The following is a 55,738-nucleotide window of genomic DNA, read 5'->3' on the forward strand; positions in this document are numbered from 1 at the left end:
CGGGCACGTTTCGTTCAGCCAGCTTGCGCTCAAGCTGGAGCCTGCTCTTGGGCGAACTGGTCAGCTGCCGCAGCACAATGGCTCGAGCCACGGACGCGGGGTCTGCGTCCCGGTCTTCCATGGCTTCGGGCGGCGGCGAGGCAGGCGGCAGGCCTGCCTCAGCGCCCCGGGCCCGGCCGCGCCCCCTGCTGCTAGAAACCGTCAACGGCCTTCAGCTTCGGTGAAGCCTCGGCGTCGGCGGCGGGCTTGACTCCGACACCGAGCTTTTCCTTGATGAGCCGCTCGAGTTCCGCCGCCAGCTCGGGGTTGTCGCGGAGGAAGCGCCGGGAATTCTCCATGCCCTGGCCGAGCTGGTCGCCGTCATAGGTGAACCAGGAACCTGACTTCTTGATGAGGCCGTGCTCCACGCCCATGTCGATGATGCCGCCCTCGCGGGAGATGCCCTGGCCATAAATGATGTCGAATTCGGCGACCTTGAAGGGCGGGGCCATCTTGTTCTTGACGATCTTGGCCTTGGTGCGGTTGCCGACGGAGTCGGCGCCTTCCTTCAGGGTCTGGATGCGGCGGACGTCGATGCGGATGGAAGCGTAGAACTTCAGGGCCTTGCCGCCGGTGGTGGTTTCGGGTGAGCCGAAGAACACACCGATCTTTTCGCGAAGCTGGTTGATGAAGATGGCCGTGGTCTTGGTCTGGCTCAGCCGACCGGTGATCTTCCGCAGCGCCTGGCTCATCAGGCGCGCCTGCAGGCCGACGTGGCTGTCTCCCATGTCACCTTCGATTTCGGCACGCGGCACGAGCGCGGCCACGGAGTCGATGACGACGATGTCCAGCGAGCCGGAGCCCACCAGCATGTCCATGATTTCGAGTGCCTGCTCGCCGGTGTCCGGCTGGGATACAAGCAGGGCGTCGGTGTCCACGCCCAGCTTCGCGGCATACTCGGGGTCGAGAGCGTGCTCGGCGTCGATGAAGGCCGCGATGCCGCCGTTGCGCTGGGCGTTTGCCACCGCGTGGAGGGCCACTGTGGTTTTACCGGACGATTCCGGTCCGTAGATCTCAACGACTCTGCCCCGCGGGAGCCCGCCTATACCCAAGGCGACGTCCAGAGCGATGGAACCGGTGGGAATGACCTCGATGGGGGCGCGGGTTTCATCACCCAGGCGCATGATCGATCCCTTGCCGAACTGCTTGTCAATCTGGGCAAGCGCTGCTTCCAACGCCTTTGCACGATCCGGGGCTGCCGCCATGGTTCACACCTCTATTGCTTTCTCGCTGTGGAGTGGCCTGTGCGGCCTTGTTCTCTGTCATCACTGACGCTAGCGCCGCCCTGTGACAATGTTGCCGGGCGGCCTGCGTATGTGGATAACCCGCTGGAAAAAAGCATAGTCCCGTCCGAACAGATATTCGAACAATCGGTCGGCGTGTCAGGACTCTGCCGGCGGGCGGGCGGAATCAGCTGGGGCTGGGCTTGATGTCCCGGCCGAGCCGCCGTTCCGCGGGAACGTCTTGGACATCGCACACGGCGAGCCAGACATCGCGGGGATTGACGCCGGCAGCCAATGCCTCGTCGGCCGTCTTGCCTCCCACCCCCGCAAGGCTCAGTGAGCTGCTAAGCACGCGGGAATATCCTGCGCCAAACTCGTCGTCCATGAGCCGCCAAAAATCACTAATCCGCACGCCATAGAGTCTCTCATGGCTGCGGACTCTAGAATGGTTGCCATGAGCAACCCCGTTGACGCCCCGCGTGGGTCCGCCCCCTCCGAGGACACACTTGATGCCGCGTTGAAGTCAGTGGAGCATCAAATCAGTATTTTCTGGCGGCGCGCCCGCGCCGTCTCCCAGCAGCTCTCACGCCAGGTGCATCCGGACATGGAGCCTGCTGCATATGGGCTGCTCACCATGATTCGCAAAACGGGACCCATCCGGCTGACCGAGCTCGCGTCCTGCATCGGCGTCGGTAAGCCCTCCGTGAGTCGGCAGATCGCGTTCCTCGAGGGCATCGGCCTCGTGCTCAAGGAAGCCGATCCACTGGACGGGCGCGCCCAGACCATCCGCCTCACGCCCAAGGGTGAAGAGAAGATGCACCAGGTCCAGGACGCAAGGCGGCAGGTCTTCCGGGAGCGGCTGGGTGAATGGCCGGTGGAGGACCTGGAGGCCCTGGCCACGTACATGGCCAAGCTCAATGCCACCTACGAACGTGACGGGTTTCCCAAGGACGGCGAGCTTTAGGCGTAGTTACATCCAGCGCACGGCCCACGCCAACGGTGTCGAGATCAACGACGATGGCCCCCGGTTTGTGCCGGGGGCCATCGCTCTAAATCTTTCCTGTGCGCTGCAGGTTACCTGGCGCTGGACAGCAGGCCCTTGGCCAGCTCGTTGTTCAGTTCGGTGCTGAGGTCGCGCTCCAGGTCACGGCCGTAGCGCTGCGAGAACTCCTGCGGCACTGTGTCCGGTACGGCAACACCTTCGGCCATGGCAACGCGGTCGCTGACCTCGCGGAGCATGCTGGACAACGGAACATCCAAGGCCGAACAGATCGAGGACAGCAGCTCGGAAGAGGCCTCCTTCTGGCCGCGCTCCACTTCACTCAGGTAGCCCAGGGAAACTCGGGCGCTGTGCGACACTTCGCGGAGGGTACGCCCTTGACGCTGGCGGACATCGCGCAGGACATCACCGATTTCGTGACGAAGTACTACCATCTTGCGCTCCTTCTGTTCGCTCTTGGCCTGATCGGCGAGGCCCACATCCTTCCAGCGGACAACGCCGTTTACGGATACGGGCTGCTTTACCATCTGTATCGCCTTGCTCCCTCATGTGTCCGGTCCGCTGGGAAGCGAACCGATGTTGGTCTTTTCATCCTAGGCGCCTCCCTCTTGGAGAAGCGACACAATGTAACAACTATTCGGTAATGCTTTTTGTTCCCGGCAACCTTACTCCCGGTAGCTTAGCGACGCCAGAGCCTCCTGGAGCCGCGCGAGTGCGGCCTCGCAGGCGAGTGCGCGGATCTCCGCCCGGGTTCCTTCGAAACTGTAGGGATAGGACGTGGCGCCCTGCTCGGTGGCGATGCCGATGAAGACAGTCCCCACCGGTTTGCCGTCGTGCCCGTTCGGCCCGGCCACGCCCGTGGTGGAAACACCCAGGTCAGCCCCGCAGGCGTCCCGTGCACCCTCGGCCATGGCCGCCGCGACGTCGCCGTCGACGGAGCCGACGGCGTCGAGCAGTTCCTGGGGAACGCGGAGCAGATCCCGCTTGACGGAGTTGCTGTAGGAGACGACGCCGCCCCGAAGCATGGCCGACGCCCCTGCCGTGTCCGCCAGCATGGCCGTGACCATGCCGGCGGTCAGCGATTCGGCGGTGGCAACGGTGACGCCCCGCGCGACGGCGGCCGCGACTGTCTCGCCGGCGATTCGGTGAAGGTTGCTCATGCCTTTCCTTCCTGCGTGTCCGGGTTCTCGTCCTGCCGTTCCTCGGCCCTGCGCCGCAGCCCGTGGGCGCGGACTTTCAGAGCTTCAAGAATGTACTCCACGCCGGTCCAGACCGTGATGATGACGGCCACCAGCATCACGGCGAGGGCCACCCAAACCAGCCAGGGCGCAATCGCGGACAGCGGAAGAAGGTAGAGGAAGATCGCTGCCGTCTGTACGACGGTCTTGAGCTTTCCGCCGCGGGAGGCGGGAATCACTCCATAGCGGATGACAAAGAACCGCAGCGCCGTGATGCCCCACTCGCGGACGAGGATGACCGCCGTAATCCACCAGGACAGTTCATCCAGCACGGAAAGCATGACCAGGGCCGAACCGATCAGCAGCTTGTCGGCAATGGGGTCGGCGATCTTTCCGAAGTCGGTGACCAGCCCGCGGCTCCGGGCGATGTCGCCGTCGAGCTTGTCCGTGTAGATCGCGACGGCGAAGGCAGCCACGGCGGCCCAGCGCCACGGCCCGGATTCGCTCCGCAGGCCCGGAGCATCTGCGATGAGGAACCACACGAAGAACGGCACCAGCACAATGCGGAGCATCGTGAGGATATTGGGAAGGTTCCAGATCCCGGAGCTGTTGGAGCCGGCCGCGGTCGCTTCGGTGCTAGTCACCCTCCTAGGCTACCGTCTTCCGGACCGCGGCTCCCGAGCTACAAAACTTCGGAGCTGCCCGTTCCGGGCTAGCGCCCGGTGAGGGACCAGGCGTCCTCGGATCCTTCATCGTCGTCCCCGGAGCCGTCCGCGCCGTCGTAGTACTCAGCGCTCTGCGCACGGTTGTCCAGATCGGCGGTGACGAGGTCTTCCGCGTAGCCGCCCTGCGCGATGTTGGCGTTTGCGTTGTCGCTTAGGGCCGCTGTCTGGGAATCAGGCGCCGCGGGGGCTTCCTGGCCCTTCATGGCGGCCAGCACCGCGGCGAGGTCATCAGGCTTGACCAGCACATCGCGGGCCTTGGACCCTTCCGAGGGTCCCACCACGCCCCTGGACTCGAGCAGGTCCATGAGGCGGCCGGCCTTGGCGAACCCGACGCGGAGCTTGCGCTGCAGCATCGATGTGGAGCCGAACTGCGTGGTGACCACCAGTTCCGTGGCCTGCAGCAGCACTTCGAGGTCGTCGCCGATGTCGTCGTCGATCTGCTTCTTGGGCGCATCGGCCGCGACGTCGTCCCGGTAATCGGCCTTGAGCTGGCCCTTGACGTGCTCCACCACCTTGTGGATCTCGGACTCCGTCACCCACGCGCCCTGCACACGCATGGCCTTGGAGGCACCCATGGGCAGGAAGAGGGCGTCACCCTGCCCAATGAGTTTCTCGGCGCCCGGCTGGTCGAGGACCACGCGGGAGTCGGTGACGGAGGACGTCGCGAAGGCCATGCGCGAGGGAACGTTGGCCTTGATCAGGCCTGTGACGACGTCCACCGACGGCCGCTGGGTGGCCAGGACCAGGTGGATGCCGGCCGCACGCGCGAGCTGCGTGATTCGGACAATGGAATCCTCGACGTCGCGCGGTGCCACCATCATGAGGTCGGCGAGCTCGTCCACGATCACCAGCAGGTACGGGTAGGGCCGTATGACGCGCTTGGAATCCACTGGAGGATGGACCTTGCCTGCGCGGACGGCCTTGTTGAAGTCATCGATGTGCTTGAAGCCGTAGTTCGCCAGGTCGTCGTAGCGGGCGTCCATCTCGCGGACCACCCACTGCAGCGCCTCCGCCGCCTTCTTCGGGTTTGTGATGATGGGCGTGATGAGGTGCGGCACGCCCTCATAGGCCGTCAGTTCCACGCGCTTGGGGTCCACCATGACCATCCGGACCTCATCCGGTGTGGCGCGCATGAGGATTGAGGTGATCATCGAGTTCACGAACGATGACTTACCTGCGCCGGTGGCGCCGGCCACGAGGAGGTGGGGCATCTTGGCCAGGTTCGCGACGACATAGCCCCCCTCGACGTCCTTGCCCACGCCCATGACCATGGGGTGGTCCGTGCGGCGGGCGTTCTGGCTGCGCAGGACATCGCCCAGCGAGACAGTCTCACGGTCGGTGTTCGGGATCTCGATGCCGATGGCCGACTTGCCCGGAATGGGGCTCAGTATGCGCACGTCTGAGCTGGCGACGGCATAGGAGATGTTCTTGGACAGCGCCGTGACGCGCTCCACCTTGGTGCCGGACGCCAGCTCGATTTCGTAGCGCGTGACCGTGGGGCCTCGGCTGAAACCGGTGACGCTTGCGTCCACGTTGAACTGCGTCAGCGTGTCCGTCAGCGCCGCGACCACGGCGTCGTTGGCTTCCGTGCGCTCCTTGGGGATGGATCCGGGGGTCAGCATGTCCGACGACGGCAGGGTGTACGTGACGTCCCCGGCCAGGGACAGCTGCTCGGTCCGCTGCGGGATCGGCGTGGGCGGCGGCGCTGGCGCCACCGGCTTGGAGGGCACCTGCGAGGCGGCACCGGCACCGGCCGGGTTGAGTGAACCGGCGGCCACCATGCCCGGAGTGACGAGCGGGATGGCCTCCGTGGCGTTGTCCCCGTCTGCATCCCCGCCCTTGGAGCCGAGCCCCTGGGCGGCCTTGATCTTTTCGACGGCGATCTCGGCCTGCGTGGGGCGGCGGACACCCGGTGCCACGGCCGAGGCGCCCGTGCCGGACGGTGCTCCCTTGCGGGACGGGGCGACAGGATCGTCGTCATCGATGACCGCATGCTCAAAGGCCTCATCACCGACGTAGCCCTCCAGGCGCGCGTCGCCTTCCGGGTCCTTGCCGAAGAGCCGCTTGCGCTTCTTTTTCGGTGCCGCCGCGGCCGTGTTCTCGTAAAGGTAACTGCGGTCGTGGACACCGCCGTCGTGGTCCTGGAGGTCCACTCCCATCAGGTGCTCATAGGCTGCCCGCAGGCGCCCCGGGATGGCGGTGAAAGGTGTTGCCGTCACGATGAGCAGCGAGACGAAGGCCAGCAATCCGTACAATGCCACCGGCACCGCCGCGTGGATGGCGGCCAGCGGGGATGCCGCCAGGAAGCCCAGCATGCCACCTGCCTGGCGCAGGCCGTCGAATCCCTGGGCAACGGTCGGCTGGCCGCCAATGATGTGGGCCAGCCCGCAACCCGCGAAGGTCATGATCAGGAAGCCGATCCCCACGCGGTTGTTGCCGCGGCCGTCGGCCGGCCGGCGGAACAGCCGCACAGCGCAGACGAACAGCATGAGCGGCAGCACCAGCGACATCCAGCCGAAAGTGCCGTTGACCACGGCGAAGACGGCATCCGGGAACCAGCCCCGGAAGCCCCACCAGGCAAAAGTAGCGATGAAGACGGCCAGTGCGAGATTGAACAGGGCGGCCCCGTCACGGCGGTCTTCCGGTGCGAGGTCGCTGACGTCGTGGCCGATCCGCCGCACTCCCCCGCCGACCAGGTGGCCAATTCCGAGCCAGGCACCACCCAACACCCTCAGCAGCCACGGCTGCCGGGGTTCGACGTTGGCCAGCTGGCGCGTGCGCGCCGTTCCGCCGGATGCTCCGCCCCGGCCGGATTTGGACGCCGCGGAGCCGGAGCGGCCCGCTGACGTGCCTGATTTGGTGCTGGGAGTGCGTTTTGGCGCGGGGGAAGTACGTGTGGCCATATGAGCCACGGTACTCCAACCCCGGCCGAATTCCGCGGATTTCCGGGCGTCCGGGGACTGTGTTCACCCGCCCCGGAGCCCCGGAGCCCTTGGAGCCCCGAACGGCGGCTTAGGCCTCGAGGACCACCGGAATAATCATTGGGCGGCGCCGCAGCTTGCGGTTGACCCACGTTCCGACGATCCGGCGGACCACCTGCTGCAACTGGTGGGCGGTGTGGTCCGCATTGCTCAGCACGGCCTCTTCCAGCGCGTCGTTGATCTTGGGGATGATGTCGTCGAACACCGAGTCGTCCTCCGCGACGCCCCTGGCGTGGATCTCAGGTCCGGAGACCACCTTGCCGGTGGCCCGGTTGATGACCGTGATGATGGAGATGAAGCCTTCGTCGCCGAGGACCCGCCGGTCCTTGAGGTCGGCGTCGGTGATCTCGCCGACGCTTGAGCCGTCCACGTAGACGAAGCCGACCTCGATCTGACCCACGACGTCGGCACGGTGGTCCCGGAGGTCGATGACGGTGCCGTTGTCAGCGAGGAGGATGCTCTCAGCGGGCACGCCTGATTCCTCGGCAATCTTGCCGTTGGCGATCAGGTGGCGGGTTTCACCGTGCACCGGCATGGCATTGAGCGGTTCCAGGATGTTGTAGCAGTACAGCAGCTCACCGGCCGCGGCGTGGCCGGACACGTGGACCTTGGCGTTGCCCTTGTGGATGACGTCGGCGCCCAGCTTCAGCAGTCCGTTGATGATGCGGAACACCGCGTTCTCGTTGCCGGGGATGAGGCTCGAGGCGAGGATAACCGTGTCACCGTGGCCCACCACCACCCGGTGGTCGCCGTTGGCCATGCGGGACAGCGCTGCCATGGGCTCGCCCTGCGAGCCGGTGGACATGAGCACCACCTTGTTGTCCGGCAGGCTGTCGATGTTCTTCAGGTCCACCACGATGCCGTCCGGCACGTCCAGGTATCCCAGCTTTTCGGCGATCGCCATGTTCCGGACCATGGAACGCCCGACGAACGCCACGTTGCGGCCATGTTTGGCCGCGGCATCCAGGACCTGCTGCACACGGTGGACGTGCGAGGAGAAGGACGCCACGATGATGCGCTTGGTGGCCTGTCCGAAGACCCGGTCCAGGGTGGGGCCGATTTCCTTTTCCGCAGTGGTGAAGCCCGGAACATCGGCGTTCGTGGAGTCGGACATGAACAGGTCCACGCCCTCTTCGCCGAGCTTGGCGAAGTGCCGGAGGTCCGTGATCCGGCCGTCCAGCGGGAGCTGGTCCATCTTGAAGTCACCTGTGTGCAGCACGGATCCGCCGGCGGTGCGGAGGAAGACAGCCAGCGCATCCGGGATCGAGTGGTTGACGGCAACGAACTCGCACTGGAAGGGGCCGAACTGCTCCACCTGCCCCTCGGTCACCGTCAGCGTGTAAGGCCTGATGCGGTGTTCCTGCAGCTTGGCTTCGACAAGGGCGAGCGTCAGCTGCGAACCCACGAGCGGGATGTCGCTGCGGAGCCGCAAAAGATACGGGACAGCGCCGATGTGGTCTTCGTGGCCATGGGTCAGCACCACAGCCACGATGTCATCCAGCCGGTCCTCGATGTAGGAGAAATCGGGCAGGATCAGGTCAACGCCCGGCTGAGTCTCCTCCGGGAAGAGGACACCGCAGTCAACGATCAGCAGCTTGCCGTCGATTTCGAAGACGGCCATGTTCCGGCCGATCTCGCCCAGGCCGCCCAGGGGAACGATCCGAAGGGTGCCTTCGGCAAGGCGGGGAGGCGTAACAAGGCCGGGTAGGGCAACTTGGGTCATAATGCACTTCTTTCCAGGCGGAAGAGTGCCGGTCCTAGTCCGTCAGGAATAGACCAGCCCTCCTTCCGCCAAATCCTCGCGGATGGTTTCGATCTCGGCTTCGTCCGGCTCCACGAGGGGCAAACGGACAATCGAGTTGGGCAGGACTCCCTGCCATTTAAGAATTTGCTTGGCTGCGACGGCACCCTGGACGCGGGTCATCGTTGCGCGCACAACGGGTTCAAGCTCGAAATTGATCTTGCGGGCCGTGCCCAGGTCGTTCGCGTTGACGGCGTCGATAAGTTCCCGGAAGCGGCGGGTGACGACGTGTGTTGTGACACCTACCAGACCCACGGCGCCCATCGCCATCCACTGGAGGGTCAGGCCGTCGTCACCGGAGTAGAAGAGGAGGTCCGTCTCGGCCATGACGCGTGTCGCCGCAGCGAAATCCGCCTTGGCGTCCTTGACGGCGACGATATTCGGATGCTGCGAAAGACGGATCATAGTCTCGGGCGCAATCGGAATGGAGGAGCGGCCGGGGATGTCGTACAGCATCACGGGCAGATCGGTTGCCGACGCGATGGTCTCGAAGTGTGCGCGGACACCTGCCTGGCTGGGCTTGTTGTAGTACGGCGTGACAATCAGGAGTCCGTCGACGCCGAGCGCGGCCGCCCGCTGCGAAAGCTGCACAGAGTGCGCGGTGTCGTTGGTTCCGGTGCCGGCGATGATCGCTGCGCGTCCTCCGACGGCATCCTTGACGGCACGAAACATGCCAAGGTTTTCCTCGTCGGTGAGGGTGGAGGTTTCCCCTGTGGTTCCGGTGACCACCAGGCCGTCACAGCCATCGTCCACGAGCTTGACGGCCAGTTCCGCCGCCTGCTGGTAGTCCACTTTGCCGTCTTTGGTGAAGGGCGTGACCATGGCGGTCAGGAGGGTGCCAAGAGCAGGAATGTTCGCGGAAGTGTCAGCCATGGGAAAAACGTTACCCTGTCACCGGCAGGTTAGGACAATGGCGGGCGCGTGATGATGGTCAAACTCGCGGACGCCGTCAAACCCGGAGGGTGGACCCGTCACATTGCCGGGCGGCGGTATCGCTCCAGGGCGCCCCTCCCAAGTACCGCCGTGAGCACTTCCGTTCCCGTGCCCTTGGCGCGCTGCATGGCGAGCCCGTCCGGGCCCCAAAAACCGCTCAGCCCGCAGGAGGGCCCAAGAGACGTCCGGCCACCAAGGTTGGCCAATAGCGTGTACATGCGGTTGTCCATGGCGCGCGCCCCAAGATGCAAGCCCAGCCGCGCCCCCTCACCCTGGGTGTAAAGGCCCGAAACGGCATAGACGTCGGCACCTGCTTCCGCGGCGGTGCCGGAGTGCACGGGATGGGCAGCATCGAAGCAGATGGCCAGGGCGACCTTCCAGCCGTCCACGTCGAGGACAGCCGGACCCGCACCGGCCCGAAACAGCGCGGCCTCCCCGCCGTGCAGATGGGCTTTGAAACCCGCTTCCTCCGACCCGTCGGGGTGGACGGCCAGCGATGCCAGCCGGGGCGTGCCGTCATGCTCCCGCAGGGCGGCCCCCACGACGGCAGTAACCCCCGTACGCCGGCAGATCTCCCGCACCGCAGCAAGGCGGGCATCGCCCGGCACCACCCACTGCTCCATTCTCCGCAGCAATGGCAGGTTGTAGCCGATCAGGGAAAGTTCCGGGAAGATCACGAGCCGGGCACCGTGCGAATCCGCGTCCTCGATGAGACGGACATGCTCCGGCACGTTGGCCACCACGCCGCCCTCGAGGGCCTCGTATTGGATGGCGGAAACGGTGAGCGGTCCGGTCACGCCTCCATCCTAGGCAGGATCCTTTCCTGCGCAGTAGCGGCCCACTGCAGCTTCCCGCAAGGACTCCGCCCAAGTGGCCAGGCGCTGGGCGGCGCGGACGTAGTGGAAGAGCTCCGTGGGTGTCAGGGCTTCAAGATCGGTCTCCGACAGCCGCCGCGCCAACTCTGCCCCGGGCGGTTGCGCGGAGAGCGGAATTCCTTCGCGGCCCCATTGCACGTCCTCGGCGGGATTGCCCGCCACGAGCTGTCTGAAAAGGTAGTCCACCACTCCCGGACTCATCGCCTGCAGCGGCCCGTCGGCGCTGGTTGCAGGTGCGCTGCGCGGTTCCTTGCTCGGCTCCCTGCGCGGTCGCCTGTCCGAGCCGTTTCGGAACCGTGAGCCATATCTGAACCCTGAGCCATGCCCGAATGAGTTGATCATGCCGAAATAGTATTCGAACATATATTCGAATACAAGCCTCCGGCAGGATTGCCTTGCGCACGTCGGAGGCCGGCATCCCCATCAGCCGCACCAGCCGAGAACTTGCTCGGCTGTTCACGGCACCCGGATGTGAGACGATCACATCATGACCTCGGGGAGTACCGCTGCATCGTCCAGAACGTCGAAAGGTCCTGCAGCCAGCACCCGTCTTGCAGGCATCGACGCGGCCCGCGGCCTGGCTCTCCTCGGCATGATGGCCACGCACCTGCTGCCCACATTCGAGACGGATGCCAATCTGACCCCCACCTGGATCGGGCTGACATTTTCAGGCCGTGCAGCCGCGCTGTTCGCTGTCCTGGCCGGAATCGGCCTGGCGCTCTCCACGGGCAAGCAGCGCCCCTTGGAAGGCGCCGCCCTCACAGCAGCCCGGCGGGGCATAGCCATGCGTGCCTTGGTGATCGCCGTCGTCGGACTGGCCCTTGGTGGCCTTGAGGTCAACGTCGCGGTCATCCTCGTGCACTATGCCGTGCTCTTCCTGTGCATACTCCCGTTCATCGGGCTGCGGCTCAAAGCCCTCTGCGCCTGGGCTGCGGGCTGGATCGTGGGCTCCCCCCTGCTGGCCTTTCTCCTCCGGCCCTGGCTCATGGCGGCGGATCCGCCCCTGCAGTTAAACCACAACCCTGGCTGGGAGGACCTGTCCACGCCCGCACAGCTGCTTGGCGACCTGTTCCTGACGGGCTATTATCCCGTTTTTCAGTGGATGTCATATCTGCTGGTGGGACTCGTCATTGGCAGGCTGTCCCTGTCAGCGGCCGGCCTGCCCCTGCTGTTGCTGACCGTCGGCAGCGCCGTGGCCGCGTTCGCCAAGGTTCTGGGCACGGCCGCGATGGAGTCCTGGGGCGGCCGGGCTGCGCTGCAGGACGTGCTCTCGGATCCCAACTACCCGCTGGAGAGCATTCTGCAGGTCAACCTGGCAGGCGTCCGCCAAGAGGGGTCGTGGTGGTGGCTGGCCACCAGTGCACCGCATTCGGGGACCACCCTCGACCTGCTGCACACCAGCGGCGTGGCCGCGGCCGTCGTCGGGCTCTGCCTGTTGGTTGGCAGGCTCGGTCAATGGCTGGACCTGGACCTGTTGCTGCCGCTGCGCGGCGCGGGCGCCATGACCCTGACCCTGTACACGGTGCACGTGTGGGTCGTGGCGTCGTCCCGTCTCCAGCCCCTGCCGTCGGGCTGGACCGAGGATGGCGTGTATTTTGCCCATGCCGCATTGGCTGTGCTGATCGGAATGGCCTTCGCGATCCTGAAGAAGCGGGGGCCGCTCGAATGGCTCGGCCACGCCGCGAATCAGGTGGGGCGGCACGAGCCGGACAGAGTCCGCTAGGACGCCGGAGACCGCGCGGCCAGGCTATAGCGGGCGGGCCAGTTACCGGGCAGGCTGATTACAGGCCATGGCAGTTATCGAGCGGGCCAGTTACCGGGCGAGGGCGCCCTTGGAGGCCTGGAAGAGCCGCACCGCGTCCCGCATGGCAGCACGGGCACGTTTGCGGTCCCCTGCGGCGTCGTAGGCGCAGCTGAGGCGGAACCAGGAACGCCAGTCATCGGGGGCGGCTTCGGCCTCGCTGCGGTACTTCTCGAATTCCTGGTCCGCTGCTGCGCGGATAATCCTTCCCGCCGGGGTGCGCGGCAGGTTGTCAACCGGCAGGCCGCCTTCGGCCTCCAGCACGTTCGCCATCTGTTCGGTCCGGGCACCGAACAGCAGTTCACGAATCAGGGCCCAGGCGCCGATAACCGGGAGAATCAGGTACGCCGCACCGATGGCTTTAGCCACCGGCTCGGGGTCCGTCAGCAGAAGGACGGACCGCTGGAAGGACACGACGAGGTAGAACACCAGAAGGAGCGTCACCGCGCCCACCCAGATTTTGGTGCGGTTCTTCTTCAGCTGCTCAAAAAAACGTCCCACGTTCCTTACAGCCCCAAATCAAGGTAGCCGTCAAGTCCCACGGTCAGGCCGGGGTGCTGCGCCACGTTGCGCACGCCCAGGAGGACCCCGGGCATGAACGAGGCGCGGTCGAACGAATCGTGCCTGATGGTCAGCTGCTCCCCGGGGCCTCCGAGCAGCACCTCCTGGTGCGCTACCAGTCCCCGGAGCCTGACACTGTGCACGCGGATTCCCTCCACGTCGCAGCCGCGGGCGCCCGCAAGCTCAGTGGTGGTGGCGTCCGGGCCAGGCTCGACGCCCGCCGCTGCGCGCTCCGCTGCGATCAGCTGGGCCGTGCGGACTGCCGTGCCGGAGGGCGCGTCGACCTTGTCGGGGTGGTGGAGTTCAATGACCTCCACCGACTCGAAATATCTGGACGCCGTGGCCGCGAAGGCGGATGCCAGTACCGATCCAAGGGCAAAGTTCGGTGCAATCAGGACGCCTACGCCCTGATGGTCCGCGAGGAGCGATTCAAGGCTTTCCAGCCTGCCGATGTCCCAGCCGGTGGTCCCGACAACGGCATGCATGCCGTTCTCGACGGCGAAACGGACATTGGCCTCAGTGCTCTCCGGCACGGTGAGGTCCACCACGAACCTGGCGCCGGCGCCCTTCAGCGCGTCCAGGGAATCGCCGCGCCCGAGGGCCGCGACGAGCTTCATGTCGGGGGCGGATTCCACGGCCTTGACGGCTTCGGCGCCCATGCGCCCGTTCGCGCCCAGAACGGCGACAGGGAGTTGTTCGATCATGGTTTCAACCCTACCTTTCGTCCGGCGGCGGGGCAGAACCCCGGACACTGCATTACCACCGCCCCGGGTGCAGCCGGAGACCAGTGGCGCCACGGCTTATGAGAAGACTCTCAGACGAGTCTCATTCATGCTTCACGTTCGGGACCCATGATGGAAGCACCAAGGGGGCATGGATCGAGACTTTAACGAGCCGAAGGAGGCCTCAAATGCGCATGGGGATTCGCGAGCTGCACCAGCCCACTGCACCGCAGGAACCAGTTTCACAGGAATGGGAAACAGCCGGGCCAGAGCAGTTTTCATACGTCCGGCTGGGCAATCCGGAACTGCGCCGGCAGATCGTGGACATCATCCTCGATGTCCTCTCCGACGAGGAGCCCGCGCGCCCAGAGGTCCGTGCCCGCATGCTGCAGCACCTGGCCGAAAATCCGGGCCACCCCGAACGGGCGCTGCTGGACCATCTTCGTGATCCGAACATCCGGGCAGCCGCAAAAGACTCAGGGCCCTTCGAAGTCCAGGATATGTAAGAGCAGGGCCTGCTCCGGGTTCCCAGGGTTGTCCACCAGCTGCCTCAGCAGCCGCCGCCGAACATCGGGGGATGTGGTCGTTCCGGAAATGATGTCAGCGATGACGTCCAGGACCTGTCCGCGCAGAGACGGATCCCCCGGCCTTGGAATCCCTGGCAGCCCCTGGAACAGGGACTCCGTGTGAGGGTCGCCCGGCTCCATCGGCCCACTCCTTCCTGCAACCGGCCCGTGAGCCCCTTCACCCACTGACCTGAGACCGGCCCGGGCAAACGTCCGGGCCCGCAGGGAACACTCGGCCCGCCGGCTTCAACGGCTGGCCTCCTGTTACCGGCGAAAGTCATCGTGTCGCGGCCCTGCTACAAAAAGCCGGACCCCGGACCCCCTGTCCGGAGCCCCCTGCCCCCCAGATACGGGACCCGCCCCGGCAGAAGGCCATGGACAGGCCATGTTGCAGCGCCGCGTATCGGGGCTTTTCCCAAGTCCCTGCCGCGAAGGTTGGAGGGTCCTGAAGTTGAAGGTAGCCGCGAACCGTCTTCCGCAGGACGGCCGGGCCCGGACGCACTCCACGTGGAAGCGCCGGGCCCGGCTTCTGCACCCCGGCCTCTGCACACCGGCTTCGGCACTCGGGCCGGACGCCCTACAGGTGCTTCTCTGCGTAGATGAGCAGCGCGTCGCGGACGAAGCCGGCTCCCTGCTCCCCGCCGTAGTGAGCGGCGAATCGCGGGTCGGCAACATACATCTCGCCAAGGCCCGTGACGTAGCCCTTCGTGTCCCCATCCGGGGCGGATGCCGGCGTGCCGGGAATGGCCGTGAGCCACTCAACATGGCGACGCGCGAGTTCCTGGGCCTCTTCGCTGTCCGCTGTGGCACCTGATTCGGCGGCGCGGATCCAGTCACGGCCGAGTTTTTCGGCGCCCTGCTTCCACGCCTTTTTCTCCTCCGCCCCCATCCCGCGCCACCAGGAATCCCCGGCCGCGTAGGCCTCCTTTCCCCACCGTTCCTCGACCTCGTCCTTGTACTGGGTGTGGTCGAATCCATCGAACATATTTTCAGCCACGAGTTCTCCATCTCCTCTCAGTGATTCGAGGGTTTGCCGGACAGAGGCCACCTGACGGTCCAGACGCGCCTGCTCCTGCCGAAGCCAGTCAAGGTGCCCGCCGAGCGCCCGGATGGCATCGGTCTCGTGCCGGAGCACGTCGGATATCGCCGGGAGGCCGAGTCCCAACTGGCGTAGCAGCAGGATGCGCTGCAGCTGCACCAGGGCAGCGGCGTCGTAGTACCGGTACCCGTTGTGGCCGGTCCTCGTCGGCTTCAGCAGCCCGATGTCGTCATAGTGGCGCAGCGTACGGCTGGTTGTGCCGGCGATCTTCGCTATCTCCTGGATCGACCAGTCCATCCGTCCCTCCCCTGATCCCACGAGACCTGTCCTTGGGAGGACAGCTCCCCCGGGGCCCGTTCCCTTGCCGTTTGTCCCCTCGCGGGCCGGCCGGTCCGGCCCGATACCGAGACTCTAGAGGTTGACGTTACGTCAAGGTCAATGGGTCAGGCTCCGGCTCCGACCCATTCCACGGTGCCGTCGGTGAAGAACTGTTCCTTCCAGATGGGGACCCGGTCCTTGATCCGGTCCACCAGTTCGGAGCAGACGGCAAACGCCTGCCCGCGGTGTGCCGCCGCCACGGCGCAGACGAGGGCCGGATCCCCGATTTCCAGGGAACCCACCCTGTGCGCGGCCCAGATCCGGACCGGGGTGCCGGTATCGCTGGAGTGTTCGGCCACCAGTTCCGCCACCACATCGGCGAGGACCTGGTGCGCCGTGGGATGGGCGCTGTAATTCAGCCGTTCCACCGCCTTGCCGCCATCGTGATTCCGCACAACGCCGCTGAAACTGACCACCGCTCCGGCGGTATCCGACTCCACGGCGGCAATGGCCTCGTCAACGGAGATGGGCTCCGCACTCAGCACGGCATGCACCACCTCGAATGTCTGACCGGCGGCCGTGCGCGCCGTGTTTGACTGTTCAGTATTCGACTGTTCAATGCCCATGTCCGCCCTCCAGCTGGTCACAGAGATGCCCGATCACCGGATCCAGCACGGACAGTCCGTCCATGACGCCCTTCGGTGATCCGGGCAGATTAACGATGAAAGTTGTGCCGGCGGCCCCTGCGTGCCCCCGGCTGAGCATCGCCAGCGGGGTCTTGGCGATGCCCGCCTGCCGGATCCCCTCCATAATGCCCGGAATCTCCCGGTCAAGCAGGGGCAGGGTCATCTCCGGCGTCCGGTCATCGGGGCTGAGCCCCGTGCCGCCGCTGGTGATCACGACGGCGGGACGCTGGGTGAGCAGCGCCCTGATCGCTGCGCCCACGGACTCGCCGTCGGGAACCACCATGGCCGGAAACGCCTCAAAACCATGCTCGGTGAGCCAGTCGATGATGACCGGACCGGTCTCGTCCCGGTATACGCCGGCGGCGGCGCGTGTCGAGGCAATGACGACACCGGCCGTCCTGCCTTGCACGTCGCCGTGGACGTGCGGGTCCGGTGTCCTTCCGGGCGTGCTCACAGCGTCCAGTCCCCGCTCTTGCCTCCGCTTTTGGCCAGCACCTTGATGTCGGTCAGCACGGCGTGCTTGTCCACGGCCTTGATCATGTCGTAGACGCTCAGTGCCGCGACGGAGGCCGCCGTCAGCGCCTCCATTTCCACGCCCGTGACTCCCCTCGTCTTCACGGTGGCGAAGATGTCCACCGTGTCCGGGCCGAGCTCGAAGTCCACCGTCACCTTCGATATCGGCAGCGGATGGCACAGCGGAATCAGTTCCGGGGTCTTCTTTGCCGCCATGATGCCGGCCACCCGTGCCACGGCCAGGGCGTCGCCCTTCGGCAGGCCTCCGGTGCCCAGCAGGGCCAGGACTTCCCGCGTGCTCCGGACCGTTGCGCTGGCCGTAGCCTCCCGTGTGGTTTCCGTTTTTGCTGATACATCCACCATCTGGGCGGTGCCGTCGCTCCGCAGGTGGGTCAGTGCGGCGTTGTCATTTTCTGCAGTCACAGCATCCATACTTCCACTTCGGCGCCCTGTGCGAGCGCGGATACTCCTTCGGGCACCTGGACAAGGGCGTTGGACCGGGCGAGGGCTCCGACCAGATGCGAGCTTTCGCCGCCCTCCAGCCGTACCGTGCCGTCCGGCAACAGCGTTCCGCGGCGCACCTGGTGCTTGCCCGCCGGCGATGTGAGCGGTTCGAGGAGCCGGCCGCGGACCACGGTCCGTGGTGAGGGCGAGCCGAACAGCCTGCTGAGGACCGGCCGCAGGAACATCTCAAACGACACCAGACAACTGACCGGGTTCCCCGGGAATCCCAGGAGGGGCACGCCGTCGAACGTTCCGATCCCCTGTGGACCGCCGGGCTGCATGGCCACGTGGCCGAAGTGCACGTCCTGGCCGTCCATGGCCTGCCGCACCACCTCGTACGCGCCCTTGCTGACTCCGCCGGTGGTCACGATGAAGTCCACCTCCGGGAGGTGGCGGCGCAGCAGGCCGCAGAGTGCGGCGGGCTCGTCCGTTGAGATGCCGGCCCTGATGACTGCCAGTCCGGCCTGCCGCAGCGAGGTTTCCAGCAGAGTCCCGTTGGCATCGAAGATCTTGCCAGGCTCAAGCTGCCCGCCCGGTTCCACCACTTCATCGCCTGTGGTGACGAGAAGTACCGTCAGCCGGCGGTGGACCAGGACGTCCGGCAAGCCCAGTGCGGCGATCAGCCCCAGCTGGCCGGGGCCGAGGCAGGTGCCGGCCGCCAGGGCAGCCTCACCCGCACGGATATCGCTGCCGGCCTCCCGGATGAACGTCCCGGCAGCCGCTGGAGGAAGCCGTACAGTCGCCTCCGCGCCGGGAGCCGGAAAGGCTGCGGGAACCGCCCGCTCAATGGGGACGACGGCGTCGGCCCCGGAGGGGACCATGGCGCCCGTCATGATGGGGGCTGCCGTCCCGGGCTGCAGCGGTGCGGGCCGGGCCCCGGCCGGAACGGGAGCGGCGACGCGCAGCTCCCCGCCGCCGTCGGGCACGTCCTCCATGCGGATGGCAAAGCCATCCATCTGCGAGTTGGCGAAGGGAGGAAGGTCCAGCGGCGCGGTGATCTCTTCGGCCAGCCCGCGGCCCAGGGCCTCGGCGAGGGCGAGCCGTTCGGTGCCGCCGGCGCTGCACAACGGCTCCAGCAGGGCCCGGACGGCGTCGCGGTGTTCGGCCACGCTGCGGTGTGCGTGCGCCCTGCTCCCTGCATCGTGGGCAACTGCGCCCTGAGCAACTGCATCGGGAGCAACTGAGTCGTGGGCAACCGGGGACGATGTGGCGGCAGTGGCGTGCGGCTGCGTGTGGCGGTGCATGGTCCTGCCTTCGGGAGTGTGGGCTATGGGTTCACGTCAACTCTAATGGTGTGGAAGCCGGTGGCGCCGTCCGGAGCAACCGGCCTGCGCTCCTCCGCCTGGACAGTACCGCTGAGATCTGTCGCACGCACTTGGACTTCGTGCCGGCCGGGCTGCAGGTCGATGCCCAGTTGCCACTGGTACCACGTGTCCACGGAGATGCCGGGAGCCAGCTCCGCCTGCTGCCAGCCGCCGCGGTCCACGCGCAACTCCACTTTTCCGATGCCGGTGTGCTGCGCCCACGCGACGCCGCCGAACATTACCTGCCCCGGGCGGACCGACCGGCCGTCCCGGGGTACATCGATGCGGGAGGAGATCTTGATGGGCCCGCGTTCCGACCAGCCGCGCGGCGTCCAGTAGGCAACGTCATCGGAGAACCTGGTGACCTTGAGCTCAACGAGCCACTTTGTGGCGGACACGTAGCCGTAGAGCCCGGGGACCACCAGCCGCACGGGAAAGCCGTGTTCGAGCGGCAGCGGTTCGCCGTTCATGCCCACAGCGAGCAGTGCGTCCCGGTTGTCCGTGAGGACGTCAAGCGGCGTGCTGGCGGTCCAGCCGTCCGAGCTTCGGGACAGCACCATGTCCGCGCCGGGAAGGGGGCCGGCCATCGCCAGCAGTTCGCGGACAGGCCAGCCGAGCCAGAGTGCATTGCCGATCAGGTGGCCGCCAACCTCATTGGACACACAGGCGATGGTCACGTGGCGTTCCAGCATTGGTTTGGCCTGCAGGGCATCGAAGTCGAGTTCTATCTCCCGCTCCACCAGGCCGGTGACCTTCAGCTTCCATTCCCGCGGGTCCAGGACGGGGACGGAGAGTGCGGTGTCGATGCGGTAGAAATCCGTATTTGGGGTGACGAGGGGATCCATGCCGTCCAGACCGATTTCAGCACCCGCTGGAATGGCTGCTGCAGCCGACCGGGGCTCCGGAAGGCGCAACGTCCTGCGGACCTCGTTGACTCCCGCTGCGCCGCCGCGCCAGGCTGTGGCAACCGCGCCTCCCACCAGAACCGCCGCAGCTGATCCGCCCAGCAACTGCAGGAAGCTGCGCCGCCCGTCCCGGCTCTGCTGCGCAGCTGCCTGCCAGGCGGCCAGCCGCCAAATCAGGCTTTGCAGCAGCATTCCGCCGATCCCTGCCGCCAGCACCGGGAGCGCGACGGCGATGACCGTCACCTGTGCGCGGGTCAGGACGGCAGCAACGCCGACGAGTCCGAAGACGGCGAAGACCGCGGCTCCGGCATAGCGCCTGCGCAGCTCCAGCACTCCGGACAGGGCGGCCAGGGCTGCGATCACCAGCGCCATGCCCGCCAGCAGGGCAAGCTTGTCCGCAGTGCCGAACAGTGCAACCGCCCAGTCCTTCACTCCCGGCGGAACAGCATCGATCACCGCACCGCCCAGCGCCGTTATCGTGGACAGGGAAGGACTGAGGAAGCCTGCGATGAGCTCGCTGGCCACCAGCCCGGTGCCCGCGGCCACAACGCCGGCGCCTGCCGCCCACTGGCGGGACGTGGCAGGTACGGCTCCGGATGTTTCAGGTCCAGAGGTGGGGAAGCTGTGCATTCCGGCTGAAGCCCCGGGCGCGGCCGGCTGGGACTCGTTCACCCTTCCAGCATAAGTCCGGGCACCCCGGCAGGCAGCGGGATGCCCCCGGGCGTGATGCTTGGCCCAACGTGGCGTAGCCTGAATTCATGAGTGTTCAGCTTGGCATGCCGCAGCCGCGCGAAGGAGCCGCCCTGCTTCCTGGCGCGCCGGGCGTTCCCGCGGCCCGGCCCGCCGATGCTCCCGCCGGACTCGTTGACCGCTATGGCCGCCGCGCCACGGACATGCGCCTTTCCCTCACTGACAAGTGCAACCTGCGGTGCACCTATTGCATGCCCGCCGAGGGGCTGGAGTGGCTGTCCAAACAGGCGGTCATGTCGGCTGCGGAAATCGTGCGGATCGTGCGTGTGGGCGTGGCTCTGCTGGGTGTTCGCGAGCTGCGCCTGACCGGTGGCGAGCCGCTGGTTCGGGCGGACCTGGTGGACATCATCGCCGCACTACGGGAGGAGCATCCCGCCCTGCCGATCTCAATGACCACCAACGGAGTGGGCTTGGACAAGAAGGCTGCCGCGCTCGCCGCCGCCGGACTCACCCGCATCAATGTTTCGCTGGACTCACTGCACGAGGAGACCTTCACCAAGCTGACGCGGCGCCCGTTCCTTGACCGCGTCCTTGCCGGCGTGGATGCAGCGTGGGCGGCAGGCCTGGGACCGGTCAAGCTCAACGCCGTGCTCATGCGCGGCATCAACGACGCGGAGTCGCCGGCGTTGCTGGCCTGGGCGCTGGACCGGGGCTACGAGCTGAGATTCATCGAGCAGATGCCGCTCGACGCCGATCATGGCTGGACCCGGCGCAACATGATCACCGCGGCGGAGATCCGTGAACTGCTGTCCACGGACTACGTGCTCAGCCCGGATCCGCGGGCCCGGGACGGGGCACCCGCCGAACGCTTCGAAGTACGACGGCGGGCGGCCGGGTCGGCCGAACCGGCAGGCCCCGTGCTGGGAACCGTGGGAATTATCGCGTCAGTCACCGAGCCGTTCTGCTCGGACTGCCGCCGAACCCGGATCACCGCTGAGGGCAAGATCATGAGCTGCCTCTTCTCCCGAGAGGAATTCGACCTGCTCGGACTCCTCCGGGCGGGCGCCAGTGACCAGGAACTGGCGGAACGCTGGCAGGATGCCATGTGGGTCAAGCCCAAGGCCCACGGCATGGACCACGTGGGACTCGACGCGCCGGACTTCGTCCAACCGGACCGCAGCATGAGCGCCATCGGAGGCTGAACCCTTGCACGTACGTTACTTCGCTGCCGCACGCGCCGCCGCGGGCCTGGAGGAGGAGCGCTTCGACCTTCCGGCCGGATCGACCGTGGAAGCGCTGCTGGCCGCCGTCCTGGACGTCGAACGCGCCGAACCGCCGGCCGGAACGCCGCGGTTGGCCACCATCCTGGGCCGGAGCAGCTTCCTGCTCAATGAAGTCGCAGTCCGGGACCGCTCAGTGGTCCTCCGGGAGGGCGACGTGGTGGACGTCCTGCCGCCCTTTGCCGGGGGCTAAGAGTGCGGGTCATGACGGGGGACGCATAGGCTCGGTCCCGAGCGCCAGTGCCAGCAGGGCGTGTCTGCTCCGGACTCCACAGGCTGCAAAGATGGCCTTGAACTGGTCCTGCACCGTGTAGGGGCTGATGCGCAGGGCCGTCGCCAGGGCGGCTGTGTCCAGTCCGCCGGCGGCGAGCTCAAGCAGGCTGCGCTGCCTCGGCGTCAGGCCAAAGCACCGGGTAAACACTTCGAGCCTTTCGCCGGACGGGCATTCCTGGATGGTCACCGCCAGCGGTGCCTCCCCGTCCTCCCCGGGGTCCAGCCGGAATGACCTCAGCACCGCCCACTGGCCGGATCCAATGGGCACCCGGGCCGATGCGGCATGTACATCGACGCCGGATTCGCGGGCCAATAGCTGAGCCGCGACGTTGAAGACCTCGGCCGGTACGGCCTGGTAGGGAGTGGGCCCCGGCTGCAGCAGTCCTATCCAATCAGCGGCCGAGGCACTCCGGCCAGTAACTTCCAGCCCGGCGTCCAGGACCAGCAGGGCCTGCTGCGGCAGGTCCTGCGCCGACGCTCCCTCGCCCTCCCGCAGGCGCCGCTGCAGGGCGTCCCTCCTCATCTCTGCCGCCCGGCTTCTCCGCAACCCGGACGCTATGGCCGGTGCCGCACTCGTCAGATACCGGGCTTCAGCATCGGTGAAGGGCCCGTCGCCGGCCCGCCACAGGTCAAGCCAGCCCCAGCACCCGTGCCTGTCCGCAAATACGGTGGAAAGGACGTCCGTCACGGCATACCGGCAGAGGAGGCCGGCCCATAGAGGGCTGGAGGCGGGGTTGCCGCCGGTTGCCGTGAGAAGCGTGACGGCAGGTGGGCCGCCGAGCAGTGATGTCCACCGCCCCGCTGCCGTGACGTACTTCAATCTGATCAGGGCAGGCAATTCCTGCGGGCAGGGGATGCTGGCCATCGGTGACATGCCCGTGCAGGTTTCCGGATCTGTCAGTGGCCACGCAAACCAGTTGAACGGAACAATGCTGCCAAGTTCCGCCAGCACCGCCGCGCGCAGTTCATGGTTCTCCATCGACGCACCGCTGAGCTGCCCAATCCGTTCCAGGCTCCGGTTCAGCGCCCAATGCGTGGTCATGAAACCAGTATGGCCCGGTGTGACGCCCCCGAGGCGTGCTGCCCGCACGCCCCCAGATTTCTGGGATACCGCGGCGGCGCCGGCCCTGCCTACCGTAGGCCCATCGGAACACCTGGTTCCCCCAACTGAAAAGGACTGACATGTACACGCTACAGATCGAGCATGGAATTAAGGACTTCGGGATGTGGAAGGCTGCATTTGATCGGGACCCGGTGAACCGGTCTGCCTCGGGCGTACTCGCCCACCGCGTCAGCCGGCCGGTGAACGATCCGCATTACGTGGTGGTTGAACTTGATCTTGCGAGCCTTGAACAGGCCGAGGCGCTGCTGGCCAAGCTGCAGCAGCAGGTCTGGAATTCCCCCGCAGCGGCGCCTGCATTGCACGGGGCACCGCAGACACGGATTGTGGAATCTGCAAACTGAAGAGCACTCCAGCGCCCGAAGTGTCCGTTCGCGCTGTCAGACGCGGCGGCAAACCGAGGTCATGAAGGGGCTGAAGCCCTGGGCGTCACCAAGCCGGATCTCGGCGGTGTGGATGAGGACGCCTTCATCCACCCGGAACGTGTGCCGGGCGGTGCCGCGGTCGCTGTGCCGTTCCACCGTGAGCGTGGCATCATGCCAGGCGCCGCGGGCCGGTGCCTCGGGGGGCTTCCCCATGTTGTCGACGTAGTACCACAGCGTTTCATCGTGGTCCGGATCCACGGTGAACACTCCGTGGCCTTCAAAGTGCGTACCGTCGGCCTCGACGTGGCGGTAGGTCTGGACAACTGCGAAGCCGCCGGCCGCCCTCGTGAACGTCACCTCTGCGGCCGCCGTCCGGGCCGGACCCCAGGGTGACCCTGCCAGTTCAGTGGTCCCCGCCCAGCGTCCGACGAACAGCTCCAATGCCTCGTGGGCTGTCCCCGGGTGCGGCCGGTCCATTATTCCTCCGAGTGCGGTTCCTCCGCGCGGAATTCCTGCGGAGCGGGATCTGGCTCCATCATGGTCCCGCCCCCAGGACATGTCCAGAGGGCATGATCAGAGCAAGGTCCGAGGGCAGCGGTCAGAACCCGAAGGTTTCCGTCTCCTCGAAGGGCCCCACAACCGTGACCGTCCGGGGCGCCGCCGCGAGCTCGCCAGCCAGCTCCTGGACCTGCTCCGCGGTCACGGCCTTGATCAGCCGCAGGGTCTCGTCGATGTCCTGGTACTCCCCGGACACGAGCTCGGCGCGGCCCAGCCGGGACATCCGCGAACCCGTGTCCTCCAGCGCCAGGACGATCCCGCCGCAAAGCTGGCCCACGGCCTTGCGGAGTTCCTCCTCGGAGATGCCGCCCTCGGCGAGCTTGTCCAGCTCCGCCCCCAGCAGCTCCAGGACCTGCCGGACCTTCGTAGGTGTGCAGCCGGCATACATGCCGAAGTAGCCGGCGTCCGCGTACGAGGAGGCGAAGGAATAGGTGGAGTAGACGAGCCCGCGCTTTTCCCGGATCTCCTGGAACAGGCGCGAGGACATGCCGCCGCCGAGCACCGCGTTCAGCACGCTCATGACGTAGCGGCGGTCGTCGGTGGCTACGATCGTGGGGCAGCCCATGATGATGTTGGCCTGTTCAACGGGGCGCTTGACTACGTGCAGCCCTGCGGTTCCGGTGATCTCTGCGCGCTCCGTCGAGCGGCGGTCCACGGGGGCAGCCCCGGGTTCCAGGGGCCAGCCGGCAGCGTGGAGGGCATCCACCACCAGGCGGCACACGACGTCGTGCTCCAGACCGCCGGCGGCGGTGATGACCAGCTCATCGGGGCGGTAGTAGCGCCGGTAGTGGTCCCACACCGAGTCGCGGGCCACGGCCCGGATGGCGTCGGGGGTACCGCCAATGGGGCGCCCCAGCGGGTGCGTGCCCAGCACCGCCGCGACGAAGTGCTCATGGGCTACGTCAGTGGGGTCATCGCTGTCCATGGCGATTTCCTCGAGGATGACGTCCCGTTCCTGCTCCATCTCGACGGGGTCCAACACAGCGCCGGTAATCATGTCGGCGATCACGTCGATGGCCATCGGCAGGTCCGTGTCCAGCACCCGGGCGAAATAGCAGGTGCTTTCCTTGGCCGTGGCGGCGTTGGATTCCCCGCCCACCTCGTCAAAGGCCGAGGCGATTTCGAGGGCTGTGCGGCGTCGGGTGCCCTTGAACAGCAGGTGCTCGAGGAAGTGCGTTGAACCGTGCTGCCCGGGAGCCTCGTCCCGGGATCCCACGCCGACCCAGAATCCGATGGTGGCGGAGCGCTGGCCCGGCATGGCCTCGGTCAGCACGCGCACCCCGCCCGGCAGAACCGAACGGCGGACTTCAGAGCCTCCGTCAGCTCCATGGATCAGGGTGTCACCGGGATGGTTCTGCGCCAGCGGCAGGGGAACGACAGTCATCAAGGCCTTTCAGGAAGCGGAGCCAAATCTGCCTGCAATCCTACCTTTAAACGGCGGCAGGGCCGGTGGATGAACCACCGGCCCTGCCGCTGATGCCCGCGTTGAAAAACGCGGTGCAGACTACTCTGCTGTCGCCTCGGCGACCTCAGCCTGGTCGGCGTTTTCCTCTTCAGCCACGACCGGCGAGAGGGACAGCTTGCCGCGGTCATCGATCTTGGTGATCTCCACCTGGATCTTCTGGCCGACGGAGACGACGTCCTCGACGTTGTCCACGCGCTTGCCGCTGGCGAGCTTGCGCAGCTCGGAGATGTGCAGCAGGCCGTCCTTGCCCGGGGTGAGGGAAATGAACGCACCGAAGGTGGTGGTCTTGACGACCGTGCCCAGGTAGCGCTCGCCGATTTCCGGAACCTGCGGGTTGGCGATGGCATTGATCGCGGAGCGGGCTGCATCGGCAGACGGTCCGTCGGTGGCGCCAATGTAGACCGTGCCGTCGTCCTCGATCGAGATGTCGGCGCCGGTGTCCTCCTGGATCTGGTTGATCATCTTGCCCTTGGGGCCAATGACCTCGCCGATCTTGTCCACGGGGATCTTGACGGCGATGACGCGCGGCGCGAACTCGGAGAGCTCGTCCGGGGTGTCGATCGCTGCGTTGATGACCTCGAGGATGTGCAGGCGGGCTTCGCGGGCCTGCTTCAGTGCCGCTGCCAGCACGGACGCGGGGATGCCGTCGAGCTTGGTGTCCAGCTGGATCGCCGTGACGAACTCGGAGGTGCCGGCTACCTTGAAGTCCATGTCGCCGAAGGCATCTTCGGCGCCAAGGATGTCGGTCAGCGCTGCATAGCGGGTCTGGCCGTCAACCTGGTCGGAGACCAGGCCCATGGCGATGCCGGCAACGGCTGCCTTCAGCGGAACGCCTGCATTGAGCATGGACAGCGTGGAGGCGCAGACCGAGCCCATGGAGGTGGAGCCGTTGGAGCCGAGGGCCTCGGACACCTGGCGGATGGCGTACGGGAACTCCTCGCGGGACGGCAGCACCGGAACGAGGGCACGCTCGGCCAGCGCACCGTGGCCGATTTCGCGGCGCTTAGGTGAACCGACACGGCCGGTCTCACCGGTGGAGTACGGCGGGAAGTTGTAGTTGTGCATGTAGCGCTTGCGCGTCACCGGCGACAGCGAGTCAATCTGCTGTTCCATCTTCAGCATGTTCAGCGTGGTGACACCCATGATCTGGGTTTCGCCGCGTTCGAAGATCGCCGAACCGTGGACGCGGGGCAGCACCTCGACCTCGGCAGTCAGCTGGCGGATGTCCGTCAGGCCGCGGCCGTCGATACGGATCTGGTCCTTGAGGATGCGCTGGCGCACAACGTGCTTGGTGACCGAGCGGAATGCTGCGGACACTTCCTTCTCGCGGCCTTCGAACTGGCCGGCCAGCGAGGCAACAACCTCGTCCTTCAGCTCGTCGGCAGCGTTGTCGCGCTCCTGCTTGTCCGCGATCTGGAAGACGGCGGTGAGCTTCTCGGTGGCGGCGGCCTCAACGGCGGCGTACACGTCGTCCTGGTAGTCCAGGAAGACCGGGAACTCGACGGTGGGCTTGGCCGCGCGGGACGCCAGATCCTGCTGGGCTTCGCAGAGGGCCTTGATGAACGGCTTGGCAGCCTCGAGGCCCTCGGAGACGACCTCTTCGGTGGGGGCGGTGGCGCCCTGTTCCTTGATCAGGCTCCAGGAGTTGTCCGTGGCTTCGGCTTCAACCATCATGATGGCGACGTCGTCACCTGCCACGCGGCCGGCAACGACCATGTTGAACACGGACTTCTCAAGCTCGGAGTGCTTCGGGAAGGCGACCCACTGCGAACCCTGCTCGTCCGCCACGAGGGCAACGCGGACGCCGCCGATCGGGCCGGAGAACGGCAGGCCGGAGAGCTGGGTGGACATCGAGGAGGCGTTGATGGCCACGACGTCGTAGAGCTCATCCGGGTTGATGGCCAGCACGGTGACCACGATCTGGACTTCGTTGCGCAGGCCCTTGACGAACGCCGGGCGCAGCGGACGGTCCATCAGGCGGCAGGCCAGGATGGCCTCCGTGGACGGGCGGCCTTCGCGGCGGAAGAACGAGCCCGGGATACGGCCGGCGGCGTACATGCGCTCTTCGACATCAACCGTCAGCGGGAAGAAGTCAAAGCCTTCGCGCGGGTGCTTGCCCGCGGTGGTGGCGGAGAGCAGCGCGGTGTCTTCGTCGATGTACACCATCGCTGCGCCGGCTGCCTGCTTGGCAAGACGGCCGGTTTCAAAGCGGATTACACGCTTGCCAAAGCGGCCATTGTCAATGACTGCTTCTGAGAACTGGATTTCGGGACCCTCCAAGAGAGTCACCTCCGTTTCTTTGTTAACGGAAGTCCAGCCGCATCAACCCAGTCCAGCATCTGTCTACTGGCCTGCACTGCACCCGGTCATCGATCGAGACCCACGGGCCTGCTTCAATCAGCGAAGCTTCCCGGGGATCACTACCGAGGACCGCGAATGCGTGATGCGGTTGATCCTCCTGTTTAGTTTTCTACTGAAGAAGGCGGCCCGTTCCGTGCAGGAAAGGGCCGCCCCCTAAGTCAGACTAGCGGCGCAGGCCGAGACGCTCGATGAGCGCACGGTAGCGGGCGATGTCAGTCTTCTTGAGGTAGGTCAGCATGCGCTTGCGACGACCAACCATGGCCAGCAGACCGCGCTGGGTGTGGAAGTCGTGCTTGTGCTCCTTCATGTGCTCAGTGAGATCCTTGATCCGCTGAGTCAGGACGGCAACCTGGACCTCGGGTGAACCGGTGTCGCCTTCGGTGGTTGCGTATTCCTTGATGATGGACTGCTTTACAGCGGCGTCAAGTGCCACAATAACTCCTTGAGATGTGCCGTGAGGCCCGAATCAGTAACTCACTGCCGGGTGTGCAGGCGCGAACCAGCCCGTCAAAGCAGGCGGTACACACGAAACAGGATCCAGCAACCACGGACTGCAGCCGGATCCACCGTTTAGTTTACCGGCCTGGTCGCAATCTTGTCGAAACGCCCCGGCAGCAGCCCGCGGACGGCAGCCATGCCGCGGTGGAGCTCCGCGAAGCTCGTGCTCAGCGGCGACAGGCCGATCCTGATGCCTGCCGGGGCACGGAAATCGGGTATGACGTCCTTTTCCCACAGTGCGGCGGTCACTTCCCGGAAGGACGGATGGTCGACGGTGATGTGGCTGCCCCGCAGCTCAGGGGCCCGCGGTGTGGCGAGCCTGACGTCTGCCGGGGCCAGCCAGGCGTCATGGAGTTCCAGCGCGTACGCGGTCAGCTGCATGGATTTTTCGCGGACTGCCGCCATCCCCACTTCCTCGAGCAGATCAAGGGTGGCGCGCATCGCGATCATCCCGAAAATGGCCGGGGTTCCGCTGAGGAAGCCGCGGATGCCCGGAGCAGGCTCATAGCCAGGGCCCATCTCGAATGCGTCCCGGCGTCCCATCCAGCCCCAGATGGGCTGGGCCAGGCCCGCAAGGTGCCTGGCATTGACGTACGCGAACGCGGGCGAGCCCGGCCCGCCGTTGAGGTACTTGTAGGTGCAGCCCGCGGCAAAATCGACACCGGCGGCGTCCAGCTCCACCTCCACCGAACCCGCCGAATGGCACAGGTCCCACACCATCAGCGCTCCGGCGTCGTGCACTGCCGCGGTAATGCCCGGCAGGTCCGCGAGGAACCCGGACCGGTACGCCACATGGCTGAGGAGCACGACGGCGGTTGACGGCCCCGCTGCCTCCCTCACCTGGTCAAGGGTCACCCCGGAGTCGGGATCGGCGTCGATCCAGCGCAGTGTCAGCCCCTCTTCCCGTGCGATGCCCTCGACAAGGTAGCGGTCCGTGGGGAAGTTGTCGGTGTCCAGGACGATCTCTGTCCTCACGGGGTCCTTGACGGCGGCAAGGGCGGCGCGGATCAGCTTGTAGAGCACCACGGTGGTGGAATCGGCAATGATGGTCTGGCCGGGCGCCGCGCCCAGGACGACGCGTCCCAACTGGTCTCCTATGGCCTGGGGCAACTCCAGCCATTCCTCGTCCCAGCCGCGGATCAGGCGGCCTCCCCAGCCGGCGTGGATGAAGGCGTTGATGTCCTCGGCTGTCCTTTTGAGCGGGCGGCCCAGGGAGTTGCCGTCCAGGTAGGACAGCTCCGTGTCCGTTCCGATGAACTTCTCCCGGTAGGCGGACAGCGGGTCGGCGTCGTCGAGCAGGCGGGCGCGCTCGAGGAGTACGTCGTCGTGGGCCTCGCTAAGGGTGGTCACTGGCCGATCTCCGTCCGCACGGCGAACAGTTCGGGGAAGAACGTCAGTTCGAGGGCTTTCTGGAGGAAGGCCACGCCGCTGGAGCCGCCGGTTCCGCCTTTCATGCCGATGGTCCGCTGCACGGTCCGCAGGTGGCGGAACCGCCACAGCTGGAAGTTGTCCTCGAGGTCCACGAGCTCCTCGCATGCCTCGTAGGCGCCCCAGTTGTCGGACGCGTTCTCGTAGATGTGCTTGAACAGCGGCACGAGTTCGGGCACGAACTCGTGGGCCTTGGTGACGTCGCGGTTGAGGACGGAGGCGGGCACCTCGAAGCCCTGACGGTGCAGGTAAGCGAGGAACTCGTCGTAGATGCTCGGGGCGTCAAGGACTTCCTGCAGCAGCGCGTGGGCTTCCGGGTCCGATTCAAAGACCGGCAGCATCTTCCGGTTCTTGTTGCCCAGCACGAATTCCACGGCCCGGTATTGGCTCGACTGGAATCCCGAGGAGTTCCCGAGGAAGCCGCGGAACTGCGAATATTCCGTGGGTGTCAGGGTGGCGAGCACGGACCACTGCTCGGTGAGGGTCTTTTGGATGTGCTTGACGCGGGCGATCCCTTTCAGGGCCGTGCCCAGATCGTCCGCCCGGAGGTGTTCGGCCGCGCTGCGAAGTTCATGCAGTACCAGCTTGAGCCAGAGCTCGGTGGTCTGATGCTGGATGATGAACAGCATCTCGTCATGGTGTTCCGGTGTGCTGACGGGCTGCTGCGCACTCAGCAGCGTGGGCAGCTGCAGGTACGCCCCGTAGCTCATTCTGGAACTGAAATCGCGGACGATTCCCTTGTCCAGTTTCCTGGTGTTCTTCTCCACGGTCACAGCGTTGCCTTCCTTGCCAAGTACTGTGTGGGGCGCCGAATCAGCGCTTGCGAAGGAGGTCGTGGGCCTGCACGACGTCCTGGCGCATCTGCTCCACGAGGGCTTCAGGCCCACGGTACGCCACCATGCCCCGGAGCCTGGCGACAAACTCCACAACTACTGTCTGGCCATACAGATTGAAGTCGTCAATGGATTCCTGGGGGCGGTCGATGACGTGGGCCTCCACCTGGCGGCTGACGCCGTCGAAGGTCGGATTGGAGCCAACCGAGATGGCGGCCGGCCACCGGGTGCCGTCCTGGTCCACCAGCCAGCCTGCATAGATGCCGTCCGCGGGGATGAGTCCGCTGGCGTCAGAGGAGAGGTTGGCGGTGGGAAAACCGAGGGCGCGGCCCCGGGCGGCCCCGTGGACCACTTCCCCGCGCATCTGGTGGGGGCGTCCCAGCACGGCCGCCGCCGTGGCGACGTCGCCTTCCATCAGTGCCTCACGCACCCAAGTGGACGAACAGCGGCGGTCCATGCCGCCGTCGTCGTGGAGGGGAAAGCCCTCCGAGCCGAATTCACTGATGACGAGAACCTCAAAGCCGAACTCCTCCCCCAGTTCCCGCATGGTGTTCAGGTCTCCGGAGTTGCCCCGGCCAAAACGCGTGTCGTGGCCAATGACCACGTGGCTCGCATGGAGGGCGTCGACGAGGACCGTGCCCACGAACTCCTCCGGGGTAAGGCTGGCGAGTTCGAGTGAGTACTTCATGACGAGCACTGCATCCAAACCGAGTTCGCCGAGCGCGTGGAGCTTGTCCTGCAGTCCCATGATGAGCTCGGGCGCGGACTCTGGCCGGTGGACCTGGGAAGGATGGGGGTCAAACGTAACGGCGACGGACCGTGCCCTGTTCAGCCTTGCTGTCCGGATCAGCTGGGACAGCACCTGCTGGTGGCCGCGGTGGACGCCGTCGAAGTTGCCGATAGTGACAACGGAAGGACCAAAGTCATCGGGGACTTCGGTCGGATCGTTCCAGATGTGAACCATCAACCTCGCCTTTTACTGCCTGACACGAATCTGTCCGGCTGCCGCCGGGGCGCCGGAACTCTCTAAGGTTACCCGCAATCGCCGGAGCGCATGGACGGCTGCCTGAGCCGGGATCAGTCCCGTGGCGGGCCTATCCGGCGGCCGCGGCAGGCCGCCTGCGGTACAGCCAGACCAGGCCCAGCACCGGGAGGACCAGGGGGATGAAGGCGTAGCCCCGGCCGAACAGGGACCACACTGTCTCATGCGGGAATTGGACGGCGTCGAAGATGCTCAGCGCACCCACGACCACCACTCCGATGAGTTCCACGAGTACGGCGATGACCGATACGCGGAACCAGGTCCGTCCGGGCTTTGCGAGCGAGACGGTGGCCACAACGTACACGAGCGCGGCGAAGGCGGACAACAGGTACGCCAGCGGCGCCTCGGAGAACTTGGTGAGGATCTGGTAGCCGGCGCGCGCGGTGGCCGAAATGGCGAACACCGCGTACACGGCGATGAGGAGCCGCCCCGGGCCGGTATTGCGCGTGTCGGTGGTCTTGCGACTGTTCTGTGCGGTGTGGGCGGGCGTTGCGGTCACGTTGTTTTCTTCCAATTCAGTACCAGATCTGGTTCATTCGCGCGGCCATGACCAAGGCAGTCACTCCCACGGCGGCGAGGACAAAATTGCTCCAGCGGGTCCGTTCCAGGATGGACCAGTACACCGCTGCGACGGGCAGCAGCAGGGCAGTCACCAGATAGCCCCAAAACTCCCAGGCCTCTCCCGCGATCGGCTCTCCTGCGATGACCCTGACGATAGAGCCCACGAGGTAGACAAGCAGGGCCAGCTCCACTGCGGCCACCGACAGGATCGTGACGTCGTTGGGGGCCTTCTTCAGGATTCCCGCGGCTACACAGATGACGGTGGACAGGAGCCCGACAACAAGGATGATGTAGAAATAGGCGTCCACGGTCAGCCAGCCTGCTCGCTGGTGGCGGTGCCGCCGGTTCCCGGCGCAAAGACGAGAACCGGCTTGGCGAAGTTGCCGGTATCAGCCAGCAGTGCCACGAGGGACCCATCGGGAGCAAACGCCGCGGCCGGGCGTTCAGCGGTGGCCGCCTGGGCAGAACCGGCCGGTGCCCCCGCAGCGATGCGGCGGCCAAAGGATATCTCCGTGGTTTCATCCGCGGTGAGCTCCCGGTTGGGCATGAGCGCGCGGGCTGCCTGGGAGATGTCCAGAACCTCGAGGTCGTCGGCAAGCTGTTCGAGGGTCCGGGCCTGGTCCAAGGAGTAGGGGCCCACGTGGGTCCTGCGCAGCGCCGTCAGGTGGCCTCCGACGCCGAGCGAGCTGCCCAGGTCCCGGGCCAGCGCACGGATATAGGTTCCGGAGGAGCACTCCACGGTGACGTCCACGTCAACCACGGCACCGCCCCGGTCAGGCCGGATGCCGTGTACGTCGAAGCGGTGGATGGTCACCGCCCTGGCCGCGAGCTGAACGTCCTCGCCGGACCGGACACGGGCATAGGCCCGCTCTCCGTTGACTTTGATGGCGCTGACGCTGCTGGGCACCTGCTGGATCTCGCCCGTCAGGGATGCAATTCCGGCACGGATGTCCGCCTCCGTGACGGCGGCCGCACTGGCCGTGGCCACCACCTCGCCCTCGGCGTCGTCAGTGACGGTTGATTCGCCGAGCCGGATGGTCGCCGTGTACGTCTTCGATGTCCCCACGATGTACGTGAGCAGGCGCGTGGCCTTGTTGATTCCAACCACGAGCACGCCGGTGGCCATCGGATCCAGCGTTCCCGCATGGCCCACTTTCCGGGTACCGGCGATCCGCCGCATCCGTCCAACCACATCGTGGCTGGTCCATCCCTGCGGCTTGTCCACTATTACCAGTCCAGAAAGCACGCCTCCCAGTATATCGGCGCGCGCCGATCCGACCGTCAGCGCCCTTCCCCCCCGGCAGACCTGCAGAACAGCAGCCGTGCCGGACTAGGATGGCGTCATGCCTGAGCTTGCGCCGCACGTAGTCGATGTCCCCGTCAACCAGATCCGCGAGATCACCGAGGCGGCCTGGCTTGTGCCGGATGCCGTGGTGCTGAGTATCGGCGAACCCGGCTTCCCGCTTCCCCGGCACGTCCTTGACGCCGGAATGGCCTGCCTGGACCGCGACGAGACGAACTACACGCCAAACGCCGGTATCCCTGCCCTTCGGGAAGCTTTAGCCGCAAGGTTCCGGGAGCAGTCCGGCACTGACATCGGAGCCGACCGGGTGTATGTGGTCGCTGGCGCGCAGCAGGGCCTGCACATGGCCATGAGCCTGCTCCTCGCCCCAGGCGATGAGATCCTGGTTCCCAATCCCGGCTATCCCACCTTCGCCATGACCAGCAGACTGCTGCACGCTGTCCCGGTAAGGTATCCCCTCTACCCTGAATACGACTTCCAGCCCCGGATCGAAGACGTGGAAGCACTGATCACGGACCGGACCCGTGTTCTCATGCTCAACTCGCCGTCGAACCCGCTGGGCGCCGTGCTGGCCGAGGACGTGACGCGTCAACTCGTGGAACTCGCGCAACGGCACGACCTCTGGATCATTTCGGATGAGTGCTACGAGGCTTTCACCTACGATGTCCCGCATGTCAGCCCCGCCCGGTTCGACAGCGACGTCCCCGGTCAAGCGAGGGTGTTCACGTCCCTGACGCTGTCCAAGACCTACGGCCTGACCGGGCTCCGGATTGGTGGCCTCGTCTGCCCGCCCGGACTGGAGCAGCGGATGAACAACGTGATGGAGTCCATCGTCTCCTGCGTGGCCTCGCCGTCGCAGTATGCGGCCCTGGCCGCACTGACAGGCCCGCAGGACTACGTGGTGCAGGCGCGGGCACACTACCGGGCCAACCGCGACGCCGCCTCCGCCATCCTGCGCGCCAAGGGCATTCCGTTCCTCTCCGCACAGGGGGCCTTCTACCTGTGGGCGGACGTGTCCCATGTGAGCGGGGGCGATGTGCGGACCTGGGTCCGGACGTTCCTCGCCGAGGCTGGCGTGTCCTTCGCGCCAGGAACCGCGTTCGGGTCCATTGGAGAAGGCTGGATCCGGATCGCGCTGTGCAGCAGCCCGGAAGGACTCGTGGAGGGCGTGAGCCGCCTGCCGGCGCGGTGCTGAGCCCCGGCTGCCGGACGCGGCGTACGCCGTCAGCCGGGGCTGCCGGCGAGGGCTGACTCCAGCCAGGACCGCAGCACGGGAGCGGGAGCCGCCCCCACTTGGCGGGTCACCACTTTCCCGTCGACGATGACCATCAGCGTGGGAATGGACTGCACGGCAAAACGCCGGGACAGTTCCGGGGCACGGTCCACGTCGACCTTCACGAGCTTGAGCTGCCCGGCCTTCTCGCGGGCAAGCCCGTCAAGGACTGGGCTCACCGTCCGGCACGGGCCGCACCAGGCGGCCCAGAAGTCAACGAGGACCGGGACCGTGGACTGCTCAGCGATGCGGGCGAAATCACCGTCGCCCGCCGAAACGATCCATGGCAGGTCTTGGCGGCAGCTTCCGCAGCGCGGGTGTCCGGCGGCCGCAGCGGGAAGCCTGTTGGTCTTGCCGCAGCGGGGACAGGTGGTCAGCTGGGACTGCATGGTCAGTAGTCGGTGCGTTCGACGTTGTTAAGCCAGGCGTCAAACGGAGCGCCCGACGTCGGAACCGGAGTGTGCCTGACCGGCAGCAACTCCGGCCGGGTACCGCCGAAATATTCGTAGAACACCGCATCGTCGAATCCGGCCGCCGCGGCACCATGGCGGTCGGCGGCGAAGTAGACGCGGTCGATTCGCGCCCAGAGCGCCGCCGCCAGGCACAGCGGGCACGGCTCGCAGCTGGTGTACAGGACGGCACCGCTGAGATCGAAGTTCGCGGTTTCCGCCGCCGCGGTGCGAATGGCCACCACTTCAGCATGCGCCGTGGGGTCGTTGTCACGGGTGACGCGGTTGACGCCTTCATGCGCGGTTCCGTCCGCGGTGACCACGAGCGCACCGAAGGGTCCTCCCCCGGCCGCCACGTTTCTCTCGGCCAAGGCGACTGCCTCGGTCAGGTACTCCAGGACATCTGCTTCGGTCGGTTGCGCAGGCATGCTCTGATCATAGCCAGATAAGTGTGTTGTGCCGGGGCCAGTGCCCGCCACTTGTTTCTGGCCATCGACAGCCTTCAATTCCCGGGGCTAGAATGCGCGCGTCGGGGGAACCCACATCGGGCCAAAAATACGGTCTCAATGCTCTGGATGAACACCATTGACATTGGAGACAGCATGAAAAAGAAACCGCTATTCCTGGCCGTCCTTGCCGCCACGGCCACCATTCTGTCCTCCGCTCCGGCCCTCGGGGCGGCCCCGGATGCCAAGCCTGTCGCTCCGAAGGTTCTCGCGAAGGGACTGCTCACCCCGCTGCACGTCAGCGCCGGACACGACGGCTCCGTTCTTGTCAGCGAAGCGTTCGCGGGCCGGCTGGTGCGGATCGCCCCCAACGGAGCCCGTTCCGAGCTTTACAACAACCCTGCCTGGAGCGTGGCGGGGGCCGACCGGCAGCGCGGAACGATCTACTTTGCTGTGAGCCAAGGGGCCGGGCCCATGGATCCCCGCCCGCTGGCCGGGCATATCCGAAGCATCGGCACTGACGGCAAGCACCGCACTTTTGGCGATCTGGCTGCCTTGGAGACGAAGCACAACGCCGACGGCGCCACCCAGTACGGGTTCCGGAACCTGCCGGCCGCCTGCGCAGCCCAGCTTCCCAAGGACATACCGGTCTCATACAAGGGCGACGTCGATTCCCACCCCTACGGAATCGAAGTTTCCGGCCAGAAGGTGTACGTAGCTGATGCGGGCGCCAACAGCATCGTGTCCATCGATGTGAAATCCGGCAAGACCAAGACCGTGGCCGTGCTGCCTCCCCGATCCCACCGCGTCACTGCGGCACAGGCTGCAGCACTGAAGTTGCCGGGCTGCATCGCCGGCCATACGTACAGGTTCGAACCGGTTCCCACCGACGTCACCGTCGGTCCGGACGGCTGGCTCTATGTGTCCCTGCTCCCCGGCGGGCCTGAAGATCCGGCCCTCGGCGCCCGCGGCGCGGTGTACAGGGTCAACCCGCACAACGGTACGGTCAGGCTGTTTGCCGACCATGTGATGTCGCCGACCGGCATTGAGGCGGATCACGACGGCAACATCTACGTGGCATCCCTGTTCGGGAAGGGCGTGCTCAGGATCGACGACGACGACCGCAAACAGCGGGTGCTGCTCCCGGCAATGCTCACCGCTGACGTGGATCTCAGGGGCGACACGCTCTATGCCACGGTGAATGCGCTGCCTGAACCGAAGAAGGCCCCGGACGGCCGAGTGGTTTCCCAGCCCCTGACAGGGCACAAGGATGACTGACCAGCGCCCGGACGGACAACCCGACGGAGATCGAACCGTCAACAGAAAATGGTGCGGCCGGATCCATTGGATCCGGCCGCACCATTCTCTGTACTGCTGACTTGCTCTGGACCTACTTGCTCTGGTCCTCGTCGCTGTCGTCGTTGCCGCCGAGGTCGGTGTCCTCTTCGTCGAAGTCGTCTTCGTCGATGTCCACGTCCGCCGGAACGTCGCTCTTGTACGGGTCCGCGTCACCGGCGTGCTTGGCGTTCTCCGCCAGCGCCGCAACCTCGGCGTCGCGCTTCTTCGCGGCGCGGAGCAGCTCCTCCAGGTTGGAGGCGTTCACTGGAATCTGGTCGGCGACGAACTCCAGCGTGGGGGTCAGCCGGACCGTGATGTTGCGGCCGACTTCCTGGCGCAGCACACCCCGTGCCTTCTCCAGGCCCTTCGCAGCATCCGCCTGCACGGCCTGGTCACCGAACACGGTGTAGTAGATAGTGGCGTGCTGCAGGTCATTGGTCACCCGGGCATCAGTGACAGTAATGCCCTCAAGCCGCGGATCCTTAACCTTCCGGCCAAGGGCCTCTGCAACAACAACCTTAATCCGCTGCGCCAACTTGGCAGCGCGTGCCGGATCAGCCATTTCCACTCCTAAATATTTGGATGTACGACGGCGCTTAGGCTGCCATCGCACTCATTCTTGATTCATTGCCACGCACTAAAGGCGAGTTCACAACGGAACCGCGTTGGGTTTTTCCGGCGGCCAGGGAGTGGCATCGGGCCTGCCGGAGCTGGGCGGCAATGGATCGCAGATCCAATGCCGCCCAGCGAAGGGGCGGGGCCGCCGGAAAAATCCAACGGCCCCGACCCTGTGTAGCTCAGACTAGACGCGCGGCTTCTCGCGCATCTCGAAGGTCTCGATGATGTCGCCTTCGTTGATGTCGTTGTACGAGCCAAGACCGATACCACACTCGAAGTCCGTGCGGACCTCGGTGGCGTCGTCCTTGAAGCGCTTGAGCGTCTCAACGGTGAGGTTGTCGCCGATGACCTTGCCGTCGCGGCTGATGCGGGCCTTCGTGTTGCGTCGGATAATGCCCGAGCGAACGATGGAGCCTGCAATGTTGCCGAACTTGGAGGAACGGAACACCTCGCGGACCTCGGCGGTGCCAAGCTGGACTTCCTCGTACTCCGGCTTGAGCATGCCCTTGAGGGCCATCTCAATGTCATCGATTGCTGAGTAGATGACGGAGTAGAAGCGCATGTCCACGCCTTCGCGGTCTGCCAGTTCGGCAACACGCTCGGCAGGCTTGACGTTGAAGCCGATGATGACGGCGCTGTCGACCGTTGCCAGGTTGACGTCGTTCTGCGTGATGGCACCGACACCGCGGTGGATAACGCGGAGCTGGACACCCTCGCCGACGTCGATTTTGAGCAGCGCGTCTTCAAGGGCTTCCACGGCACCGGACACGTCACCCTTGAGGATGAGGTTGAGGGTGTCGATCTTGCCTTCGGCGACGGCCTGGTCGAAGTCTTCCAGGCTGATGCGCTTGCGGCGCTTGGCCAGGGCGGCGTTGCGGTCGGCTGCTTCACGCTTCTCGGCGATCTGGCGGGCGGTGCGCTCGTCAGCGGTCACGAAGAAGGTGTCGCCGGCGCGCGGCACGTTGGACAGACCCAGGACCTGAACGGGGCGGGACGGGCCGGCCTCGGTCAGGGCGCTGCCGTCGTCGTCGAACATTGCACGGACACGGCCGTGTGCCGTACCGGCAACGATCGTGTCGCCGACGCGCAGGCTACCGGACTGGACCAGGACAGTTGCCACGGAACCGCGGCCCTTGTCGAGGTTGGCTTCGATCGCGATACCGCGGGCGTCCTTGTTCGGGTTGGCCCGCATGTCCAGCGCGGCATCTGCCGTGAGCAGAACCGCCTCGAGCAGCTCGTCGATGTTCAGGTTCTGGCGTGCAGAGACCTCAACGAACATGGTGTCGCCGCCATACTCTTCGGGAACCAGGCCGTACTCGGTCAGCTGGCCGCGGACCTTGTCCGGGTTGGCGCCTTCCTTGTCGATCTTGTTCACGGCCACGACGATCGGCACGTTGGCCGCCTGGGCGTGGTTGAGGGCTTCCACGGTCTGGGGCATAACGCCGTCGTCCGCTGCGACCACGAGGATGGCAATGTCCGTGACCTTCGCACCACGGGCACGCATGGCGGTGAACGCCTCGTGGCCAGGGGTATCGATGAAGGTGATCTTGCGGTCTTCGCCTTCGTGGTTGTGCGTCACCTGGTAGGCACCGATGTGCTGGGTGATGCCGCCGTGCTCGCCCGCCATGACGTCGGACTTGCGGATGGCATCGAGCAGGCGGGTCTTACCGTGGTCAACGTGGCCCATGACGGTGACTACTGGAGGACGTGCCTCGAGGTCTTCGTCGCCTTCTGCCTCAAGCTCGGCGTCGAAGTCGATGTCGAAGGTGCTGAGCAGCTCGCGCTCCTCGTCCTCCGGCGATACGACCTGAAGCTTGTAGCCAAGCTCCTCGCCCAGCAGTGCAAAGGTTTCCTCATCCAGCGACTGGGTGGCCGTTGCCATTTCACCGAGGTGGAAGAGCACGGTCACCAGCGCAGCGGGGTTCGCCTCGATCTTGTCGGCGAAGTCCGTGATGGATGAGCCACGGCGCAGCCGGACTACGGTGTTGCCGTCGCCGCGGGGTACGCTCACGCCACCCAGCGACGGGGCACTCATCTGCTCAAGTTCCTGGCGCTTTGCACGCTTCGACTTGCGCTGCTTGCCACGGCCTGCGCCGCCCTTACCGAAGGCACCCTGGGTTCCGCCGCGGCCACGGCCGCCCTTGCCGAAACCGCCGCCTGCCGGAGCGCCGCCGCCTGCACCGGGACCGCCGGTTCCGGGAGCGCCGCCTGGACGGCCCGGACCGCGGCCTCCGCCGCCGGGACGGCCTGCACCAGCCGGTGCCGGACGCTCAGTGCGGTTGGGCATCATGCCGGGCGTGGGACGGTTTCCACCGGCACCACCCGCGGGACGCGGACCACCAGCGCCCGGGGCGCCACCGGTACGCGGAGCACCGGGACGGGGTCCGCCCGGAGCCCCACCGGTACGCGGAGCGCCCGGACGGGGACCGCCGGCGCCTGCTGCGGGGCGGGGACCGCCGGGACGGTCGCCGTCAGTACGGCTGCCGCCCGGACGGGGCATGCCCTGGGACGTCGCGAACGGGTTGTTGCCCGGGCGCGGCGGACGGTCTCCGTCGCCGCCACGGCCGCGGGGCATGCCCTGGGACGTTGCAAACGGGTTGTTGCCGGGACGGGGACCGCCCGGGCGGGGAGCGGAGCCACCCTGTCGAGCCGCGGGCGCTGCCGGGGCATCTGCTTTGGGGGCCGGACGCGCGCCGGGCTTGGCGCCCGTCGAGGGAGCGGCGGGGGCAGCCGGGGAGGGAGCTGCCGGGGTTGCGGCAGCGGGAGCAGCAGGTGCTGCAGGCGCGGCCGGCGCTGCCGGAGTTTCAGCCTTGGGTGCCGGTGCCGGTGCCGGTGCAGATGCCGTTGCCGGGGCAGGTGCCTGGGCCTTCGGGGCAGCCGGACCGGGAGCCGGAGCGGGGCGTGATTCTGCTGCCTTGGCCGGAGCCTTGGGAGCGCTGGCGGGCGCTTCGGTCTTCGAAGCGGCCGCAGCCGGGAAGGCGTTGCGGAGTTTCCGCACAACGGGGGCCTCAATGGTGGAAGAGGCAGAGCGAACGAATTCGCCCAGTTCCTGCAGTTTTGTCACTGCATCTTTGGAAGTAATACCGAGCTCTTTAGCAAGCTCATGTACGCGGACCTTGGCCACATTTCTCCTGTCTCGGTCCGCACCGAGCCAGGCACGAACCGTCTACTTCTTACTGCGGACCTCCGCCGCGAGTGCAGCTGAAAGGTCCATTGCAGAGCGCAACAAAGTTGTCATCGTTGCGCACTCATCGCTGGGAACTCATCGGGTTTCCATCAGTTTTCTGACCCGCTTTCAGGTTGGACGGTTGTTGCTGCGGCCACCGGGGTGTCCACGGCGTGCGTGTCTGCCATGATCCGGCGTTCGACGGCTGCGGTATCGGTAACGCCCTTGAGGGCCCTTCCAAATGCACGCCGCTTGACCGCCAGGGCCAGGCACGCTTCGCTGGGGTGCAGCCATGCACCCCGGCCAGCCATCCGGCGTCGTTCATCCACTACGACAGCGGATGATCCGCCGGCGTCGGAGACGAGCCGGAGTAACTCAGACCGTGGCCCTTTCTTTCGGCATCCGATGCAGGTACGTTCCGGCTGATTCCCGAGGTGTTGCACTGCTGCCACTGTCGAGTATCTTCCTGCCTGTACTTATCTGCCTGCCCACTGCTCTGCCGCTGCCGTCTGGCAGAGGCGGGAACACATATGGGCACACTGATGCCGGCTGCTAGGCACGGTCATGTTCCATTCTAGCCCCTCAGGGCCCCCTGACCCGAAATGCCGGACGAAACTGCCCGCGGCAATCGCGGGCAGTTTCATGTCCGGCCCAGGCGCGGGTGAACTGCGGAAACGTTCCTTTTACGTGCGCGGCGCCGCAGCGTCGGACACAATGTCGATGCGCCAGCCGGTCAGCTTCGCCGCGAGCCGGGCGTTCTGGCCTTCCTTGCCGATGGCGAGGGACAGCTGGTAATCCGGCACAACAACGCGGGCGGACCGGGTGGCCTCATCCGTAATGGTGACGGAATTCACACGCGACGGGGACAGCGCGCTGGCGATGAACGTCGCGGGATCCTCGCTGAAGTCGACGATGTCAATCTTTTCGTCGTTCAGCTCGGTCATGACTGCGCGCACGCGGGAACCCATTTCGCCGATGCAGGCGCCCTTGGCGTTAATGCCCGGGGTGTTGGCCTTCACGGCGATCTTGGTGCGGTGCCCGGCTTCGCGGGCCAGCGCGACGATCTCCACCGAGTGGTCGGCGATTTCCGGAACCTCCAGCTCGAAGAGCTTCCGCACGAGGCCCGGGTGCGACCGGGACAGCGTGATGGAAGGGCCCTTGGTGCCGCGGTGCACGTCGATCACGTAGGCACGGAGCCGGTTTCCGTGGATGTACTTCTCCCCCGGGACCTGCTCGGGCGGCGGCAGCAGCGCTTCTACAGTTCCCAGGTTGACCTGGATCATGTGCGGGTTGTTGCCCTGCTGGATCAGACCCGCCACGAGTTCGCCCTCACGGCCCTTGAATTCGCCCAGGACGTTGTCGTCCTCAACGTCGCGAAGCCGCTGGAGGATGATCTGGCGCGCGGTGCTCGCCGCGATCCGGCCGAAACCGGCAGGCGTGTCCTCGAACTCGCCGATGGGCACGCCGTCGTCGTCGATTTCCGTGGCCCAGATGGTCACATGCCCGCTCTTGCGGTCCAGTTCCGCGCGGGCTTTCTCGAAGGCGCCCGGGGACTTGTGGTAGGCAACCAGCAGTGCCTGCTCGATCGTGGGGATGAGGAGATCCAGCGGGATTTCGCGCTCACGCTCCAGGAGTCTCAGTGCGCTCATGTCAATATCCATCAGGCCTCCTCAGAAGGTCCATTGTGCTCGTTTTCCAGACCGGCCTCGTCGAGGTGGCTGAACTCAATTTCGACTTTTCCGCTGCGGATCTTGTCGAAAGGAAGTTTTACGGGGTCACCCTGCTTGGGCTTCATGCCTTTTTTCACGGCAATTTCCGGAACCAGCGTCACACCGGAATCATCAACCGACTGGATCCGGCCCGTGACGTTGTCACCCTGGATCACGCTGACGCTCACCATCCGGCCGCGGGCACGGTGCCAGTGCCGGGGTTCCTTCAGGGGGCGCCCCACTCCCGGCGAGGAAACCTCGAGGTCGTACGGGCGGCTGTCCGTGCTGGGGTCATTGTCCAGAATGTCGGAGAGTTCCTTGGAGATGTCCGCGATGACATCGAGGCTGACCCCGCCCGTTTCTTCCTGGGGCAGGTCCACCACCACATGGACCACGCGGTTGGAGCCTGCGACGTTGATGGCAACATCCTCCAGGTACAGCCTGTGCGCCAGGACCGCGGGCTCAAGCAAAGACCGGAGGCGTTCAGCCTCGGGGTTAAGGACAGCCGCGGGCTCAGCCTTTCCCGCGTCGGTCCGGTCTGATGAAGTCGTGGCTTCTGCATTGCTCACGATGCCGGCCGCCTCCCTATAGATGATGTTGTGACTACTAGCGTAACGATATTCCGGCGGCCTTGGTGCACGGAGTTCGCTGCAGCCGTGACAACATAGTCTGTTGTGAAAGAGGACACCAGGGAAAGCGGCCGGACGACGAACTATTTCCGCTATGCCCTCGCCGCCTTCACGGCTCTCCTGGTGCTCAGCCTGGGTTTTGCCCTGATTCCGCGGCCCTCTGCGGAGCCTGCCGCCCCGCCTTTTTCCGAGCAGGCACGGGCATCCGCCCTGGCTGAGACCCTGCGGCTGAGGTCAGTCAGCCAGCACCTGGCGAAGGACTCCTCCGGCGCGGAGCGGCTGATGTACTCACGCACTGTGACATTGCTGACTACCCAGGCGAGGGCGCTGCTGCTTCCCTCCGATGCCGCTGAGTCTGCTGTTCCTTCCCCGTCGCAGACGGAATCTGCGGGATCGGAATCTGCGGGATCGAAGTCTGCGGGTTCTGAGACTGCGGCGCCGGCCACCGCCGGTGGACCTGCAACTGCCTCTCCTCCGCCGTCGGCTTCCTCCCTGGCAGCCGGGCTGTCTGCCAGCGGCAAGCTGCGCCTCGCCCATGCTCACACAGCCGACGGCGGGATGGCGCGCCTGCTGGCGGCCGTCGGCACCGCACAACTGGTGCAGGCGATCGCCCTCGCCGGGGCCTCCGGGACACCGGTTCCTGACCTGCCTCCCGCCCCGGCACCAATGCGTACCCTGGCAACCGGATGCCAACCGTCCGGCACCGCGGCGCCTATGCCGTCAGCCAACGGAGCCCCGGCTTCCGTCCCGTCTGAGCCGGCCGGCACAGTGCCGCCTGTGGCCGCTGAGCCAAACGAGTCCTCCGGTGCTGCCTCCGCAACAGCTGCCCTCGGGCGCGTTGTCCGCACGGAGGTGGAGACCGTCTACGGCTACCAGGTGGCGCTCACCCGGCTCGATGACCAGGCGGCAAGCCAGCGGGCCAGGGACCTGTTGGCCACGCACGAGGCACTGGTGGACGAGGCAGAGACCCACACCCGTGTCCACTGCGCGCCGGTCCCGCCCCGCGAACCCGGCTATGCGCTGGATGCATCATTCCTGAAGAATCCGGCCGCCGGATTGGCCAGCCTCGAGGCCGGTACCTTGCCCGTCTACGGCGACCTTGTGGCGCTCAGTGACGGGCCCACCAGGCACTGGGCGATCGCATCGCTCCTGGGAGCCGCACAGCGTGCCGTGGGCTGGGGATCCGATCCCGGCCCCGTCCCCGGACTGGTGCTCGACACCTCGCAGCTTCCCCCCTTGCCGGAAACCGCCACGCCCACGGCGTCGCCCGTGTCCCCGCCGTCCTAATTTCCTGCCGCCCTCTGGCAGGCAGGATGCCGTGGTGGTTTGCTGGAGCCATGGAGTCAGCGGACGTTGCAGGATCTCCCCACGACGGATGGCACAACAACGAGCCCCACAACAACGACATGGTCCACCGCCTGAACTGGCTTCGCGCCGGCGTCCTCGGCGCGAACGACGGCATCGTCTCGGTCGCCGCAATCGTTGTGGGCGTGGCGGGCGCCACCAGCGAGCACGGCCCGATCCTCGCTGCGGGCGCCGCGGGCATGGTGGGCGGCGCAGTTTCCATGGCCCTGGGCGAGTACGTATCTGTCAGCAGCCAAAGCGACAGCCAAAAGGACCTGATCGAAAAGGAACGCCGCGAGCTCGCCGAGGAGCCTGAGGACGAGCTGCTCGAACTCACGGCCATCTACCGGAGCAAGGGCCTCACCGAGGAAACGGCTCAAAAGGTGGCCCGGGAACTCACCGAGCACGACGCCTTGGCGGCCCACCTGTCGGCGGAACTGAACATCGACGAACAGGACATCGTGAGCCCATGGCATGCCGCGTTTGCCTCGGCCATTGCCTTCACTCTGGGTGCGGTTCTGCCCATGCTTGCAATCCTGCTGCCACCGGAAAACATCCGCGTTGCCGTCACGTTCGGAGCCGTCCTGGTGGCCCTGGCCCTCACCGGTGCCCTCGCCGCCTGGATCGGCGGCGGATCCAAGGTCCGCGCCGCCACACGCGTGGTGGTGGGCGGCGGGCTCGCACTTGCCGCGACGTTCACCATCGGCAACCTGCTGGGGGCCAGCGGGATCGTCTAGGCGGGCGGCGCCACTGCCGCACCCGCGGTATTTCCGGAGCGGCGGGCATCGGCCGGCGGGAAGGCCGCGTCAACTACGATGGGGCTGATGAGCCGCACAACCGCCCTTCCCATACCCCCGGACTTTGCGCGCCGCTACTCCCGCAGCAGCGCCGGCCGGTCGTGGCTGGCTTCCCTCCCCGGGCTTGTGCGCAGCCGCATCGAGCGCTGGGATCTGGAGGTTGACCTGGAGCCCGGCGCCCTGCCATGGAGCGGGCACGGCGGAATCGTAGTGCCGGTGCGGGCGCAGGGGGTTCCTGCAGCCCTGAAAGTGGCCTTCCCCCACGACGAAGCCCTCGTGGAACGGCATGCACTGGCTCTCTGGAACGGGCATGGAGCCGTCCGCCTGCTTGCCTCGGACGCCGGAACCTGCTCGATGCTCCTCGAACGGCTGGATGCCGAGAGGTCGCTCCAGTCAGAACCAATGGACATTGCCGTCGACGTGTGGGGCAGGCTCATGCGGGAGCTGAGCATCGTTCCCGACGGCCGGACGCAATGGCGGGAGTTTGTGCACGTCGCCGCAAGGGCCGAGCAGTGGAGCGACGATCTTCCGGCCGAATGGGAGCAGCTCGGACGGCCCTTCCCCCGGTGGCTCCTGGAAGCCGCACTTGAGGTGTGCCAGACCAGGGGCGCCGTGGGCCGCCGGACAGGCACTGACGTGCTCGTCAACACGGATTTCCATTTTCTCAACATCCTCGCGAGGCTGGACGGGGGCCCCGGACACGCGTCTTATGCCGCCATCGATCCGCAGCCCATGGTGGGTGAAGCGGAGTTCGGCGTGGCTCCCGTCCTGTGGAACCGGATACCGGACCTGCCTGCCGCGGATCCGGAAGCAGGGCTGCGGGCCCGATGCCGCGACTTCAGCATGGCGGCCGGGCTCGATGCCGAGGTAGCCCGCCAGTGGAGCCTCGCCCGCGAAGTGGACAACGCCCTGTCCTATGCTTCAAAGCCGGGCCACGGCGGTGACCTCGCCCGGTCCCTGTGGGTTGCCAGCACCCTTGCCGGACGGACACTGGAGGGGCTCCCTCCGGCGCATGCGCTGCCCGAGCCGGGCCAGGCCCCCGGGGATTCGCCGCCGGTTTAGGGCAACGGCCTCCTGCGCCCTCAGGGGCGGCCACGGACCGTTTCGAGTGCCACCCGCACTGCCTCCACTGCCGTAGCGACGTCACCGGCGTCGGTTGTCCAGTTGCTCACGGATATCCGCACCACGTCCCTGCCGTGCCAGCGGGACCCGGACATCCACACCGTTCCGTCGGCAATGAGCCTCTCCGCCACATCGCGGGTTGTGGCGTCGTCGCCGAAGGCCAGCGTGATCTGCGTGAACCCGACCTCGTTCAGGACCTCCACGCCGTCGATGGCTGCGAGCTTTTCCGCCAGTTGCGCCGCGGTCGACGCAAAGCGGCGGACCTGTTCGGCCACGCCCTCGCGCCCCAGCGATTTCAGTGCTGCCCACACCGGCACACCCCTGGCCCTGCGGGAAAGTTCCGGAACCCTGTGGCTGGGATCGCCGGAGCCGTCGGCATCCTGAAGGAGGTAGCTGGCGTGCAGTCCCATTGCGCTGCGCAGCGCCTGAGCGTCCCTCACGACGACGATGCCGCAGTCGTACGGGACGTTCAGGCTCTTGTGGGCGTCAGTCGCCCAGGAGTCGGCCTGCTCCACGCCTGCTGTCAGCCCGGCGAGTTCCGGGACGGCCGCGGCCCAAAGCCCGAACGCTCCGTCCACGTGCACCCAGGCGCCGTGCGCCTTCGACACCGCGATCGCCGCGGTAAAGGGGTCGAAAGCCCCGGAGTGGACGTCCCCGGCCTGCAGGCACACCAGTATCGGGGCGGACCTGGGACTTTGGGCGCCGTGGTTTGGGTCATCGCGGTTCGGGTCATCGCGTTCCCGGGCGATGCGATCCCGGGTGCCGTGTTCCAGGGCGATGCGGTCCAGCGCACAGTCCAGCTCGGCAGCGTTGATGCGCCCCTGGCTGTCGGAGGGAACCACGGTGGGGCTGCCCATGCCCAGATAGCGCAGCGCGAGGTCAACCGTCTCGTGGCGCGCCTCCCCCACAATGCAATGGATCCGGGGCGCCCCGAAGAGTCCGTCGCGGTCCAGATCCCAGCCGGCGTCCTGCATCAGCCGCCACCGCGCGGCCGCCATCCCGGTGAAGTTGGCCATCGTGGCTCCGGTGACGAAGCCGACGTCGGATTCCTCCGGCAGGCCGAGCAACTGGAGCAGCCAGTTGCCGCCAGCCTCTTCGATGGCGGCAATGGCCGGTGTGGCATAGCGGAGCGCAGAGTTTTGGTCCCACGAGCTGACCAGCCAGTCCGCCGCCATGGCGGCCGGCAGCGTGCCGCCGATGACCCAGCCGAAAAAGCGCCCTGAAGGCATGGCCATGAGGCCGGGTTCGGCGTGGCTGGCCAGGTAGTCCACGACGTCTGCCGGGGCCGTGCCGGACTGCGGCAGCCCGCCGTCGAACGCTGCCGCGAGTTCACGGGCCGCCTGCTGCGGGCCTACCCTGCGGTGTGGCTGGCTTTCGAGCCAGCGGATGGCATGACGGACGGCCGCAGCAAGGGCTTCCTCATACGGTTCCGCACCCGCTGACATAGGGGCATGCTACGCCGCTCCGGGGCACCTGCGAAGAGGCCACTCAGGCGAAGTTTTCCTGCCAGACGTCGAAGCCCAGCTTCACGATGAGGGCAGCGACCACCACGAGGAAAACCAGGCGCACGAAGCGGCTCCCCTGCCGGACCGCAGTGCGGGCGCCCAGGTAGCCCCCTGCCATGTTGGCCAGCCCCAGGAGCAGGCCGATTCCCCACAGCAGCGAGCCGTGCGGCAGGAAGAACAACAGCGCGCCGGCGTTCGTGGCCATGTTGACGATTTTGGCCTTGGCGCTTGCCTCAAGAAACGCGTAGCCCATGGCCGACACCAGGGCGATGACCAGGAATGACCCCGTGCCCGGACCGATCAGGCCGTCGTAAAAGCCAATCACGCCGCCAATGGTGCAGGCCACCACATAGTGGGTCCCGCCGTCGTGCCTGAGAACGGTCAGGTGACCGGCGTCAGGCTTGAGCGCCGTGAACAGCGCGACGGCGACCAGCGCCACGACGATGATGGGCTTGAACACCTCGGCCGGCAGACGGGCTGCCAGCAAGGCGCCACCGAAACTGCCGGCCAGGGCTATCGCCGCCATGGGCAGCGCCGTGCGAAGGTCCGGGCGGACCCGCCCATAGTACGTGACGGCGCTGGTGGTGGTGCCGAAGATGGAGCCCATCTTGTTCGTGGCGAGTGCCTGCACCGGCGTGATGCCCGGGACCAGCAAAAGCGCCGGAAGCTGCAGCAGGCCGCCGCCGCCCACCACGGCGTCGACCCATCCTGCGGCGAAGCCCGCCACCACGATCAGGATGATGGTGGCGAGCTGTATCGATTCGAAGCCCGATAGCACCTGCGGGACTGCGGGGGTGTCAGTTGCTGCGGACGGCGTTGACCACGAAGTCAACGGCCTTGTCCACGGCCACATTTTCCGCTTCGCCGCTGCGGCGGTCCTTGATCTCGACGACGCCGTCCACGAGTCCCTTGCCGACGGCCAGGATCGTGGGGACGCCGATGAGTTCGGCATCGCCGAACTTCACGCCCGGAGAGACCTTGGGGCGGTCGTCGTAGATCACGTCAAGGCCGGCGGCTTCGAGCTCGAGGGCGAGCTGTTCCGCTGCGGCGAAGATCTCCTCGCCACGTCCGACGGCCACGACGTGGACATCCGCCGGGGCCACAGAGCGGGGCCAGACCAGGCCCTTGGCGTCATGGTTCGATTCCGCCAGGGCGGCCACGGCACGCGTCACGCCCACGCCGTAGGAGCCCATGGTAACCACGACCTGCTTGCCGTTCTGGTCCAGGACCTTCAGTTCCAGGGCTTCGGCGTACTTGCGGCCGAGCTGGAAGATGTGCCCCATTTCGATGCCGCGCGCCGTCTCCAGTGGGCCGGACCCGTCCGGAGCTTCGTCACCGGCACGCACTTCGGTGCACTCGATGACGCCGTCCCAGCCGAAGTCTCGGCCTGCCACGAGGCCGAATACGTGCTTGCCGGCCATGTTGGCACCGGTCACCCATGAGGTGCCGCTGACGACGCGCGGGTCCACGAGGTAGAGGAGCTTGGCGGCGCCCTCGAGGCCGAGCAGGGGCGACGCCAGTGACATGCCCGGGCCAAGATATCCGCGGACGATGAGGGGGTTCTTGGCGAGGTCCTCGTCCCCCGCAGCCTCAACGGTGATTTCCCCGGCAACGGGGAGGTAGGCGCCGATGTTCGCCTCGACCCGCTTGAGGTCGATGCCCCGGTCACCGGGCACGCCGATGACGACGATCTGGCGCTCACCCGTGGGCAGGGTGACGGCGAGGACCACGTTCTTTAGCGTGTCGGCGGCAGTCCACGGGCCGCCGTCGGCATCGCTGCGGGGAACGAGCTCGTTGGAGGCGGCGACGAGGGTCTCGATGGTCGGCGTGTTCGGGGTGTCCCGGATCTCGGCAGGGGGTGCGTTGGTGTAGTCAATCTCGGCCGGGACAACGGTGGTCACGGCCTCGACGTTGGCCGCATACCCTCCGGCGGAACGCACGAACGTGTCTTCGCCGATCTCCGTGGGGTGCAGGAATTCTTCGCTCCTGGAGCCGCCCATGGCGCCTGCCGTGGCGGCCACCGGAACTACGTCCAGGCCGAGCCGTTCGAAGATCTTCAGGTAGGCGGCGCGGTGCGCGTTGTAGCTCGCGTCCAAGCCGGCGTCGTCCACGTCGAAGGAGTACGAGTCCTTCATGATGAACTCGCGGCCACGCAGCAGGCCGGCACGCGGGCGGGCCTCGTCGCGGTACTTGTTCTGGATCTGGTAGATGCTCAGCGGCAGATCCTTGTACGAGGAGTAGAGATCCTTGACCAGCAGGGTGAACATTTCCTCGTGCGTCGGGGCGAGGAGGTAGTCACCACCCTTCCGGTCTTTGAGCCGGAAGATGCCCTCGCCGTACTCCGTCCAGCGGTTCGTGGCCTCGTAGGGCTCCTTGGGCAGCAGGGCCGGGAAGTGGACTTCCTGGGCGCCGATGGCGGCCATCTCCTCGCGGATCACCTGCTCCACCTTGCGCAGGACGCTCAAACCCAGCGGCAGCCACGTATAGATGCCCGGCGCAGCCCTGCGGATGTAGCCGGCACGGACAAGGAGCCGGTGGCTCGCTACCTCAGCGTCGGCGGGGTCTTCGCGCAGGGTGCGCAGGAACAGCTTGGAAAGTCGAAGGACCACGGGTACGTATCCGTTTCTGGGGGAAGTGCTGAAATGTCTGGGTACTAATCTACCGGCAAGGCAAGGCCTCGGGTTCCGCGGGGGTTCCGCGGGGCTCGCACCGCAACTGAACTGAAGCGCAACAGAAGAGCCACGCCCCACAGCAGAAGCCCCTGGCCGTCGCCGGCTGGTCATCCCTGTGGTGACGTGGCTCCACGGCCGGTCATGCCGTTAATTCTCTGAGACCATCCCGCACCCGCAGGCACGATTAGGTAGAACCTATGTGATGGCAGTCACCGATTTCAAATCTGCCCTGCACTGAATCGTTCTGGCGCTCAGAAGAGAACGGTGGCGAACGTTCCCGCCTGGCGGAAGCCAACTCGCTCGTAGGTGGCACGGGCGCGCGAGTTGTAGTCGTTCACATAGAGACTGGTGATCGGAGCTATTTTTTGGGCCAGCAGCACCACGGCCGCCATGTAACCTGCACTGAGGCCAAGTCCCCGGTAACTGGGGTTCATCCACACGCCCTGCACCTGCGTGACCTCTGAGGTCACGGCACCGAGCTCGGCTTTGAACACCACTTCGCCATTATTCAGGTGCACCAGCGAGTGGCCCTGGCGGATCAGTCCCGCGACCCGCCGGCTGTAGAAGTCACGCCCTCCCAGGTACGGCGAATAGCCCACTTCCTCCTCGAACATGGCAGCGCAGGCGGGGAGGATGGTGTCGAAGTCGGCGTCCTGCCCGAAGCCCAGCTGCCAGTTGGGCTCGACGGCGGGCGGGCCGGCGATGGTCATCAGGGGCTGGTCCGCCCGTACTTCGTGAGCGAGGTGCCCCAGATGCTCCAGCTGGCTGTGCAGCGCCAGCACGGTGGGGGCGGGACCGAAGATGGACGCATACCTGCGGCCCGAACGGTGGGCTGCAGCAGCAACTGCCCCGGTCAGGGCGGGGGCCAGCTGCACCGGGACGAGGTTGGCGCCTGCCCAGCAGGCGCCAACCAGCGAATCTCCGTCGAAGACACCCAGGATATTGGCGCCTCCGGGAGTCGGGGCAGCCGTCCCCGTCGATTCCAGATGAGACAGGATAAAGACATTGGCCACAGGATCAGCGCCGGCCAGCTCGCGCAGCCCGGCTGTATCCGCGGCACCCAGTGTCCGGACAGTTGTCCTGTCCGGAGCTGCTCCGTCCTTATGAGACGCTAACCACGGGGCTACCCTTGACAGCATCTTCGCCATCGGCCTCCCCCATCTCTTCCGCGATACGCATGGCCTCTTCGATCAGTGTCTCAACAATCTGGCTCTCAGGGACAGTCTTGATGACCTCGCCCTTCACGAATATCTGGCCCTTGCCGTTGCCAGAGGCAACTCCAAGGTCCGCTTCGCGTGCTTCGCCCGGTCCGTTGACGACACAGCCCATGACGGCAACGCGCAGCGGGATCTCCATGCCTTCCAAACCGGCGGTCACCTGTTCGGCAAGAGTGTAGACGTCCACCTGGGCGCGGCCGCAGGACGGGCAGGACACAATTTCGAGTTTGCGCGGGCGCAGGTTCAGCGACTGCAGGATCTGGTTGCCCACCTTGATCTCCTCGACCGGCGGGGCGGAGAGGGAAACGCGGATGGTGTCGCCAATCCCCCGCGACAGCAGGGCGCCAAAGGCCGTGGCGGACTTGATGGTGCCCTGGAAGGCGGGGCCTGCCTCGGTCACGCCCAGGTGCAGGGGCCAGTCCCCTTTTTCGGCGAGCATCTCGTACGCCGCCACCATGATGACGGGGTCGTTGTGCTTGACGGAGATCTTGAAGTCGTGGAAGCCGTGCTCCTCGAACAGGGAGGCCTCCCAGACGGCGGATTCCACCAGCGCTTCCGGCGTGGCTTTTCCGTACTTCTTCAGGATGCCTGGCTCCAGCGACCCGGCGTTGACGCCGATGCGGATGGAGGTGCCGTGGTCCTTGGCCGCCCTGGCGATCTCCTTGACCTGGTCATCGAACTTACGGATGTTTCCGGGGTTGACGCGCACGGCGGCGCAGCCGGCCTCGATGGCCGCGAAGACGTACTTCGGCTGGAAGTGGATGTCGGCAATGACCGGGATCTGCGACTTCCGGGCAATGATCGGAAGGGCTTCAGCGTCATCCGCTGAAGGGCAGGCCACACGGACGATGTCGCAGCCGGTCGCGGTCAGCTCGGCGATCTGCTGCAGGGTGGCGTTGATGTCCGTGGTGGGAGTGGTGGTCATCGACTGCACGCTGATGGGCGAATCGGAACCGACGCCCACGGGGCCGACCTTGATCTGCCGCGTCTTGCGGCGCGGAGCAAGGACGGGAGGCGGTGCGGATGGCATTCCCAGGCTGACCGAGGTCACGTGGTCTCCTTGTATCGAAAAATGTAGTGGCGGGCTATGCGTGGTCGGCGAGAAGGCCGGTCACGGGAACCCATTCCGTGGTGCGGGTGCCGGAGATGACGCCGGCGGAGGCGAAGGGGTCCTGCTTGAGAATGTCGTTCAGGGCGTTCTCGTCGGCGGCTTTGAAGATCAGCAGGGCTCCGGCGCCGTCACCGTAGGGTCCGCTCGCCAGGAGTACCCCGTCCTGGGCCAGCGCCGCGGTCCATTCGCGGTGCGAGGGGCGGCTGGCGCTGCGGGCTTCGGAGGATTCGGCGTCATACACGTACTCAACAGCAAAAACAGTCATACAGATACCCTATCCCGCGGCTGCCCTAGCCGAGGAGCACCACCTTCGTAAAGGCCGCAACGCCGGCAGCCCACAGCATCGACGAAAGGGTGCCAATGATGAACCGTTCGGCGGCAACCGGCGTCTCCTTGAGTTCGGCAAAGCGTCCCAGGCCTTTGATGGCCACCACGTAGGCGATGGCCACAGGCTGCCCTGCGAGGATGGCAAGGCACACTGCCAGCCGTTCCAGCACCCCAATGATGGCCCCGCCCCGCAGGATCCGCGTGGCGGGTTGTTCCGCCGGCGCAGCACCCGGCACCGTAATATCGCCGTTCACGGAGTTCCCGGGGGCCACCGTTCCTCCAGGCCCGGCCGGGCTTGCACGGTCCACGGTGACATCGGCGGACGGGTCATCCGTGCTGGCGGCCGGACCGGCGGCGGCGTCGGCTTTGTCATCGATCGTGCGTGCGAGCCTGAACACGAGGGCCGTCACCGGCCAGCCGACGAAGCCTGCCGTCAGCAGGGCCAGGGCGATCCAGAGTGCGTTCACCGTTCTCCTCGGTTGGGTGCTTCCGGGCCGGATGCTTCCAGAACCAGCCCATGCGCGGTGGCCAGCAGCATTTCCACTGCGGGTCTCGCCGCCCATTCTTCCTGCCAACCGGACCTGATGATGGCCCGGCTCACCGATTGTTCGCTGATTCCCAGTTCCTGCGCCACCTGCTTCTGCTGCCCGTGCCGGCCGGGATCTCGCCCGTTCCGGGCGCGCAGTGCGTCCACCACGCGCCATTGCGCCTCGGTGCGCTCTTGGACCAGCCGCCCCACGAGGCGCAGGACGGCTTCGGCGTTGGCGCACGCCCTGGCTCCGGCTTCATCGCCACGCGCTTTAGCCCCAGCGCGCGGGACACCGCCGGACATGACGGCCAGCGGAACGTGGCTGGCCGCAGCCTTGGCCCGGTCCACCGCCTGCCGCGCCGCAACGAAGGCCGCCCCTGATCCTTCCCGGGGGCTTTCGGGCAGCGGCTCATTCACGGACCCGATGCCGATGCCCACATACCAGAGGCCGCTGCGGAGCGCGTGGAGCGCCACTTCCACCACATCCCCCGGTTCACTGAGGACGCCCTGGACCTCATCGCCCACCGAGCGTTCAAAGCGGCCGCCTGTCGGGCGCAGGCCGTCCGTCAGGCGCAGCCCCTCAAGCAAGGCGGGTACCCGGTCTATGTCGGTGCTGCTGCCGCGCTGGTCAATGGTCAGGACGTACATGTCACAACCGTAGTCGGCTGATTCCCAAATATCAATCATTAACAGCTGATAAACAGAAATCAGCCGCGAAAAGCTGATAATCGGGAATCAACCGAAAAAGGTCAGCCGAAGAGATTGACGGGCTTCACGATGTCCGCATAAATGAGCAGCGCGCCCATCCCCATCAACAGCACGGCCACCACATAGGTCACAGGCAGCAGTTTGGCGATATCGAACGCGCCCGGATCCGGTTTGCCGAAGAGCTTCGCCACGCGGCGCCGGGCTCCTTCGTACAGCGCCCCTGCAACGTGGCCGCCGTCGAGAGGCAGCAGCGGCACCAGGTTGAAGACCGCGAGAGCGAAGTTCAGGCCGGCGAGCAGCCCGACCAGCGCGGCCAGCCTGGACTGCACCGGCACCTCTTCCATCGCCGCAACCTCGCCCGCCACCCGGCCCACGCCGACGACGCTGATGGGGCCGTTCGGATCCCGGGGCTCCTCACTGAACGCGGCCTGCGCCACGCCTGCAACCCGCGCGGGGAGGTTCAGGATCACGCCGGCAATCTGGCGGATATTCTCTCCCGCCATGGGCAGGACGGACGACGCCGGCTGGGCAACCAGGGCGGTCTGCGCACCGATGCCGAGGAAGCCGACGTCCTGGTACATGGGCTTGCCCTGGTCGTCCTTTGCCTGCCGTCCGTCTGCGCCGACGACCGGACGCGACGACAGCACCGGGGTGACCGTTGTGTTCACCGTTGCGCCGTCCCGCTCCACAGTGATGCGCACCTCCCGGCCGGCGGATGCGCGGATCCAACCGGTGAGCTCAGCCCAGTCAGTCACGGCCTTGCCGTCGAACGAGGTGATGACGTCGTTCGGCTTGAGGCCGGCGGCGGCGGCGGGCGTGAGCTTGCACGCTGCGGAGTCCGGATCGACCGTCTCCCCCGCCTTGACCTGGCATTTCGAAACGTCGGCGACCGTCGTCGTCGGCTCGGCCAGGCCAAAGCCCATGAGCATCACAGCGGTCAGCACGAGACCGAGCAGCATGTTCATGGCCGGCCCGCCGAGCATCACGACGATTTTTTTCCAGACCGGAAGCCGGTAGAACAGCCGGTCTTCGTCGCCCGGCTGCACCTCTTCATGGGCCATGGACCGTGCCTCGGTGGCCAGCGTCTGGAACATGCCGGTGCTGGAGGGGCGCACCGAACCGTCGTCCTTGTTGGGCGGGTACATGCCGATCATCGACACGAAGCCCCCCAGTGGCAGGGCCTTGAAGCCGTATTCCGTCTCACCCTTTTTCCTGGACCACAGCGTGGGGCCGAACCCGATCATGTACTTGGTGACTCGCACCTTGAACAGTTTGGCGGGAAGCAGATGGCCCACCTCATGCAGGGCAATGGAGGCGGCGATGCCCA

Annotated in this window: 58 protein-coding genes (2 of these 58 cut by a window edge); 11 read left to right on the plus strand and 47 right to left on the minus strand. The window is 66.4% G+C overall.

Going from position 1 to position 55,738, the window contains the following annotated elements; translation table 11 throughout:
• The 3 genes from ACIP90_RS06170 to ACIP90_RS06180 all read right to left on the minus strand — a co-directional run.
• On the minus strand, window positions 1-121 hold the 5' portion of the coding sequence (locus ACIP90_RS06170) for a regulatory protein RecX (protein ID WP_400578296.1). It extends 386 nt beyond the left edge of the window; the window shows 121 of its 507 coding nt (coding positions 1-121); it begins with the start codon at window positions 119-121; the stop codon falls past the left edge of the window.
• Between the two features lie 70 nt (window positions 122-191).
• Window positions 192-1,244 carry a recombinase RecA gene (gene recA, locus ACIP90_RS06175; protein WP_400577781.1) on the minus strand — a complete coding sequence of 351 codons (1,053 nt, stop codon included), beginning with the start codon at window positions 1,242-1,244 and terminating at the stop codon, window positions 192-194.
• A gap of 205 nt (window positions 1,245-1,449) precedes the next feature.
• Complete coding sequence (locus tag ACIP90_RS06180) at window positions 1,450-1,674, minus strand: DUF3046 domain-containing protein (protein WP_400577782.1); 225 nt, start codon at window positions 1,672-1,674, stop codon at window positions 1,450-1,452.
• A gap of 42 nt (window positions 1,675-1,716) precedes the next feature.
• Between ACIP90_RS06180 and ACIP90_RS06185 the strand changes: the two genes are divergently transcribed.
• Window positions 1,717-2,226 (plus strand): MarR family winged helix-turn-helix transcriptional regulator, encoded by a 510-nt coding sequence (locus ACIP90_RS06185; RefSeq protein ID WP_400577783.1) that lies wholly within the window; start codon window positions 1,717-1,719, stop codon window positions 2,224-2,226.
• 110 nt (window positions 2,227-2,336) lie between these two features.
• Here the strand turns inward: ACIP90_RS06185 and ACIP90_RS06190 are convergent, their stop codons facing one another.
• From ACIP90_RS06190 to ACIP90_RS06225, 8 genes are all read right to left on the minus strand, one after another.
• The gene (locus ACIP90_RS06190) at window positions 2,337-2,789 is read right to left on the minus strand and encodes a helix-turn-helix domain-containing protein (RefSeq protein ID WP_400577784.1); all 453 of its coding nucleotides are present in this window, start codon (window positions 2,787-2,789) and stop codon (window positions 2,337-2,339) included.
• A 138-nt stretch (window positions 2,790-2,927) separates the two neighbouring features.
• Window positions 2,928-3,422: a CinA family protein gene (locus ACIP90_RS06195; RefSeq protein ID WP_400577785.1), complete on the minus strand. Its 495-nt coding sequence runs from the start codon at window positions 3,420-3,422 to the stop codon at window positions 2,928-2,930.
• On the minus strand, window positions 3,419-4,084 hold the full coding sequence (gene pgsA, locus ACIP90_RS06200; protein WP_400577786.1) for a CDP-diacylglycerol--glycerol-3-phosphate 3-phosphatidyltransferase: 666 nt from the start codon (window positions 4,082-4,084) through the stop codon (window positions 3,419-3,421). Before pgsA ends, ACIP90_RS06195 begins: the two co-directional genes overlap by 4 nt.
• A gap of 68 nt (window positions 4,085-4,152) precedes the next feature.
• Window positions 4,153-7,068, minus strand: a complete 2,916-nt coding sequence (locus ACIP90_RS06205; protein WP_400577787.1) for a DNA translocase FtsK — start codon at window positions 7,066-7,068, stop codon at window positions 4,153-4,155.
• Window positions 7,069-7,177: 109 nt separating this feature from the next.
• Window positions 7,178-8,869 (minus strand): ribonuclease J, encoded by a 1,692-nt coding sequence (locus ACIP90_RS06210; protein ID WP_400577789.1) that lies wholly within the window; start codon window positions 8,867-8,869, stop codon window positions 7,178-7,180.
• A 42-nt stretch (window positions 8,870-8,911) separates the two neighbouring features.
• Window positions 8,912-9,820 carry a 4-hydroxy-tetrahydrodipicolinate synthase gene (gene dapA / locus ACIP90_RS06215; RefSeq protein ID WP_400577791.1) on the minus strand — a complete coding sequence of 303 codons (909 nt, stop codon included), beginning with the start codon at window positions 9,818-9,820 and terminating at the stop codon, window positions 8,912-8,914.
• 98 nt (window positions 9,821-9,918) lie between these two features.
• The gene (locus tag ACIP90_RS06220) at window positions 9,919-10,677 is read right to left on the minus strand and encodes a carbon-nitrogen hydrolase family protein (RefSeq protein ID WP_400577792.1); all 759 of its coding nucleotides are present in this window, start codon (window positions 10,675-10,677) and stop codon (window positions 9,919-9,921) included.
• A gap of 9 nt (window positions 10,678-10,686) precedes the next feature.
• Window positions 10,687-11,097 (minus strand): hypothetical protein, encoded by a 411-nt coding sequence (locus tag ACIP90_RS06225; RefSeq protein WP_400577794.1) that lies wholly within the window; start codon window positions 11,095-11,097, stop codon window positions 10,687-10,689.
• Between the two features lie 145 nt (window positions 11,098-11,242).
• Here ACIP90_RS06225 and ACIP90_RS06230 point away from each other — a divergent pair, with 145 nt between their 5' ends.
• Complete coding sequence (locus tag ACIP90_RS06230) at window positions 11,243-12,478, plus strand: heparan-alpha-glucosaminide N-acetyltransferase domain-containing protein (RefSeq protein WP_400577795.1); 1,236 nt, start codon at window positions 11,243-11,245, stop codon at window positions 12,476-12,478.
• A gap of 90 nt (window positions 12,479-12,568) precedes the next feature.
• Here ACIP90_RS06230 and ACIP90_RS06235 read toward each other — a convergent pair whose 3' ends face one another.
• Window positions 12,569-13,057 (minus strand): hypothetical protein, encoded by a 489-nt coding sequence (locus ACIP90_RS06235; RefSeq protein WP_400577796.1) that lies wholly within the window; start codon window positions 13,055-13,057, stop codon window positions 12,569-12,571.
• Window positions 13,058-13,062: 5 nt separating this feature from the next.
• On the minus strand, window positions 13,063-13,821 hold the full coding sequence (gene dapB / locus ACIP90_RS06240; protein WP_400577798.1) for a 4-hydroxy-tetrahydrodipicolinate reductase: 759 nt from the start codon (window positions 13,819-13,821) through the stop codon (window positions 13,063-13,065).
• A gap of 206 nt (window positions 13,822-14,027) precedes the next feature.
• On the opposite strand from dapB, the gene ACIP90_RS06245 reads away from it, so the two are divergent.
• Complete coding sequence (locus ACIP90_RS06245; RefSeq protein ID WP_400577799.1) at window positions 14,028-14,345, plus strand: hypothetical protein; 318 nt, start codon at window positions 14,028-14,030, stop codon at window positions 14,343-14,345.
• Here the strand turns inward: ACIP90_RS06245 and ACIP90_RS06250 are convergent.
• The 7 genes from ACIP90_RS06250 to ACIP90_RS06280 all read right to left on the minus strand — a co-directional run bounded on the left by ACIP90_RS06250 (window position 14,316) and on the right by ACIP90_RS06280 (window position 20,304).
• Window positions 14,316-14,546, minus strand: coding sequence for a hypothetical protein (locus tag ACIP90_RS06250; protein WP_400577801.1), 231 nt, complete (start codon window positions 14,544-14,546; stop codon window positions 14,316-14,318). The two genes, ACIP90_RS06245 and ACIP90_RS06250, sit on opposite strands and share 30 nt — an antisense overlap.
• 436 nt (window positions 14,547-14,982) lie before the next feature.
• On the minus strand, window positions 14,983-15,741 hold the full coding sequence (locus tag ACIP90_RS06255; RefSeq protein WP_400577803.1) for a MerR family transcriptional regulator: 759 nt from the start codon (window positions 15,739-15,741) through the stop codon (window positions 14,983-14,985).
• Between the two features lie 146 nt (window positions 15,742-15,887).
• Window positions 15,888-16,388 (minus strand): molybdenum cofactor biosynthesis protein MoaE, encoded by a 501-nt coding sequence (locus ACIP90_RS06260; RefSeq protein ID WP_400577805.1) that lies wholly within the window; start codon window positions 16,386-16,388, stop codon window positions 15,888-15,890.
• On the minus strand, window positions 16,378-16,902 hold the full coding sequence (locus ACIP90_RS06265; protein ID WP_400577807.1) for a MogA/MoaB family molybdenum cofactor biosynthesis protein: 525 nt from the start codon (window positions 16,900-16,902) through the stop codon (window positions 16,378-16,380). Before ACIP90_RS06265 ends, ACIP90_RS06260 begins: the two co-directional genes overlap by 11 nt.
• On the minus strand, window positions 16,899-17,393 hold the full coding sequence (moaC, locus tag ACIP90_RS06270; protein WP_400577809.1) for a cyclic pyranopterin monophosphate synthase MoaC: 495 nt from the start codon (window positions 17,391-17,393) through the stop codon (window positions 16,899-16,901). Before moaC ends, ACIP90_RS06265 begins: the two co-directional genes overlap by 4 nt.
• A complete protein-coding gene (glp, locus tag ACIP90_RS06275) occupies window positions 17,381-18,709 on the minus strand; it encodes a gephyrin-like molybdotransferase Glp (RefSeq protein ID WP_400577811.1) in 1,329 nt (442 codons plus the stop codon). The genes moaC and glp overlap by 13 nt, the downstream gene beginning before the upstream one ends.
• A gap of 23 nt (window positions 18,710-18,732) precedes the next feature.
• Window positions 18,733-20,304 carry a molybdopterin-dependent oxidoreductase gene (locus tag ACIP90_RS06280; RefSeq protein WP_400578297.1) on the minus strand — a complete coding sequence of 524 codons (1,572 nt, stop codon included), beginning with the start codon at window positions 20,302-20,304 and terminating at the stop codon, window positions 18,733-18,735.
• Window positions 20,305-20,432: 128 nt separating this feature from the next.
• Between ACIP90_RS06280 and moaA the strand changes: the two genes are divergently transcribed.
• Both moaA and ACIP90_RS06290 read left to right on the plus strand, forming a co-directional pair.
• Entirely contained in the window at window positions 20,433-21,566 is a 1,134-nt protein-coding gene (gene moaA, locus ACIP90_RS06285) for a GTP 3',8-cyclase MoaA (RefSeq protein ID WP_400577813.1), read from the plus strand.
• 4 nt (window positions 21,567-21,570) lie between these two features.
• Window positions 21,571-21,837: a MoaD/ThiS family protein gene (locus tag ACIP90_RS06290; protein WP_400577815.1), complete on the plus strand. Its 267-nt coding sequence runs from the start codon at window positions 21,571-21,573 to the stop codon at window positions 21,835-21,837.
• 9 nt (window positions 21,838-21,846) lie between these two features.
• On the opposite strand, the gene ACIP90_RS06295 is transcribed toward ACIP90_RS06290, so the two are convergent.
• Entirely contained in the window at window positions 21,847-22,959 is a 1,113-nt protein-coding gene (locus ACIP90_RS06295; RefSeq protein WP_400577817.1) for a helix-turn-helix transcriptional regulator, read from the minus strand.
• Between the two features lie 140 nt (window positions 22,960-23,099).
• On the opposite strand from ACIP90_RS06295, the gene ACIP90_RS06300 reads away from it, so the two are divergent.
• Window positions 23,100-23,381 carry a hypothetical protein gene (locus ACIP90_RS06300; RefSeq protein WP_400577818.1) on the plus strand — a complete coding sequence of 94 codons (282 nt, stop codon included), beginning with the start codon at window positions 23,100-23,102 and terminating at the stop codon, window positions 23,379-23,381.
• A 36-nt stretch (window positions 23,382-23,417) separates the two neighbouring features.
• Here the strand turns inward: ACIP90_RS06300 and ACIP90_RS06305 are convergent, their stop codons facing one another.
• The 10 genes from ACIP90_RS06305 to truB all read right to left on the minus strand — a co-directional run bounded on the left by ACIP90_RS06305 (window position 23,418) and on the right by truB (window position 33,394).
• Entirely contained in the window at window positions 23,418-23,879 is a 462-nt protein-coding gene (locus tag ACIP90_RS06305) for a DUF1579 family protein (RefSeq protein WP_400577820.1), read from the minus strand.
• Between the two features lie 121 nt (window positions 23,880-24,000).
• Window positions 24,001-25,344, minus strand: coding sequence for a M16 family metallopeptidase (locus tag ACIP90_RS06310; RefSeq protein WP_400577821.1), 1,344 nt, complete (start codon window positions 25,342-25,344; stop codon window positions 24,001-24,003).
• A gap of 120 nt (window positions 25,345-25,464) precedes the next feature.
• Window positions 25,465-27,705 carry a polyribonucleotide nucleotidyltransferase gene (locus ACIP90_RS06315; RefSeq protein ID WP_400578299.1) on the minus strand — a complete coding sequence of 747 codons (2,241 nt, stop codon included), beginning with the start codon at window positions 27,703-27,705 and terminating at the stop codon, window positions 25,465-25,467.
• A gap of 244 nt (window positions 27,706-27,949) precedes the next feature.
• Window positions 27,950-28,219, minus strand: a complete 270-nt coding sequence (rpsO, locus tag ACIP90_RS06320; RefSeq protein WP_215050635.1) for a 30S ribosomal protein S15 — start codon at window positions 28,217-28,219, stop codon at window positions 27,950-27,952.
• Between the two features lie 137 nt (window positions 28,220-28,356).
• Window positions 28,357-29,634, minus strand: a complete 1,278-nt coding sequence (kynU, locus tag ACIP90_RS06325) for a kynureninase (protein ID WP_400577823.1) — start codon at window positions 29,632-29,634, stop codon at window positions 28,357-28,359.
• Window positions 29,631-30,485: a tryptophan 2,3-dioxygenase gene (gene kynA, locus ACIP90_RS06330; protein WP_400577825.1), complete on the minus strand. Its 855-nt coding sequence runs from the start codon at window positions 30,483-30,485 to the stop codon at window positions 29,631-29,633. The genes kynU and kynA overlap by 4 nt, the downstream gene beginning before the upstream one ends.
• 40 nt (window positions 30,486-30,525) lie before the next feature.
• Window positions 30,526-31,509 carry a bifunctional riboflavin kinase/FAD synthetase gene (locus tag ACIP90_RS06335; protein ID WP_400577827.1) on the minus strand — a complete coding sequence of 328 codons (984 nt, stop codon included), beginning with the start codon at window positions 31,507-31,509 and terminating at the stop codon, window positions 30,526-30,528.
• Between the two features lie 130 nt (window positions 31,510-31,639).
• Window positions 31,640-32,086 (minus strand): hypothetical protein, encoded by a 447-nt coding sequence (locus ACIP90_RS06340; RefSeq protein ID WP_400577829.1) that lies wholly within the window; start codon window positions 32,084-32,086, stop codon window positions 31,640-31,642.
• 16 nt (window positions 32,087-32,102) lie between these two features.
• On the minus strand, window positions 32,103-32,456 hold the full coding sequence (locus ACIP90_RS06345) for a hypothetical protein (RefSeq protein ID WP_400577831.1): 354 nt from the start codon (window positions 32,454-32,456) through the stop codon (window positions 32,103-32,105).
• A 2-nt stretch (window positions 32,457-32,458) separates the two neighbouring features.
• Complete coding sequence (gene truB, locus ACIP90_RS06350; protein ID WP_400577833.1) at window positions 32,459-33,394, minus strand: tRNA pseudouridine(55) synthase TruB; 936 nt, start codon at window positions 33,392-33,394, stop codon at window positions 32,459-32,461.
• 97 nt (window positions 33,395-33,491) lie between these two features.
• Here truB and ACIP90_RS06355 point away from each other — a divergent pair, with 97 nt between their 5' ends.
• A complete protein-coding gene (locus ACIP90_RS06355) occupies window positions 33,492-34,646 on the plus strand; it encodes a pyridoxal phosphate-dependent aminotransferase (RefSeq protein WP_400577835.1) in 1,155 nt (384 codons plus the stop codon).
• 29 nt (window positions 34,647-34,675) lie between these two features.
• Here the strand turns inward: ACIP90_RS06355 and trxA are convergent, their stop codons facing one another.
• Window positions 34,676-35,113, minus strand: a complete 438-nt coding sequence (trxA, locus tag ACIP90_RS06360) for a thioredoxin (RefSeq protein ID WP_400577836.1) — start codon at window positions 35,111-35,113, stop codon at window positions 34,676-34,678.
• Window positions 35,114-35,115: 2 nt separating this feature from the next.
• Entirely contained in the window at window positions 35,116-35,601 is a 486-nt protein-coding gene (locus tag ACIP90_RS06365) for a nucleoside deaminase (protein ID WP_400577837.1), read from the minus strand.
• Between the two features lie 174 nt (window positions 35,602-35,775).
• Here ACIP90_RS06365 and ACIP90_RS06370 point away from each other — a divergent pair, with 174 nt between their 5' ends.
• The gene (locus tag ACIP90_RS06370) at window positions 35,776-36,897 is read left to right on the plus strand and encodes a ScyD/ScyE family protein (RefSeq protein ID WP_400577839.1); all 1,122 of its coding nucleotides are present in this window, start codon (window positions 35,776-35,778) and stop codon (window positions 36,895-36,897) included.
• 112 nt (window positions 36,898-37,009) lie between these two features.
• Here ACIP90_RS06370 and rbfA read toward each other — a convergent pair whose 3' ends face one another.
• The 5 genes from rbfA to rimP form a co-directional block, all read right to left on the minus strand.
• Window positions 37,010-37,519, minus strand: a complete 510-nt coding sequence (gene rbfA, locus ACIP90_RS06375) for a 30S ribosome-binding factor RbfA (RefSeq protein WP_400577841.1) — start codon at window positions 37,517-37,519, stop codon at window positions 37,010-37,012.
• Window positions 37,520-37,759: 240 nt separating this feature from the next.
• Complete coding sequence (gene infB, locus ACIP90_RS06380) at window positions 37,760-40,699, minus strand: translation initiation factor IF-2 (RefSeq protein ID WP_400577843.1); 2,940 nt, start codon at window positions 40,697-40,699, stop codon at window positions 37,760-37,762.
• Window positions 40,700-40,851: 152 nt separating this feature from the next.
• Window positions 40,852-41,193, minus strand: a complete 342-nt coding sequence (locus ACIP90_RS06385; RefSeq protein WP_400577845.1) for a YlxR family protein — start codon at window positions 41,191-41,193, stop codon at window positions 40,852-40,854.
• A 231-nt stretch (window positions 41,194-41,424) separates the two neighbouring features.
• Entirely contained in the window at window positions 41,425-42,402 is a 978-nt protein-coding gene (gene nusA / locus ACIP90_RS06390; RefSeq protein WP_400577846.1) for a transcription termination factor NusA, read from the minus strand.
• On the minus strand, window positions 42,402-43,019 hold the full coding sequence (rimP, locus tag ACIP90_RS06395; RefSeq protein ID WP_400577847.1) for a ribosome maturation factor RimP: 618 nt from the start codon (window positions 43,017-43,019) through the stop codon (window positions 42,402-42,404). The genes nusA and rimP overlap by 1 nt, the downstream gene beginning before the upstream one ends.
• Before the next feature lie 105 nt (window positions 43,020-43,124).
• Here rimP and ACIP90_RS06400 point away from each other — a divergent pair, with 105 nt between their 5' ends.
• The 3 genes from ACIP90_RS06400 (at window position 43,125) to ACIP90_RS06410 (ending at window position 46,282) form a co-directional block, all read left to right on the plus strand.
• Window positions 43,125-44,366: a DUF4439 domain-containing protein gene (locus tag ACIP90_RS06400; RefSeq protein WP_400577848.1), complete on the plus strand. Its 1,242-nt coding sequence runs from the start codon at window positions 43,125-43,127 to the stop codon at window positions 44,364-44,366.
• A gap of 50 nt (window positions 44,367-44,416) precedes the next feature.
• Window positions 44,417-45,160, plus strand: a complete 744-nt coding sequence (locus tag ACIP90_RS06405; protein WP_400577849.1) for a VIT family protein — start codon at window positions 44,417-44,419, stop codon at window positions 45,158-45,160.
• A gap of 87 nt (window positions 45,161-45,247) precedes the next feature.
• Window positions 45,248-46,282, plus strand: a complete 1,035-nt coding sequence (locus ACIP90_RS06410) for an aminoglycoside phosphotransferase family protein (protein WP_400577850.1) — start codon at window positions 45,248-45,250, stop codon at window positions 46,280-46,282.
• A 20-nt stretch (window positions 46,283-46,302) separates the two neighbouring features.
• Here ACIP90_RS06410 and ACIP90_RS06415 read toward each other — a convergent pair whose 3' ends face one another.
• The 9 genes from ACIP90_RS06415 to ACIP90_RS06455 form a co-directional block, all read right to left on the minus strand.
• Window positions 46,303-47,787: a pyridoxal phosphate-dependent decarboxylase family protein gene (locus tag ACIP90_RS06415; RefSeq protein ID WP_400577851.1), complete on the minus strand. Its 1,485-nt coding sequence runs from the start codon at window positions 47,785-47,787 to the stop codon at window positions 46,303-46,305.
• A gap of 43 nt (window positions 47,788-47,830) precedes the next feature.
• A complete protein-coding gene (locus tag ACIP90_RS06420; protein WP_400578301.1) occupies window positions 47,831-48,625 on the minus strand; it encodes a sulfite exporter TauE/SafE family protein in 795 nt (264 codons plus the stop codon).
• 19 nt (window positions 48,626-48,644) lie between these two features.
• The gene (locus ACIP90_RS06425; protein ID WP_400577852.1) at window positions 48,645-50,456 is read right to left on the minus strand and encodes a proline--tRNA ligase; all 1,812 of its coding nucleotides are present in this window, start codon (window positions 50,454-50,456) and stop codon (window positions 48,645-48,647) included.
• A gap of 314 nt (window positions 50,457-50,770) precedes the next feature.
• A complete protein-coding gene (locus ACIP90_RS06430) occupies window positions 50,771-51,658 on the minus strand; it encodes a GNAT family N-acetyltransferase (RefSeq protein WP_400578302.1) in 888 nt (295 codons plus the stop codon).
• The gene (gene ispG, locus ACIP90_RS06435) at window positions 51,621-52,787 is read right to left on the minus strand and encodes a flavodoxin-dependent (E)-4-hydroxy-3-methylbut-2-enyl-diphosphate synthase (RefSeq protein ID WP_400577853.1); all 1,167 of its coding nucleotides are present in this window, start codon (window positions 52,785-52,787) and stop codon (window positions 51,621-51,623) included. Before ispG ends, ACIP90_RS06430 begins: the two co-directional genes overlap by 38 nt.
• 34 nt (window positions 52,788-52,821) lie before the next feature.
• On the minus strand, window positions 52,822-53,112 hold the full coding sequence (locus tag ACIP90_RS06440; protein ID WP_400577855.1) for a YciI family protein: 291 nt from the start codon (window positions 53,110-53,112) through the stop codon (window positions 52,822-52,824).
• 25 nt (window positions 53,113-53,137) lie between these two features.
• Window positions 53,138-53,641: a hypothetical protein gene (locus ACIP90_RS06445; RefSeq protein ID WP_400577857.1), complete on the minus strand. Its 504-nt coding sequence runs from the start codon at window positions 53,639-53,641 to the stop codon at window positions 53,138-53,140.
• Window positions 53,638-54,351 carry a MarR family transcriptional regulator gene (locus tag ACIP90_RS06450; protein ID WP_400578304.1) on the minus strand — a complete coding sequence of 238 codons (714 nt, stop codon included), beginning with the start codon at window positions 54,349-54,351 and terminating at the stop codon, window positions 53,638-53,640. Before ACIP90_RS06450 ends, ACIP90_RS06445 begins: the two co-directional genes overlap by 4 nt.
• Before the next feature lie 101 nt (window positions 54,352-54,452).
• Window positions 54,453-55,738: the 3' portion of a M50 family metallopeptidase gene (locus ACIP90_RS06455; protein ID WP_400577859.1), read on the minus strand. Its footprint extends 46 nt past the window's final position; 1,286 of the gene's 1,332 nt are visible here — the last part of the coding sequence; its start codon lies beyond the right edge, outside the window; it ends in the stop codon at window positions 54,453-54,455.

The sequence above is a fragment of the Arthrobacter sp. NPDC093139 genome, assembly GCF_044754165.1.
Classification (GTDB): domain Bacteria; phylum Actinomycetota; class Actinomycetes; order Actinomycetales; family Micrococcaceae; genus Arthrobacter.

What these genes read in the sequence shown, in the direction of transcription:
- ACIP90_RS06450 (WP_400578304.1), bottom strand. Translation starts at nt 54,351, where the DNA reads ATGTACGTCCTGACCATTGACCAGCGCGGCAGCAGCACCGACATAGAC.
- ACIP90_RS06355 (WP_400577835.1), top strand. Translation starts at nt 33,492, where the DNA reads ATGCCTGAGCTTGCGCCGCACGTAGTCGATGTCCCCGTCAACCAGATC.
- trxA (WP_400577836.1), bottom strand. Translation starts at nt 35,113, where the DNA reads ATGCAGTCCCAGCTGACCACCTGTCCCCGCTGCGGCAAGACCAACAGG.
- ACIP90_RS06305 (WP_400577820.1), bottom strand. Translation starts at nt 23,879, where the DNA reads ATGGACCGGCCGCACCCGGGGACAGCCCACGAGGCATTGGAGCTGTTC.
- ACIP90_RS06300 (WP_400577818.1), top strand. Translation starts at nt 23,100, where the DNA reads ATGTACACGCTACAGATCGAGCATGGAATTAAGGACTTCGGGATGTGG.
- ACIP90_RS06260 (WP_400577805.1), bottom strand. Translation starts at nt 16,388, where the DNA reads ATGGGCATTGAACAGTCGAATACTGAACAGTCAAACACGGCGCGCACG.
- ACIP90_RS06430 (WP_400578302.1), bottom strand. Translation starts at nt 51,658, where the DNA reads ATGCTGTCAAGGGTAGCCCCGTGGTTAGCGTCTCATAAGGACGGAGCA.
- moaA (WP_400577813.1), top strand. Translation starts at nt 20,433, where the DNA reads ATGAGTGTTCAGCTTGGCATGCCGCAGCCGCGCGAAGGAGCCGCCCTG.
- ACIP90_RS06370 (WP_400577839.1), top strand. Translation starts at nt 35,776, where the DNA reads ATGAAAAAGAAACCGCTATTCCTGGCCGTCCTTGCCGCCACGGCCACC.
- dapB (WP_400577798.1), bottom strand. Translation starts at nt 13,821, where the DNA reads ATGATCGAACAACTCCCTGTCGCCGTTCTGGGCGCGAACGGGCGCATG.
- rbfA (WP_400577841.1), bottom strand. Translation starts at nt 37,519, where the DNA reads ATGGCTGATCCGGCACGCGCTGCCAAGTTGGCGCAGCGGATTAAGGTT.
- ACIP90_RS06440 (WP_400577855.1), bottom strand. Translation starts at nt 53,112, where the DNA reads ATGACTGTTTTTGCTGTTGAGTACGTGTATGACGCCGAATCCTCCGAA.
- ACIP90_RS06230 (WP_400577795.1), top strand. Translation starts at nt 11,243, where the DNA reads ATGACCTCGGGGAGTACCGCTGCATCGTCCAGAACGTCGAAAGGTCCT.
- ACIP90_RS06185 (WP_400577783.1), top strand. Translation starts at nt 1,717, where the DNA reads ATGAGCAACCCCGTTGACGCCCCGCGTGGGTCCGCCCCCTCCGAGGAC.
- moaC (WP_400577809.1), bottom strand. Translation starts at nt 17,393, where the DNA reads ATGGATGCTGTGACTGCAGAAAATGACAACGCCGCACTGACCCACCTG.
- ACIP90_RS06210 (WP_400577789.1), bottom strand. Translation starts at nt 8,869, where the DNA reads ATGACCCAAGTTGCCCTACCCGGCCTTGTTACGCCTCCCCGCCTTGCC.
- ACIP90_RS06365 (WP_400577837.1), bottom strand. Translation starts at nt 35,601, where the DNA reads ATGCCTGCGCAACCGACCGAAGCAGATGTCCTGGAGTACCTGACCGAG.
- glp (WP_400577811.1), bottom strand. Translation starts at nt 18,709, where the DNA reads ATGCACCGCCACACGCAGCCGCACGCCACTGCCGCCACATCGTCCCCG.
- recA (WP_400577781.1), bottom strand. Translation starts at nt 1,244, where the DNA reads ATGGCGGCAGCCCCGGATCGTGCAAAGGCGTTGGAAGCAGCGCTTGCC.
- ACIP90_RS06245 (WP_400577799.1), top strand. Translation starts at nt 14,028, where the DNA reads ATGCGCATGGGGATTCGCGAGCTGCACCAGCCCACTGCACCGCAGGAA.
- dapA (WP_400577791.1), bottom strand. Translation starts at nt 9,820, where the DNA reads ATGGCTGACACTTCCGCGAACATTCCTGCTCTTGGCACCCTCCTGACC.
- ACIP90_RS06405 (WP_400577849.1), top strand. Translation starts at nt 44,417, where the DNA reads ATGGAGTCAGCGGACGTTGCAGGATCTCCCCACGACGGATGGCACAAC.
- ACIP90_RS06295 (WP_400577817.1), bottom strand. Translation starts at nt 22,959, where the DNA reads ATGACCACGCATTGGGCGCTGAACCGGAGCCTGGAACGGATTGGGCAG.
- nusA (WP_400577846.1), bottom strand. Translation starts at nt 42,402, where the DNA reads ATGGATATTGACATGAGCGCACTGAGACTCCTGGAGCGTGAGCGCGAA.
- ACIP90_RS06280 (WP_400578297.1), bottom strand. Translation starts at nt 20,304, where the DNA reads ATGCACAGCTTCCCCACCTCTGGACCTGAAACATCCGGAGCCGTACCT.
- ACIP90_RS06310 (WP_400577821.1), bottom strand. Translation starts at nt 25,344, where the DNA reads ATGACTGTCGTTCCCCTGCCGCTGGCGCAGAACCATCCCGGTGACACC.
- ACIP90_RS06205 (WP_400577787.1), bottom strand. Translation starts at nt 7,068, where the DNA reads ATGGCCACACGTACTTCCCCCGCGCCAAAACGCACTCCCAGCACCAAA.
- ACIP90_RS06415 (WP_400577851.1), bottom strand. Translation starts at nt 47,787, where the DNA reads ATGTCAGCGGGTGCGGAACCGTATGAGGAAGCCCTTGCTGCGGCCGTC.
- ACIP90_RS06190 (WP_400577784.1), bottom strand. Translation starts at nt 2,789, where the DNA reads ATGGTAAAGCAGCCCGTATCCGTAAACGGCGTTGTCCGCTGGAAGGAT.
- ACIP90_RS06410 (WP_400577850.1), top strand. Translation starts at nt 45,248, where the DNA reads ATGAGCCGCACAACCGCCCTTCCCATACCCCCGGACTTTGCGCGCCGC.
- ACIP90_RS06335 (WP_400577827.1), bottom strand. Translation starts at nt 31,509, where the DNA reads ATGGTTCACATCTGGAACGATCCGACCGAAGTCCCCGATGACTTTGGT.
- ACIP90_RS06255 (WP_400577803.1), bottom strand. Translation starts at nt 15,741, where the DNA reads ATGGACTGGTCGATCCAGGAGATAGCGAAGATCGCCGGCACAACCAGC.
- ACIP90_RS06250 (WP_400577801.1), bottom strand. Translation starts at nt 14,546, where the DNA reads ATGGAGCCGGGCGACCCTCACACGGAGTCCCTGTTCCAGGGGCTGCCA.
- ACIP90_RS06195 (WP_400577785.1), bottom strand. Translation starts at nt 3,422, where the DNA reads ATGAGCAACCTTCACCGAATCGCCGGCGAGACAGTCGCGGCCGCCGTC.
- ACIP90_RS06225 (WP_400577794.1), bottom strand. Translation starts at nt 11,097, where the DNA reads ATGATCAACTCATTCGGGCATGGCTCAGGGTTCAGATATGGCTCACGG.